General features: G+C 67.9%; 52 protein-coding genes (2 of these 52 running past the window's edge). 26 read left to right on the top strand and 26 right to left on the bottom strand.

Annotated features, from left to right (window positions below; all coding sequences use genetic code 11):
• On the bottom strand, window positions 1-420 hold the 5' portion of the coding sequence (locus HNO80_RS03535) for a PLD nuclease N-terminal domain-containing protein (RefSeq protein WP_175321449.1). The gene continues 6 nt to the left of window position 1, outside the view; only the first 420 of its 426 coding nucleotides appear in the window; the start codon lies at window positions 418-420; the stop codon falls past the left edge of the window.
• 150 nt (window positions 421-570) lie between these two features.
• Between HNO80_RS03535 and HNO80_RS03530 the strand changes: the two genes are divergently transcribed.
• Window positions 571-879, top strand: coding sequence for a DUF4229 domain-containing protein (locus HNO80_RS03530; RefSeq protein WP_175321448.1), 309 nt, complete (start codon window positions 571-573; stop codon window positions 877-879).
• Between the two features lie 58 nt (window positions 880-937).
• Here HNO80_RS03530 and HNO80_RS03525 read toward each other — a convergent pair whose 3' ends face one another.
• The 7 genes from HNO80_RS03525 to HNO80_RS03495 all read right to left on the bottom strand — a co-directional run bounded on the left by HNO80_RS03525 (window position 938) and on the right by HNO80_RS03495 (window position 7467).
• The gene (locus HNO80_RS03525; protein WP_175321447.1) at window positions 938-1819 is read right to left on the bottom strand and encodes a 1,4-dihydroxy-2-naphthoate polyprenyltransferase; all 882 of its coding nucleotides are present in this window, start codon (window positions 1817-1819) and stop codon (window positions 938-940) included.
• Between the two features lie 58 nt (window positions 1820-1877).
• A complete protein-coding gene (locus tag HNO80_RS03520) occupies window positions 1878-3041 on the bottom strand; it encodes an AMP-binding protein (protein ID WP_175321446.1) in 1164 nt (387 codons plus the stop codon).
• A 10-nt stretch (window positions 3042-3051) separates the two neighbouring features.
• Entirely contained in the window at window positions 3052-4005 is a 954-nt protein-coding gene (locus HNO80_RS03515; RefSeq protein WP_175321445.1) for a 1,4-dihydroxy-2-naphthoyl-CoA synthase, read from the bottom strand.
• A gap of 21 nt (window positions 4006-4026) precedes the next feature.
• Window positions 4027-4467 (bottom strand): VOC family protein, encoded by a 441-nt coding sequence (locus HNO80_RS03510; protein WP_175321444.1) that lies wholly within the window; start codon window positions 4465-4467, stop codon window positions 4027-4029.
• Window positions 4468-4542: 75 nt separating this feature from the next.
• Window positions 4543-5292: a CPBP family intramembrane glutamic endopeptidase gene (locus HNO80_RS03505; protein WP_175321443.1), complete on the bottom strand. Its 750-nt coding sequence runs from the start codon at window positions 5290-5292 to the stop codon at window positions 4543-4545.
• 91 nt (window positions 5293-5383) lie between these two features.
• A complete protein-coding gene (locus HNO80_RS03500; protein WP_175321442.1) occupies window positions 5384-7306 on the bottom strand; it encodes a L,D-transpeptidase family protein in 1923 nt (640 codons plus the stop codon).
• Window positions 7303-7467 carry a hypothetical protein gene (locus tag HNO80_RS03495; protein ID WP_175321441.1) on the bottom strand — a complete coding sequence of 55 codons (165 nt, stop codon included), beginning with the start codon at window positions 7465-7467 and terminating at the stop codon, window positions 7303-7305. Before HNO80_RS03495 ends, HNO80_RS03500 begins: the two co-directional genes overlap by 4 nt.
• Window positions 7468-8115: 648 nt before the next feature.
• Between HNO80_RS03495 and HNO80_RS03490 the strand changes: the two genes are divergently transcribed.
• Window positions 8116-9576, top strand: coding sequence for an amino acid permease (locus HNO80_RS03490; RefSeq protein ID WP_175321440.1), 1461 nt, complete (start codon window positions 8116-8118; stop codon window positions 9574-9576).
• 145 nt (window positions 9577-9721) lie between these two features.
• On the opposite strand, the gene HNO80_RS03485 is transcribed toward HNO80_RS03490, so the two are convergent.
• A complete protein-coding gene (locus tag HNO80_RS03485) occupies window positions 9722-10492 on the bottom strand; it encodes a dienelactone hydrolase family protein (RefSeq protein ID WP_249777137.1) in 771 nt (256 codons plus the stop codon).
• A 115-nt stretch (window positions 10493-10607) separates the two neighbouring features.
• Window positions 10608-10784 carry a CsbD family protein gene (locus HNO80_RS03480; RefSeq protein ID WP_138768393.1) on the bottom strand — a complete coding sequence of 59 codons (177 nt, stop codon included), beginning with the start codon at window positions 10782-10784 and terminating at the stop codon, window positions 10608-10610.
• Between the two features lie 205 nt (window positions 10785-10989).
• On the opposite strand from HNO80_RS03480, the gene HNO80_RS03475 reads away from it, so the two are divergent.
• The 8 genes from HNO80_RS03475 to HNO80_RS03440 all read left to right on the top strand — a co-directional run bounded on the left by HNO80_RS03475 (window position 10990) and on the right by HNO80_RS03440 (window position 19250).
• Window positions 10990-11658, top strand: a complete 669-nt coding sequence (locus tag HNO80_RS03475) for a pentapeptide repeat-containing protein (RefSeq protein WP_175321439.1) — start codon at window positions 10990-10992, stop codon at window positions 11656-11658.
• 124 nt (window positions 11659-11782) lie between these two features.
• Window positions 11783-12994, top strand: a complete 1212-nt coding sequence (locus HNO80_RS03470) for a thiolase family protein (RefSeq protein ID WP_175321438.1) — start codon at window positions 11783-11785, stop codon at window positions 12992-12994.
• Complete coding sequence (locus tag HNO80_RS03465) at window positions 12994-13794, top strand: enoyl-CoA hydratase/isomerase family protein (RefSeq protein ID WP_175321437.1); 801 nt, start codon at window positions 12994-12996, stop codon at window positions 13792-13794. Before HNO80_RS03470 ends, HNO80_RS03465 begins: the two co-directional genes overlap by 1 nt.
• Before the next feature lie 52 nt (window positions 13795-13846).
• A complete protein-coding gene (locus HNO80_RS03460) occupies window positions 13847-14719 on the top strand; it encodes a 3-hydroxyacyl-CoA dehydrogenase family protein (RefSeq protein WP_175321436.1) in 873 nt (290 codons plus the stop codon).
• A gap of 75 nt (window positions 14720-14794) precedes the next feature.
• Entirely contained in the window at window positions 14795-15430 is a 636-nt protein-coding gene (locus HNO80_RS03455) for a GNAT family N-acetyltransferase (RefSeq protein ID WP_349627190.1), read from the top strand.
• A gap of 16 nt (window positions 15431-15446) precedes the next feature.
• Window positions 15447-16175, top strand: a complete 729-nt coding sequence (locus tag HNO80_RS03450) for a tyrosine-protein phosphatase (RefSeq protein ID WP_175321535.1) — start codon at window positions 15447-15449, stop codon at window positions 16173-16175.
• A 9-nt stretch (window positions 16176-16184) separates the two neighbouring features.
• A complete protein-coding gene (locus HNO80_RS03445) occupies window positions 16185-18794 on the top strand; it encodes a S1 family peptidase (protein WP_349627188.1) in 2610 nt (869 codons plus the stop codon).
• Window positions 18795-19250, top strand: coding sequence for a LacI family DNA-binding transcriptional regulator (locus HNO80_RS03440; protein ID WP_175321533.1), 456 nt, complete (start codon window positions 18795-18797; stop codon window positions 19248-19250).
• Window positions 19251-19331: 81 nt separating this feature from the next.
• Here the strand turns inward: HNO80_RS03440 and HNO80_RS03435 are convergent, their stop codons facing one another.
• Window positions 19332-20048, bottom strand: coding sequence for a DUF4397 domain-containing protein (locus HNO80_RS03435; protein WP_175321435.1), 717 nt, complete (start codon window positions 20046-20048; stop codon window positions 19332-19334).
• A 112-nt stretch (window positions 20049-20160) separates the two neighbouring features.
• On the bottom strand, window positions 20161-20577 hold the full coding sequence (locus HNO80_RS03430; protein ID WP_175321434.1) for a PaaI family thioesterase: 417 nt from the start codon (window positions 20575-20577) through the stop codon (window positions 20161-20163).
• A gap of 161 nt (window positions 20578-20738) precedes the next feature.
• Here HNO80_RS03430 and paaZ point away from each other — a divergent pair, with 161 nt between their 5' ends.
• From paaZ to HNO80_RS03415, 3 genes are all read left to right on the top strand, one after another.
• Complete coding sequence (paaZ, locus tag HNO80_RS03425; protein ID WP_175321433.1) at window positions 20739-22850, top strand: phenylacetic acid degradation bifunctional protein PaaZ; 2112 nt, start codon at window positions 20739-20741, stop codon at window positions 22848-22850.
• 61 nt (window positions 22851-22911) lie between these two features.
• Entirely contained in the window at window positions 22912-23319 is a 408-nt protein-coding gene (locus HNO80_RS03420) for a VOC family protein (protein ID WP_175321432.1), read from the top strand.
• Between the two features lie 179 nt (window positions 23320-23498).
• The gene (locus tag HNO80_RS03415; protein WP_175321431.1) at window positions 23499-23885 is read left to right on the top strand and encodes a hypothetical protein; all 387 of its coding nucleotides are present in this window, start codon (window positions 23499-23501) and stop codon (window positions 23883-23885) included.
• A 68-nt stretch (window positions 23886-23953) separates the two neighbouring features.
• Here the strand turns inward: HNO80_RS03415 and HNO80_RS03410 are convergent, their stop codons facing one another.
• The 3 genes from HNO80_RS03410 to HNO80_RS03400 form a co-directional block, all read right to left on the bottom strand.
• Window positions 23954-24565: a TetR/AcrR family transcriptional regulator gene (locus HNO80_RS03410; RefSeq protein WP_175321430.1), complete on the bottom strand. Its 612-nt coding sequence runs from the start codon at window positions 24563-24565 to the stop codon at window positions 23954-23956.
• A 98-nt stretch (window positions 24566-24663) separates the two neighbouring features.
• The gene (gene paaK / locus HNO80_RS03405) at window positions 24664-26001 is read right to left on the bottom strand and encodes a phenylacetate--CoA ligase PaaK (RefSeq protein ID WP_175321429.1); all 1338 of its coding nucleotides are present in this window, start codon (window positions 25999-26001) and stop codon (window positions 24664-24666) included.
• A gap of 14 nt (window positions 26002-26015) precedes the next feature.
• Window positions 26016-26534, bottom strand: a complete 519-nt coding sequence (locus HNO80_RS03400) for a hotdog fold thioesterase (RefSeq protein ID WP_175321428.1) — start codon at window positions 26532-26534, stop codon at window positions 26016-26018.
• 91 nt (window positions 26535-26625) lie between these two features.
• Between HNO80_RS03400 and pta the strand changes: the two genes are divergently transcribed.
• The 3 genes from pta (at window position 26626) to HNO80_RS03385 (ending at window position 30651) form a co-directional block, all read left to right on the top strand.
• A complete protein-coding gene (pta, locus tag HNO80_RS03395; protein WP_249777136.1) occupies window positions 26626-28776 on the top strand; it encodes a phosphate acetyltransferase in 2151 nt (716 codons plus the stop codon).
• A gap of 8 nt (window positions 28777-28784) precedes the next feature.
• Window positions 28785-29954: an acetate kinase gene (locus HNO80_RS03390; RefSeq protein ID WP_175321427.1), complete on the top strand. Its 1170-nt coding sequence runs from the start codon at window positions 28785-28787 to the stop codon at window positions 29952-29954.
• Between the two features lie 124 nt (window positions 29955-30078).
• Window positions 30079-30651, top strand: a complete 573-nt coding sequence (locus HNO80_RS03385; RefSeq protein WP_175321426.1) for a GNAT family N-acetyltransferase — start codon at window positions 30079-30081, stop codon at window positions 30649-30651.
• A 471-nt stretch (window positions 30652-31122) separates the two neighbouring features.
• On the opposite strand, the gene HNO80_RS03380 is transcribed toward HNO80_RS03385, so the two are convergent.
• The 10 genes from HNO80_RS03380 to HNO80_RS03335 all read right to left on the bottom strand — a co-directional run bounded on the left by HNO80_RS03380 (window position 31123) and on the right by HNO80_RS03335 (window position 46498).
• Window positions 31123-33570 carry a hypothetical protein gene (locus HNO80_RS03380; protein WP_175321425.1) on the bottom strand — a complete coding sequence of 816 codons (2448 nt, stop codon included), beginning with the start codon at window positions 33568-33570 and terminating at the stop codon, window positions 31123-31125.
• A gap of 7 nt (window positions 33571-33577) precedes the next feature.
• Complete coding sequence (locus tag HNO80_RS03375) at window positions 33578-34327, bottom strand: peptidoglycan-binding protein (RefSeq protein ID WP_175321532.1); 750 nt, start codon at window positions 34325-34327, stop codon at window positions 33578-33580.
• Window positions 34328-34549: 222 nt separating this feature from the next.
• Window positions 34550-36766 carry a S9 family peptidase gene (locus HNO80_RS03370; RefSeq protein ID WP_175321424.1) on the bottom strand — a complete coding sequence of 739 codons (2217 nt, stop codon included), beginning with the start codon at window positions 36764-36766 and terminating at the stop codon, window positions 34550-34552.
• Between the two features lie 113 nt (window positions 36767-36879).
• Window positions 36880-38301: a glycosyltransferase family 2 protein gene (locus HNO80_RS03365; RefSeq protein ID WP_175321423.1), complete on the bottom strand. Its 1422-nt coding sequence runs from the start codon at window positions 38299-38301 to the stop codon at window positions 36880-36882.
• Window positions 38298-39269, bottom strand: a complete 972-nt coding sequence (locus tag HNO80_RS03360) for a HEAT repeat domain-containing protein (protein ID WP_175321422.1) — start codon at window positions 39267-39269, stop codon at window positions 38298-38300. The genes HNO80_RS03365 and HNO80_RS03360 overlap by 4 nt, the downstream gene beginning before the upstream one ends.
• Before the next feature lie 139 nt (window positions 39270-39408).
• Window positions 39409-41016, bottom strand: coding sequence for a response regulator (locus HNO80_RS03355; RefSeq protein ID WP_175321421.1), 1608 nt, complete (start codon window positions 41014-41016; stop codon window positions 39409-39411).
• The gene (locus HNO80_RS03350) at window positions 41013-41396 is read right to left on the bottom strand and encodes a response regulator (protein ID WP_175321420.1); all 384 of its coding nucleotides are present in this window, start codon (window positions 41394-41396) and stop codon (window positions 41013-41015) included. Before HNO80_RS03350 ends, HNO80_RS03355 begins: the two co-directional genes overlap by 4 nt.
• Window positions 41365-44520, bottom strand: a complete 3156-nt coding sequence (locus HNO80_RS03345; RefSeq protein WP_175321419.1) for a PAS domain S-box protein — start codon at window positions 44518-44520, stop codon at window positions 41365-41367. Before HNO80_RS03345 ends, HNO80_RS03350 begins: the two co-directional genes overlap by 32 nt.
• A gap of 127 nt (window positions 44521-44647) precedes the next feature.
• Complete coding sequence (locus HNO80_RS03340; protein WP_217500528.1) at window positions 44648-45700, bottom strand: LCP family protein; 1053 nt, start codon at window positions 45698-45700, stop codon at window positions 44648-44650.
• 63 nt (window positions 45701-45763) lie between these two features.
• Entirely contained in the window at window positions 45764-46498 is a 735-nt protein-coding gene (locus HNO80_RS03335) for an LCP family protein (protein WP_175321418.1), read from the bottom strand.
• A 259-nt stretch (window positions 46499-46757) separates the two neighbouring features.
• Between HNO80_RS03335 and paaA the strand changes: the two genes are divergently transcribed.
• Genes paaA through galU form a run of 7 tightly spaced genes read left to right on the top strand, consistent with a single transcriptional unit; the run spans window position 46758 to window position 52572 of the window.
• Window positions 46758-47795, top strand: a complete 1038-nt coding sequence (gene paaA, locus HNO80_RS03330; RefSeq protein WP_175321417.1) for a 1,2-phenylacetyl-CoA epoxidase subunit PaaA — start codon at window positions 46758-46760, stop codon at window positions 47793-47795.
• Window positions 47792-48097: a 1,2-phenylacetyl-CoA epoxidase subunit PaaB gene (gene paaB / locus HNO80_RS03325; protein WP_028265291.1), complete on the top strand. Its 306-nt coding sequence runs from the start codon at window positions 47792-47794 to the stop codon at window positions 48095-48097. Before paaA ends, paaB begins: the two co-directional genes overlap by 4 nt.
• Window positions 48094-49023, top strand: a complete 930-nt coding sequence (gene paaC / locus HNO80_RS03320; protein WP_349627185.1) for a 1,2-phenylacetyl-CoA epoxidase subunit PaaC — start codon at window positions 48094-48096, stop codon at window positions 49021-49023. The genes paaB and paaC overlap by 4 nt, the downstream gene beginning before the upstream one ends.
• A 41-nt stretch (window positions 49024-49064) precedes the next feature.
• Window positions 49065-49619 carry a 1,2-phenylacetyl-CoA epoxidase subunit PaaD gene (paaD, locus tag HNO80_RS03315; protein WP_249777146.1) on the top strand — a complete coding sequence of 185 codons (555 nt, stop codon included), beginning with the start codon at window positions 49065-49067 and terminating at the stop codon, window positions 49617-49619.
• A gap of 15 nt (window positions 49620-49634) precedes the next feature.
• Window positions 49635-50861, top strand: a complete 1227-nt coding sequence (gene paaE / locus HNO80_RS03310; RefSeq protein WP_175321415.1) for a 1,2-phenylacetyl-CoA epoxidase subunit PaaE — start codon at window positions 49635-49637, stop codon at window positions 50859-50861.
• Between the two features lie 24 nt (window positions 50862-50885).
• Window positions 50886-51665: an enoyl-CoA hydratase/isomerase family protein gene (locus tag HNO80_RS03305; protein ID WP_175321414.1), complete on the top strand. Its 780-nt coding sequence runs from the start codon at window positions 50886-50888 to the stop codon at window positions 51663-51665.
• Between the two features lie 16 nt (window positions 51666-51681).
• Window positions 51682-52572: a UTP--glucose-1-phosphate uridylyltransferase GalU gene (gene galU / locus HNO80_RS03300; protein WP_175321413.1), complete on the top strand. Its 891-nt coding sequence runs from the start codon at window positions 51682-51684 to the stop codon at window positions 52570-52572.
• Between the two features lie 150 nt (window positions 52573-52722).
• Here the strand turns inward: galU and HNO80_RS03295 are convergent, their stop codons facing one another.
• Entirely contained in the window at window positions 52723-53184 is a 462-nt protein-coding gene (locus HNO80_RS03295; RefSeq protein ID WP_175321412.1) for an Lrp/AsnC family transcriptional regulator, read from the bottom strand.
• Window positions 53185-53343: 159 nt separating this feature from the next.
• Here HNO80_RS03295 and pdhA point away from each other — a divergent pair, with 159 nt between their 5' ends.
• The 3 genes in view from pdhA to HNO80_RS03280 are tightly spaced (at most 2 nt apart) and all read left to right on the top strand, a layout consistent with a single transcriptional unit that may run on beyond the window.
• Window positions 53344-54603, top strand: coding sequence for a pyruvate dehydrogenase (acetyl-transferring) E1 component subunit alpha (pdhA, locus tag HNO80_RS03290; protein ID WP_175321411.1), 1260 nt, complete (start codon window positions 53344-53346; stop codon window positions 54601-54603).
• Window positions 54600-55712, top strand: coding sequence for an alpha-ketoacid dehydrogenase subunit beta (locus HNO80_RS03285; RefSeq protein WP_175321410.1), 1113 nt, complete (start codon window positions 54600-54602; stop codon window positions 55710-55712). Before pdhA ends, HNO80_RS03285 begins: the two co-directional genes overlap by 4 nt.
• A gap of 2 nt (window positions 55713-55714) precedes the next feature.
• Window positions 55715-56727: the 5' portion of a dihydrolipoamide acetyltransferase family protein gene (locus HNO80_RS03280; RefSeq protein WP_175321409.1), read on the top strand. Its footprint extends 658 nt past the window's final position; the window shows 1013 of its 1671 coding nt (coding positions 1-1013); it begins with the start codon at window positions 55715-55717; its stop codon lies beyond the right edge, outside the window.

Raw genomic sequence — 56727 nt, 5'->3', positions numbered from 1 at the left:
GACCTCGTCGGTGCCCTGCGTGGGGTCGCCGCTGCCGTGGGCTTCGCCGGATTCCGTGCCGGGGGCGTCTCCGGTGCCGTTGCCAAGCTCGCGCTCCTTGGCGTCCAGCTCGTCCTTCAGCTTCTTGAGCCGGTCCGCCTCCGCTTGGTTGCGGCGGCGCAGCTCCAGGTTGCGGAGGAAGTCGGGATCGTCGTCCGGGGCGGTGGGGTGGCGGTACGTGGCCGGGGCGGCCGCGGCCTCGCCGCGGGGCCGGCCGATGAGGAACCAGAGGATTGCGCCGACCACCGGGAGGACGATCTGCACCACGATCCAGGCCGGCTTGGAAATGCCCTTGGTCAGACGTGCGTCAGTCCGGATGAGGTCGATCAGTCCGTAGACAAAGACGACCAGTACAAGGATTGGTACCACGACACGGAGCATAGCTTCAGTTTAGCCTCCGCGCGAGCTTCCGGCGCCGGGCAGCCGCCGGGCACCCCACCGGCCGGAGCCGGTCAGCCACTCGTGTGCCCCAACGCAGCGGCAGGCGGGCCGCCGGGTTCCTGCCCTGGCCGGGACGGCTAAACTGGAAGCGTGGCTTTCCTGAAATACTCCCTGATCCGTCTGGCGCTGTTTGTGCCGTTGTTCGCCCTGTTTGTCTATTTGCAGCTTGGCTGGCTGCTGGCCGCGCTCTGCGCCGGGATGATGGCCTTCGCCATCAGCTTCCTGTTCTTCCAGAAGCAGCGCGATGCGGCCACCGCTTCGATCCACCAGCGTTTCTCCGGCAAAGCCAAGCCGCTGCGCAGTGCCGGGGAGGTCGACGACGCCGACGCCGAAGACCGCCTGGTGGATGAACACCCGGACGTGACCGTGCGCACCGACAGCCGGCCCAAGGACTCCTAGAGCCCGCCAGCACACGCTGGAACCAGCCGGAACCAGTCGGAACCAGCCGGAACCAGCCCTAGAAGCCGCGGCTCAATACCAGGCCGAGCGAGAACAGCACGGCGTAGCCAAGATTGATCAACCCGGTCTGCTTCAGCACCGGGATCAGGCTCTTGCGGCGCCGGCCCGCGATCATCAGCCAGGACGGCATCAGGATGGCCGGGATGAGCAGCAGCACGATCAGCATCCACGGCCGCCCGGGCGCAAGCACAATCACCAGCAGGATCGCCACGGCGAGCATCAGCACGTAGCTTTCCCGGGCGTGCTTGTCGCCCAGCCGGACAGCCAGCGTCTTCTTCCCGGCCACGCGGTCGGTGGGAATGTCCCGGACATTGTTCGCCATGAGCAGGGCGCAGGCGATGAGGCCCGTGCCGATCGCACCGATGATGGCCGCGAGGCTGAGCTGGCCGGCCTGGGTGTAGGTGGTGCCCAGCGTGGCCACCAGCCCGAAGAACACAAACACGAACAGGTCGCCCAGGCCGAGGTAGCCGTAGGGGTTCTTGCCCCCGGTGTAGCCCCACGCGGCAAGTACGCAGCCCACCCCCACCAGGATCAGCCACCAGGCCTGCGTGATGATGACCAGGATCAGTCCGAACAGCATCGCCAGGCCGAACGCCGCGAACGCTGCCCGCTTGACGTGCTCCGGCTTCGCCACCCCGGAACCCACGAGCCGGAGCGGGCCCACCCGGTCCTCATCGGTGCCGCGGATGCCGTCGGAGTAGTCGTTGGCGAAGTTCACGCCGACCTGGAGCAACAGGGCCACCATGGCGGCCAGCAGGGCGTTGACGGGCCGGAACGCGTTCATCTCGTAGGCGGCTGCAGTCCCGATCAGGACCGGCGCGATTGCAGCCGGCAGGGTGCGCAGACGGGCGCCTTGGATCCATTGTGCGGCTGTGGCCACGTTCAGTACCTCGTTGGTTTGGGTGTTGATCTGGTGGAAAAGGTTGCTTGAAGCTTTTCTATTTTCCCTGATGGCGGGTGTCCAGCCGAACGGTCATGCCCAGCCGGTCCGGTTTTCCGTTCGGAAGCATCAGCAGTTCCGCGGCGGTGAGCACTGTTTTAGGGACCAGGGCCCCCGCCAGCGCCCCCGCGCCGCCGGCGGTGAAACGCGCCGTGAAGGCCTCGGCTGCCTCCGGCGAGTCGTCCGCCAGCACCACATAGGCCGCCAGCGCCTGGCCCCACTCGGCGGACGGGACACCCGCCACGAACGCCGCCCGCACGCCGTCGAGCTTCTCCAGTTCCGCCTGCACATGCGCGGCGGACACCTTGACGCCGCCGGTGATGACGACGTCGTCGGCCCGGCCCAGCACGGTCAGCGCGCCGTCCGCCGACAGCGCGCCGAGGTCGTTGGTGCGGTACCAGCGGATCCCGTTCTCCTCGACAAACGCCGAGGCCGTGAGCTCCGGCTCGTCGAGGTAGCCGGCCGCAATGGTGGCGCCGCCCAGCAGGATCCGGCCGTCCGCCGCGAGCTTCAGCTCGACGCCGTCCAGCGGCACGCCGTCGTACACGCAGCCGCCGCAGGTCTCGGCGGAACCGTAGGTTGTCACCACCCGGACGCCGGCCTCCCGGGCCGCGGCGAGCAGCTCCGCCGAGGCGGGGGCGCCTCCAAGCAGTACCGCGTTGAAGCGCCGGAGCACGGCCAGCGTCTCGGCCGAGGGCCCCTCCAGCAACCGCTGCAGCTGTGTGGGAACCAGGGAGGTGAAACGGATCTTCTCCGTAAGCTCAAGGGCTGCGGTGGTGAAGGCCTCCGGGGTGAACCCGCCGGAGAGGTCCATCGCCCAGGGCCGGGTGCCGGCGAAGAGCGACCGGACCAGCACCTGAACGCCGGCCACGAACTGCACCGGGAGCGCCAGCAGCCACTGGCCTTCGCCCTTGAGCGCCATCGCCGTTGCCATCGAGGAAGCCGCCAGGGCGTCCACGGTCAGCACCGTGGCCTTGGGCACCCCGGTGGAGCCGGAGGTCCGCACCACGACGGCGGCATCCTCGAAACCGGGGGTTTCCACCAGCCCGACGACGGGGGAGCCGTCCGGGCCGGCGGAAAGCTCGACGGCGGGACCCTCCCCGCGGAGGGCAGCTGCGAGGGCAGCGAGGGCGGGTTCGATGTTCACCGCGCCTGTTGTCATAGCGGCAGCCTTAGAAGTAGTACGGGAACTTGGACCAGTCCGGATCACGCTTCTCCAGGAAGGCCTCCTTGCCCTCCACCGCCTCATCCGTCATGTAGGCCAGCCGCGTCGCCTCGCCGGCGAACACCTGCTGGCCGGCCAGGCCGTCGTCGGCGAGGTTGAAGGCGAATTTGAGCATCCGGATGGCCTGCGGGGACTGCCGGGCGATGTCCGCCGCGTACTCCAGCGCCACCTCCTCGAGCCGCTCGTGGTCCACGGCCTCGTTCACGGCACCCATCCGGACCATGTCCTCGGCGGAATATTCGCGGGCCAGGAAGAAGATCTCGCGGGCGGACTTTTGGCCGATCTGGCGGGCCAGCAGCGCCGAGCCGTAGCCGGCGTCGAAACTCCCTACCGTCGCGTCGGTCTGCTTGAATTTACCGTGCTGCCGGGAGGCGATGGTGAGGTCGGAGACGACGTGCAGCGAGTGGCCGCCGCCGGCCGCCCAGCCGTTCACGACGGCGATGACCACCTTGGGCATGGTCCGCATGAGCCGCTGGACCTCGAGGATGTGCAACCGGCCGGCGCGGGCGGGGTCGATGGTCTCCTTTGTCTCGCCCTCGGCATAGCGATATCCGTCCCGCCCGCGGATCCGCTGGTCCCCGCCGGAGCAGAACGAGTGGCCGCCGTCCTTGGCGGAGGGGCCGTTGCCGGTGAGCAGGACCGTGGCAACATCGGGGGTCATCCGGGCGTGGTCCATGGCCCGGTACAGCTCGTCCACGGTGCCGGGCCGGAACGCGTTGCGCACCTCCGGACGGTTGAAGGCGATCCGGACGGTGGGAAGGTCCCGGACCACGGTGCCGTCCGCGGAGCGCTCCACCTGCCGGTGGTAGGTCATGTCCTGGAAGTCGTCGAAGCCGGTCACGGTGCGCCAGCGGGTGGGGTCAAAGACGTCGGATACCTTGGCGGGGATTTCGTTGCTCACAGTCCGAGTCTAGTAATCGGCTCAGCTGATACAGAACTCGTTGCCTTCCGGGTCCGCCATGGTGTGCCAGGAATGCGGGCCCTCGTTGGCGGTCCACAGGTACGTCGCGCCGCGGGCCTCGAGGGCGGCCCGGACCTCGTCCTTGTCAGCGCCGGCCAGGTTCACATCCCAGTGGACACGGTTCTTGACGGTCTTCGCCTCCGGCGCGGTCTGGAAAAGAATCCGGCGTGAAGCTGGCTTGACGCCCAGGTCCTCGGGCGGCCGGATGGCGGCGCCGTCCCGCCAGACCAGCTTTCCGTGGTGCCGCTTGGTCTCCGCGTCCGTCGCGAAGCCCTGCTTGATCATGGAACGGATGAAGTCCTCGTCCTGCGGCTCCACGGCCCAGTCCAGGGTTTCGGCCCACCAGTCCGCAAGGGCGTGGGGATCGACGCAGTCGACAGCGATTTGGATGTTCAGTGCCATGGGAAAAACCTACGACGACGGCGCCCGCGGCGCTAGGGTGCAGCCGGGGCAGCTTTCGCTGTTGTTGTCCGGACGCTACTGCAGCTGCTCGAGGATTTCCGGCGGGATGGCGTAGATGAAGATGACGGCCAGCAGGTTCTTCGAGGCATGGACGAAATAGGAGAACATCACATTCTTGCCCGTCCAGACGTAGACGAACACCAAGGTGGCGCCCATGGCGAGGTAGGGCATCAGCACGGGCAGCGTCAGCGCCTCCTGGCCCACGACGTGCATGGTCGCGAACAGCACTACGGAGAGCGCGCAGCAGAGCCAGATGTTCAGCTTCCGGCTCAGCTTGCCGATGAGCAGGTGCCGGAACATGTACTCCTCCACGAAGGGGCCCACAATCACCAGCAGCGGCACCATCAGCCAGGCCGGCACCTGCTGCATGAGTGCCTGCAGGCCGGCCTGGTTGGCGGAGGTTTGCGGAGTCCCTGCCACTGCCACCAAGATGGCGGTCAGGATCATCGCGGCCACCACGGTCAGCGGCACCATCAGCAGGGTGAACCAGGGCCTCGTGGCCAGGACGCGGAGGTCCCGGCGTGCGACCTGGCGTGCCGCGGACAGGGCGAGCAGGCCGATGACCGCATAGATGAGAAGGTTCACCGCGTAGGACGCCACCGCCGGGTTGGGCGAGAGCCGCAGCACGAGCGGGGCCAGCAGGCCTGAGGCGGTGGCGAAGAACGCGCCCACTGCCACGTAGATCCCCGCCGTGATGAGGTCCAGCCGGGAGAAAGCGTACAGTTCCGGACGCTGCGCAGGTGGTTGACGGAGAGCGGGACCCATGCCACCAGCCTAGCCCCGCCGCTGTGCGGACACAGCTAACGCCCGGGCCGAGGGCGCCGGGCGTTAGCTGTGTAGCTGAGGAGCTGGCGCTCTACCGGAACAGCGCCCCGTAGGTCCCCATGATGATCCGGTCGCCCGGGGTGGACTTGCGGATGTAGTCCACCACTGCCCAGTCATCGAGGGAGATGCAGCCCGCCGTCGGGGTCTTGGTCATGTGCAGGAAGATGGCGAATCCCGCATCCTGGACGATCTTGGGCCGGTTGTAGTTAATCACCACGCCCTGGCGGTAGTAGCCCAGGCTGGCGAACCACCACATGTTCTCGTCCCAGCCGACCCAGGAGGAGGACTCGTGGTACTTGTTGTACGTGGCCGTCCAAGGGTTGCCGCCCCAGCGCGAGCGGGGATTGAGCGTGCGGTAGGGAAGCTTCGTGCCCGGGTTACCGAGGCCGAACGCCTCGGTCACGGAAAACGAGCCGGTGGGGGAGAACAGGTTCCGGGTGGGGCCGGACGGCACTCCCGGCGGCTTGAACCCTGACTTGCCGACGTACCCGTCAGTCCGCCAGTCCGGCACATACGTCCCGGCGACCTTCATGCAGTACAGGTTGGTCGCATGGTTCTGTCCGTAGCCCTGGGTCCAGGTGAGCAGGACGCGGTTCGCGCCGTATGTGGGGTATTTGGACTTGCCGTTATTGAGGTTGCGGCACTCAGACATTGCGTACACCCGGGAGCCGGTGGACCGGGACCAGGTGATGTCCCCGCGCTGGTAGGACTGTGCACAGGAGCCTGCGGCGCAGTGTTCGCTGCCGATCGGATATCCCAGCGAGCCGCCGGGGCCGCCGGCCGCGATGAACTTGCTGACGATTCCCCTGCCGGAGATCCAGGCACCCGTGGCGGGTGACCAGTAGATCCTTCCGCCCTGGAAGTGTTGCATGCAGCCGCGCGCGGGCTGCCCGCAGATCTCGCCGGTCAGCGGGTAGCCCAGCATGCCCCGCGACGCTCCGGCGGCGAGGTACCTGCTGCCAATGCCGGCCCGGGTTGCCTGCGCGCCCGTGGTGGGTGACCAGTAGATGCTGCCACCCTGGAAGCGCTGTACGCAGCCCCGGGAAGGCAAACCGCAGCTTTCCGCGCTGACCGGGTAGCCGAGGACGCTGTTCTGTGCCCCGGCCGCCTTCCAGCGTCCGAGAATACCGCCCCAGACCACTTGGCCGCCGACGCCGCGCACCCAGTAGATGGGGCCCTTGGTGAACTGTTGAACGCAGCCCGCTGCCTTTAGCCCGCAGACCTCAGCGGTCATGGGAAGGCCCAGGACTGCCTCGCCACCGGCTGCGACCCAGCGGCTCCCGATGCCGCTTCGGGTGGAGAACTCCAGCATTTGCGTGCCTGTCCACGCCAGGACGATGCCGTTGGAGAACTTCTGGATCGTTCCGCCGGACACCGCGGTCTCGTCCGTGATCGGGTAGCCGAGGACGGCTAGGCCTCCCTTCGCGTGCCAGCGGGGGCCCGTGTGGCCGGCCTTCCGCAGGACCGGATGGGCGCCCGTTGCCGTGGTCCAGAAGATCGACCCGCCCTCGAACGCCTGGCTGCAGACCCCGCTTGAACAGCGCTGGTCCGCGGTTGCCGCGCCGAGGACGCCCGAGGCGCCTTTCAGTTCGGTCCACTTCGCGCCGATCGGCCCCTGTACGACGACGGCCGGCGGCGTCGGCTCCTCGGTGGGCGTCGGCTCCTCGGTGGGCGTCGGCTCCTCGGTGGGCGTCGGCTCGGCGCCGGGCGCACTCGGCTCCCCGGTGGGTTCCGCCGACGCACTCGTTGCCTCGGTTCCTTCCAAGGGGGGCGCGGTGGCGGTTGCGGTAGTGATCGAGGCGGACGTGGTCGGAACGGGGGCGCTGCTCGGCGTCGCGGTGGGGCTGGCTGTGTCCTGTGGCAGCGTTGCGGTCTCGGCGAAGGCCGGTCCGACCGCCAGCGGTCCAGCCGCGAGCCCCAGCACCACCGCTGAGATGACAAGTAGTTTTTTCATGGCGCATCCTCTACGGAGACGACCGGCGTGCAGGTCCCGGCGCTGTCCTTGGTCTTGGCAAAGTTCGGTGCTGCGATCTCGGCCGACTTGCCGGCAGCGACGGTTTTGGTGATGATGGTGTGCCCTGCCACTGCAGGGCCGACGGTGACCGCGATTGCCACGGTGAACATTTTGTTCTTGTCGCTGCTGTTGACGAGGGTCCCTGTAAAGGACCACGACCCGTCGGCCGTCGCGCGGCAGATGGGCTTCCGCAAGGCGTCGGGTGCGTTCAGCGAAGTGGAAACATCGGCGGGCTCGGAAGTGCTCGGCGCCGGAGATCCTGATACTGCTGATGATGATGGTGCCGGCGTTGCTGCGGTGCTGCCGATGCTGGGTGTGGCCGGACCGGAACCGCCGCTCGAACACCCTGCTAGTACGAGAAGCAGCACTGCGGGCAGTAGCGCTCTCTGTTTCATAGTCCCCCCTGACTCACGGCACTGCTGCCATGGCCTGCAGTGATGTCGCAGGCGAACCGGCAGGAACATCCCCGCCGGTTCGCTCAGAGTAATGGAAACATCGGCCTGACCAGCGCTTTTGCGTCAAAACGTTGTTTTAATTTCGTATTTTCAGCGGTTCCGGGTGTAGCCCGCGTCACGGTGCGGCGCCGAAGGCTAGTACTATGGACGTGCCGCGCGACGCTGCGACCCGTTGTGAGTTTCGGTCTAAACCCCTGCCCGCTTTCCTAGGCTCAGGGCACGGGCCGGGCCCACACTTGTGCTCCCGGAGCCGCCTTCCCGTCCCGGCAATACCCCGACCTACAAGGAACAGTTGTGCCACAAAGTACTTCCACAGAAGTTAAGAGCGCGCCGGCGCAATCCGCCGTCGTCGACTCGACCCTCAGCGCCGAGGGCTACAAGAAGTCCCTGAACGGCCGCCAGGTCACCATGATCGCCATGGGCGGCGCAATCGGCGTCGGCCTCTTCATGGGTGCCGGCGGGCGCCTGGCCTCGACCGGCCCCGCGCTGATCTTCTCCTACGCCATCGCGGGCGTCATCGCCTACCTGCTGATGCGCGCCCTCGGCGAGCTCATCATGTACCGCCAGACCTCCGGCTCGTTTGTCAGCTACGCCGGTGAGATGTTCGGCAAGAAGGGCGCCTACCTGTCCGGTTGGATGTACTTCATCAACTGGGCCATGACCGGCATCGCCGAGCTGATCGCGATCGGGCTGTACTTCCAGTTCTTCTTCCCCAACGTGCCGGTGGAACTGACCGCCATCGCGGCGCTGCTGCTGCTCGTCGGAGTGAATCTGCTGAGCGTCAAGGCGTTCGGTGAATTCGAGTTCTGGGCCTCGGTCCTCAAGGTCGCGGCCATCCTGATCTTCCTGGCCGTCGGCACCTTCATGGTGGTCACCAACGCCAAGGTCGGCGACGGCCACGCCTCGGTGAACAACCTCTTCGCGGCCGACGGCGGCATGTTCCCCAAGGGCGCCCTCGTGATGATCCTGGTGCTGAACGCGGTGATCTTCGCCTACAACGCCATCGAGCTCGTCGGCATCACCGCCGGCGAGATGGAGGACCCGGCCAAGGAGGTCCCGAAGGCGATCCGCGCCGTCGTGATCCGGATCGTCGTGTTCTACGTCGGCTCGGTGACCCTCCTGGCGATGCTGCTGCCCTCGGACCAGTACAAGGCCGGCACCTCGCCGTTCGTCACCGTCTTCGGCCAGATGGGCCTGCCGTGGATGGGCGACGTCATGAACATGATCGTGATCACCGCCGCGCTGTCGTCCTGCAACTCGGGCCTGTACTCGATCGGCCGGATCTTCCGCACCATGGCCAACAACGGGCATGCCCCGCAGTGGCTGACCCGGATGTCCAAGAGCCACGTGCCCTACGCCGCGATCCTGGCGATCGGCTCGGTCTACCTCGTCGGCATCCTGCTCAACATCTGGCTGGGCGGCTCGCACGCCTTCGACCTCGCACTGAACACCGCCTCGATCGGCGTCATCTTCACGTGGGGCTCGATCTTCGCCAGCCAGATCGCGCTGCGTAAGACCAAGGGCAACGCGTCCTCCCTGCCGATGCCGGGTTCACCGTGGACCAGCTGGGCCGGACTGGTGGCTTTGCTGGCCATCACGGTGCTGATCGGCTTCGACACCATGACCAGCAAGTCCGGCGAGGTCTTCCCGCTGGGCCTGTGGACCCTGGCAACCATCCCGTTCTTCGCGGTGGTGCTCTGGCTCGGCTGGCAGAAGGTCAAGAACAACGAACCGAAGAGCGAGCTGTACAGCTAGCATCACGGTCCTAAATGAACAACGACGGCGGCGGCCACCTGAACAAGGTGGCCGCCGCCGTCGTCTGTTCCATCGATTGCTCCGTAAACTCCGTTAGGGGGCTTCAAAAGGGCGCCTTCGGAGCAGCCGATGCGGGATCTGGCTCCTAGTCCTTCAGATGCCGGGCGAAATGGTCTTCGATCCGGCGCCAGGCCTCCGGCGCCGACTGAGGATCGGGCCCGACGCCGAGAACGCGGAACAACGGGCGCAGCGGCCTGGGTCCCGTTTCCTCGTCGTTCAGGAACGAGTGGCCGGCCGTCTCGAATTCCTTGATGTCGTGCTCGACGCCGAGGGACTCCAGCACGGAGGCCAGCCGTGCCGCCGCCCCGGGAAGGGAACGGTCCTTCGCGCCGAAGTTGGCAACGATCGGACAGGCGCCGGCGAGCTCCGTTGCCGGGTCCTTGGGCAGCCTGCCGTAGTTCACCGCCGCGGCGTCGAAGCCGTCATTGGCCAGCAGCAGGGCGAAGCCGCCGCCCATGCAGAAGCCGATGACGCCGATTTTTCCGGTCGTGCGGCCCGAATCCAACAGCCACTGCCGCGCCGTCGCCAGGTCCATAAACGCGCGACCCTGCCCGGCAGCCAGGGAGCGCATGGTCGAGACGAGGCAGCGGCGCGCCCCGCCGTCGCTGAACAGGTCCACGGCCAGGGTGAGATAGCCGGCGGCCGCCATCCGCTCGGCCTGCCGGACCGTGATGCCATCCAGGCCAAAGGCTTCGTGGATCATCAGCACGGCCGGGAAGGGGCCGTCCCCTTCCGGCTCCGCCAGGTAGCCGCGGAGCCGGGGCGAGCCGCCGGCAGCGAGGCTGGCCCCGCTGAGGTCGACGTTATGCAGAGCCATGTCCGGGTCTTCGCCCCGGTTCGCGGAATTCCTGGCCATGTGCACTCCTAGGTCGGGCGGTGCGGGTGTCGTGTTCGGACAGTCTTGCATCCGGCCACGAAAAACGGCGCCGGACATCCCCCAAAGGAATGTCCGACGCCGTCGATTTTTTGGACTAGTCGCGCTTGACCGCGTCCTTGACGTTTTCGCCGACCTTCTTCGCGTCGGCGACGACCTGGTCCTTCTGCCCTTCGGCCTTCAGGCGGTCGTTGTCCGTGGCGTTTCCGGTAGCTTCCTTGGCCTTGCCGCCGAGGTGCTCCGCTTCGTTCTGAATCTTGTCTCCGATACCCATGGTGTACTCCACCTTTCGTTTCCGGTTGAAATTCAACGCACTTTCACCATAACACGAAGCATGCTTACTATTTCAAGTCCTTTTGCAGGATCATTCGATCCGGCCCAGGCCCAGGGTTTTCCGATCCGCCCGGCTAGGCTCAAACCATGGAGCCCTCAACCACCCCAGCCCAAGGAACGACCGTTGCCAAGGCGGAGTTACAGTGATGGCCAAGCCCGCCGGCGGGCCCAAAGTCACCGCCCCGCGCCTCACGCCGGTCCGGCTGGCGGACCTTGCGGAGGATCCTGCCCCCGATTTCCGCCGAGGGGAGCGCTACGACGGCGTCCGGTACACCCGCGCGCCCGCGGACGGACTGGAGCTCAGCGGCGCGGATTTCGCCGAGTGCGAGTTTGACGGCGCCTCCTTCAACGAGACCCAGCTGCGCGGCGCCAGCTTCCGCGACTGCGTCCTGGCCGAGGTCTACGCCCCGGTCTTCACGGCGGCGCGCTCGAGCCTGCGCGACGTCGAGATCCGCAACCCCCGCTGGGGGTCGGCGGAACTGTATGAAAGCGGCTGGCAGTCGGTGCGGATCGACGGCGGCAAGCTGGACTACGTCAACCTCCGCGGCTCCAAACTGGTGGACGTGCAGATCAGCGACTGCATCATTAACGAACTGGACCTTGGCTCCTGCACGGCCACCCGGGTGGCGCTGAAGAACTGCACCATCGGCAGCCTGGACTTCAGTGGAGCGCGGCTGAAGGACTTCGACCTGCGCGGCACGGAGTTCCGGTCCCTCAGCGGCCTCGGCAGCCTCGCCGGCATCGTGGTCGACGAGCACCAGCTCACCCTGCTGGCCCCGCTGCTGGCCGGCCATCTGGGTATCACCGTGGCCTGAGTCCCCGCCGCGTCATCCGGGGCCGTCCGGTTGACCCCCTTGACCCGTTGTGTAATCTTTATAGAACGAACGGTCGGTAATTTACTCTGCTGCCGGCCCTGCTCCCTTGGTGAAGGATGTTCTCATGGTCGAGGCTTTTCTTGTTGGCGGTGCCCGCACTCCCGTGGGGCGGTACGGCGGCGCCCTTTCCGCGGTCCGGCCCGATGACCTGGCGGCGCTGGTGGTCCGTGAAGCCGTCGCCCGTGCCGGGGTCGACCCGGACGCCATCGATGAGGTCATCCTCGGCAACGCCAACGGAGCCGGCGAGGAAAACCGCAACGTCGCCCGGATGGCCACCATCCTGGCCGGACTTCCGCTCCACATCCCCGGCATTACCGTCAACCGGCTCTGCGCCTCCGGCCTGAGCGCCATCATCATGGCCAGCCAGATGATCAAGTCCGGCGCCGCGGACATCGTCATTGCAGGCGGCGTCGAATCCATGAGCCGCGCCCCCTGGGTGCAGGAAAAGCCGCAGACCGCCTTCGCCAAGCCGGGCCAGATTTTCGACACCTCGATCGGCTGGCGCTTCGCCAACCCGCTGTTCCAGAAGGGCGAGCTCTCCCGCGACGGCAAGATGACCTACTCCATGCCGGAGACGGCCGAGGAAGTCGCCCGCGTGGACGGCATTTCCCGCGAGGACGCCGACGCGTTCGCCGTCCGCTCACACGAGCGTTCCCTCGCCGCGATTGCCGCGGGCCGCTTCGCGGACGAAATCGTTCCCGTGACCGTCAAGACCCGCAAGGGCGAGACGGTCGTGGACACCGACGAGGGCCCCCGCGCCGGCACCACCATGGACGTGCTGTCCGGGCTGCGCCCCGTCGTCGCGGGCGGCTCCGTGGTCACCGCCGGCAACTCCTCCACCCTCAACGACGGCGCCTCCGCGATCATCGTCGCCTCCGAAGCCGCGATCCAGAAACTCGGCCTCAGCCCGCGGGCCCGCATCATCGACGGCGCCTCGGCCGGCTGCGAGCCCGAGATCATGGGCATCGGCCCGGTCCCGGCCACCCGGAAGGTCCTCGCCCGGAGCGGACTCGACGTCGGTGACCTCGGCGCCGTCGAACTCAACGAGGCCTTCGCCACGCAGTCGCTGGCCAGCATGCGCCGGCTCGGCCTCGACCCGGAGATTGTGAACCGCGACGGCGGCGCGATCTCCCTGGGCCATCCGCTCGGCTCGTCCGGGTCCCGGATTGCCATCACCCTGCTGGGCCGGATGGAGCGCGAGGACGCCAGGATCGGCCTCGCCACCATGTGCATCGGCGTCGGCCAGGGCACGGCCATGCTGCTGGAGCGCGTCTAATGGCGGCCCGACCCGGCGGCCTGGACGCCGCAGGCTTCGGCACACTCCTGGTCGAGGAGCGCGAGGACCGGCTGGTGGTCCTGCTCAACCGCCCGGAGGTCCGGAACGCGATCGACCAGCAGATGGTCGATGAGCTCCACAGCGTCTGCGCGTACCTTGAGCAGACGCCCAAGGTGCTGATCCTTGCCGGCACGGAAGGCGTATTCGCCTCCGGCGCCGACATCGCGCAGCTGCGCGAACGCCGCCGCGACGACGCCCTGCAGGGCATCAACTCCACCATCTTCGTCCGGATCGCCAAGCTGCCGATGCCGGTTATCGCGGCCCTCGACGGCTTCTGCCTGGGCGGCGGCGCCGAACTGGCCTACGCCGCCGACTTCCGGATCGGCACCCCCGGGGTCCGGATCGGCAACCCCGAGACCGGCCTCGGCATCCTCGCCGCCGCCGGCGCCAGCTGGCGCCTCAAGGAGCTGGTGGGGGAGCCGGTGGCCAAGGACATCCTCCTGGCCGGCGCAGTACTCCGCGCCGACCGGGCGCTCGCCGTCGGGCTCGTCACCGAGATCCATGAACCCGCGCAGCTGATGGACGCCGCCCATGCGCTGGCGGACCGGATCGCGCAGCAGGACCCGCTCGCGGTGCGGATCACCAAGTCCGTGTTCCATGCCCCGGCTGAGGCGCACCCGCTGATCGACCAGCTGGCGCAGGGCATCCTCTTCGAATCGCAGGCGAAGTTCGAGCGCATGCAGGCCTTCCTGGATAAAAAGTCAGTCAAGAAATCAGCCACGAAGTCAGCCAAAAAGTGAGCAAGAAGCCAGCCGCCACGCCAGGCCAGAATCCAGACCGGAAGAAGTAGATATGAGCAACTCGGTACTCCCCGCCAACCTGCCCGCGACCGTCGGGGTGCTCGGCGGCGGCCGGATGGGCGCGGGCATCGCCCATGCCTTCCTGATCAACGGCGCCGACGTGCTGGTCGTTGAGCGTGACGAGGAGTCCGCCGAGGCGGCCCGCGAGCGCGTGGAGTCCGCGGCGGCCAAGAGCATCGAGCGCGGCGCGACCGACGGCAACCTCGACGAGATGGTCTCCCGGCTCTCCGTGACCGTGGACTACGACGACTTCAAGGACCGGCAGCTGGTGATCGAGGCCGTACCCGAGGACTGGGACCTGAAGGTGGCCTCGCTGCGCGGGATCGAGGAACGGCTCGCCGCGGACGCCTACCTCGCCTCCAACACCTCCTCGCTCTCCGTCAACGGCCTGGCCCGCGAGCTGAAGCGCCCGCAGAACTTCCTGGGCCTGCACTTCTTCAACCCGGTCCCCGCGTCCACCCTGATCGAGGTCGTCCTCGGCGAGCAGACAAGCGAGGCCCTCGCCCAGGCCGCCCGCGGCTGGGTCGAAGCGCTCGGCAAGACCGCCGTCGTCGTCAACGACGCCCCGGGCTTCGCCTCCTCGCGGCTGGGCGTCGCAATCGCCCTCGAGGCGATGCGCATGGTGGAGGAAGGCGTCGCCTCGGCCGAGGACATCGACAACGCCATGGTCCTGGGCTACAAACACCCGACCGGCCCGCTGCGCACCACCGACATCGTGGGCCTGGACGTCCGGCTCGGCATCGCCGAATACCTGGCCTCCACGCTGGGTGAGCGCTTCGCACCGCCGCAGATCCTCCGGGACAAGGTGGCCCGCGGTGAACTCGGGCGCAAGACCGGCAAGGGCTTCTTCGACTGGACCGCCTGAGCCGGTCCCGGACGGATGCTCATTGGGGGATCCGTCCGGGCGCCAGCGAGGGGCCGGCATGCCTAGGATGGTGCGGTGACTACCGCCCCGCCGCGCATTGAACCCATCACCCTCACCGGCCAGCACGTGGTGCTGGAACCGCTGAGCCATGCCCACCACGACGGCCTGGTGGAGGCGGTCCGGGACGGCGAGCTCTGGAAGCTCTGGTACACCTCCGTCCCCGCCCCGGAGGCCATGACGGCCGAGATCGATCGACGGCTGGCCCTGCAGCGGGCCGGCTCGATGCTGCCGTTCACCACCCGGCTGCTTGACCCGGCCACCGGCGGCCCCGGGAGAGTGATCGGCATGACGACTTACATGAACATCGACGCCGCCACACCCCGGGTGGAGATCGGTTCCACCTGGAACGCCGCCTCCGCGCAGGGCAGCGGCAGCAACCCGGACTCCAAGCTGTTGCTGCTCCGTCATGCCTTCGAGACGCTCGGTTGCCCCGCCGTCGAATTCCGCACGCACTGGCTCAACCACCAGTCCCGCGAGGCGATTGCCCGGCTGGGCGCCAAACAGGACGGCGTGCTGCGCAGCCACAGCCGCACGGCCGACGGCGTACTGCGCGACACCGTGGTGTTCTCCATCCTCGAACATGAATGGCCGATGGTGCGCAGCGGCCTGGAGTTCCGGCTGGCCAGGCAGCGGGACGTGTCCCGTGGCTAGCCGGCCGGAGCACGACATGGCGAGGCCCCGGGACGCAGACGGCGCTGTGAACGGGGACTGGGCTGTCAACTGGGACGGCGCCGTCAACGCCTGGCACATTGCGGGCAGCGTGTACCGGATGGGACGCCGGGAATGGCTCACCGAGACCGGCTGGCAGCAGGCATACGACGGCGGCATCCGGACCGTGATCGACCTCCGCAACCCGGACGAGATCCGCCGCCGCGACACCGATCCACGGGTGGGCGAGGCGACCCTGGCGGCGTTCGACGTCGTGCACGCCCCCACCGAGGATCCCGGCAACGCTGAATTCCGCGCGCTCTGCGTTCCTTACCTGAACAACCCGGCGTCCTATCCGGACAACGCCAGAATCTTCCCCGGGAAGCTCGCGGCGGTCTTCAAGGCCGTGGCGGCGGCTCCCGGCGGCGTCGTGATCCATTGCTCTGCCGGCAGGGATCGCAGCGGCATGATCGCCGCCATGCTCCAGGACCTCGCCGGAGCAGGGGAGGACGCCATTGCCCTGGCCTACGCACGCGCCATGCGGGGCATCAACGAGCACCACCGGCTGTCCGCGACCCCGCATCCGCATGAGCGCTACCTGCCCGAGGAGATCCTCGCGCCGCTGATCAAGGTACGCCAGGAAAGCCTCCTGCGCTTTGTGCGGCAGGTGAAGACCGCCGAATTTTTGGGCCACAATGGGGTAACGGTTCCGGAGCTGACTGCCATCCGGGGCAAATTGGGGCACTAGAGTAACCGGGTGAAGACTCCCACGTACGCGCTGGTTATGCGGGCAGCGGCGGCCGTCGCCGTTGCGCTCGCGGGGTCGTCTGTGGCTGTCCCCGCCCTGGCAGAGGCCGGGTCCCCCGATCCCGCTACGGCGTCCCCTTCCCCTTCGCCCAACACCAGTTCGGAGGCGGCCCCGGCGCCTGCGCCGACGGCGCCGGTTGAGTCCGTTGCGTCCTCGCCAGAACCTGGCATCAGCGACGCCGGACTCGCCGAGGCGATCCGACGGGACCTAGGCATGACCCTGGCGGAGTTTAACGCCGCCGGAGCGCAGGCCAAGCGAGCCGCCGAGGCTGCGCCCTCCCTGCGCGGGCTGCCTGGCTATGTCGGGATTGCCCTGCGGGACGGAAAAATCGTCGTCCAAGGCGCGGGTGCCGAGCTTCAAGCGCGGATCGATGAACTGAACCAGGCCGGCCCGGCGGAATTCGGGCTCGAGGCGCCCGCGCTGAAGACCTCCGCGCTGGCCGCCCCCACGGAACCAGGGGCCACGCCAGCCGCTGCCCCGAAGCCGGAACTCGTCGCCGGCAGTGCCGAGCAGCTCTTCCAGGCGTATGTCCGTGAGGTCGGTCCTGCCGGGCTGCAGGCCGTGGCCTACGCCGACGGCCACTTCATCATCCGCACCGGCGGCACCAACACAGCCGAGGCGTGGACCTCGGCCGGCCTGGCGCCCAACAGCCTCGACCCGGCTGCGGCGCCGGCCCCCGGAAAGATCTCGGCCGCAGATTTCGTGTCCCGTTACGCCAACGTGGAGCTGGAAAACGGTGCTCCAATCAAGACCGAAGAAGACTACTTCGGCGGGCAGGGCTACGTGATCGACAAGATGACGATCTGCTCTGCCGGGTTCGGAGCCTTTGATCCCGCCGGCCTGCCGCTGGTGCTGACGGCCGGGCACTGCGCCGAAGACGGGACGGCGGCAAAGGCCGACGTTGAGCCCTCGACGGCGGCGCCGGCCGGCGGGGCGACGACGTCGCTCCCGGCCGTTCTCGAGCCCTTGGGAACGTTCGGCTTCAGCCAGTTCGGCGGACCCAATAACTCGCCCATCACCGGGGCAGAGTCGAGTCCGGGCAACATCGGCACCGACATAGCCGTGATCAAGGACTTGCGGCCCGGACTCAAGGTGCAGCCCTCCGCCGTTACGTGGAAGACGCCGGCCAACCCGGGACAAACCTCCGTCAAGATCATTGGCATCGCAGCGCCGTACCAGGGCCAGGCCGTCTGCCGGTCCGGTCGGACCACCGGCTGGTCCTGCGGCGAGGTAGCCGAAACCGGCGTCTACGTGGTGGGAGGACGAACCACCGCGGCAGGAGATTTGAGGGCCTTCAAGGGCTTCCTGTCCTACGACGTCCAATCCAGCGGTGGAGACTCCGGGGGGCCCTGGATCAGCGGAAACTTCGCCGTTGGCACACACTCCGCCGGGGAACCCCGGGGTGCGGCGCAGAATTTTGCGGTCGCGACAACGCTCGACGATGCGCTGGGCTACATTCCCGGCCCCGTCCAGCTCCAGCTGTTCTTGAACAAGCCCAACCTTGCGGGGACCCCGGACGGCGGCACGGTGCTGCCGGGCAGCCTCGTTCGGGGGCGCGTGCCTGCCGCCCCCGCCTCGGGCGTCGCTGCGAACTCCAAGGTCCGCCTGATGCGCCCGAACCAGGATGCCGTCGAAATCCCGGTGGACGCGGCGGGAAACTGGTCCTTCATCGCGCCGGCGTCGGCAGGAACGCACCAGTTCACGGCCGAGACCGTCAACGGCCTCAGCCGGTCGGGGTCCACAGCGTTCAGCCTCAACGTCTCTGAGTTGCCCGCGCCGGAGATCAGTGCCCCCGCCCCCGGATCCACCCTCGCGGCGCTGGACCGCGTCGAAGGAACGGGCACTCCGGGCAACATCGTGGTCCTTTCGGGCGAGCTGACCGGTTCCGCGAAGGTTACGCCGGAGGGGCAATGGAGCGTTTCCGTGGGCAGCCAGCGGGTGTACGGCAAGCTCTCGGTCTCGGCGGTCCAGACGGCGCCCGGACACGTGGACAGCCCGCGGGCCACGCTGGAGTTCACCGTGCGTCCGCCGGCACCGGCCGTCGCCGGACAGTGGAACGGGCTCTCGTTCCGTCAGGACTTGCTGCCCGATGCAATCTCCGGGTCGGGTGTCGACGGTGCCGCGGTCACCGTGCTGATTGACGGGCAGCCGGTCGGTGCCGTGCAGAAGGGCGGATCCGGCGTGGGGACGAAGGCGGTGTTCCCGTCGCTGGTCCCGCAGATCCTCGTGGCTGACGGGCGCTGGAGTGTACGGTTCCCCGCTGGCCTGGCCACAGGGCCGCACACACTGTCCGTTACCCAGTCCGTTGACGGGATCGCTTCGTCACCGGTGACGGCCAAGTTCACGATCAGTCCTCCGGCATCCGCAGCCATGGCAGCGAACATTCCGCCGACGGCAGCAGCTGGGGCTCGTGTCTCGACTCCGAAGCAGCCGGGCAGCCCCGCGATGCTCGCCAGCACCGGAGCCGACGGCGTGCTTCCTGCCGCAGCTTTGGCGGCGGCGGCCCTGCTGCTCGGCGGGGCTTGCATCGCACTGGGGCGACGCCGGACGGTGCGTTAGCTGCGGCCTGATCTCCCGCGGCGGCCGGCGGCCGCGGACCGGCTCTCCGGCTGGCAGGCCGGCCTCAGGGAGCCCGGCCTGCCAGCCGGGCCAGTTGTGCATGGAGATTTCACCCCCGCCGGGGGCACCGAAGTCGCCGAGCGGCTGCTGGTCGAGGACAGCAGCGTGGACGGGATCTTCGCCGCTTCCGACCTAATGGCCCGCGGTGCCATCATGGCCCTGCAAGCCTCCGGACGTTCGGTCCCCGGGGACGTCGCCGTCGTCGGCTTCGACGACCACCTGGCCGCTCCGGGCGAACTGCCCTTGACCACGATCAACCAGCCTACGGTGGAGATGGCGGCCCAGGCGGGCCGCCTCCTGCTCGCGGACATCGAAGACCCGGGGACCAGCCGGGACCCGCTGATTTTCCCGGCCCGCCTGGTCGTCAGGGCGAGCAGCGTGCCGCAACCCGACTAGCCCGGCGGCCGTGCCCGGCCGGGCCGGCAGCGCATTCCGGCCAGCGGAAGCGCTGCCGACTGTCGCGTTCTGCACGACGGGTCAGCGGCCGTGGTTCCGCCACTTGTCCGAGTCGACTACCTGGACCGCAACGCCGAGGGTGCCCTTCTTGAGGCTGCCCCACGCGTACACAATGGTGTTCTTGCCCGCGGTGACCGGAATGTCCGCCGGGCCGATCAGCGGCTTGGTGGTCCCGGCGGCCGCGACCGAGGCGGACACCTTCCCGGCCTTCAGCGTCAGCACTTCCTGGTCCGGGTTCGTCAGGTCCTCGATGACGGCGGTCTTGCCCGCAAGAACGTCCACGGCGGGCGCCGCCGCCACGTGCCTGACCGTCAGCTTGCCTTGGCCCCGGGGGCTGGGCGAGGTGTCGTTCTTGAACAGGGTGGCGGTGGGATCCCCGTCCTCATCCAGGTGGGCCACGGCGGTGTAGTTCCGGCCCTCCCTGAGCTTGACCTCAACCGGGCCGATCACCGCATCGTCGGCGCTCTTGGCGTTGGCGGCCGTGACGGCAATCTTGTAATTGCCGCTCTCAAGCTTCAGCGGGCCCGCGAGCTTGCCGGGCTTGAAGTCGTCCAAGGTGAGCGTGCCATTCACCCACACGTCCACGGTCAGGCCGGGGACGCCGTGCAAGACGGACAGGACGGCATCGTCGCCGTGGTGCCTGCCGCCGTCGTGCTTCCCGCCGGCCTGGGCCGGGGCGGCAAACGCGAGGGCGGCCGCCATCGACACGGCACCGGCGGCATAAACGGTTTTACGCATTTCAAACTCCTCATTGAGTTGCCCGGATTCGGGCGGTGATTTGCTTACACCGTTACTACCGGCCGGCGCCCCTCTTTGGATGCAGCCGGTGGGACCTTTTGCCCCGCCCGGCTCAGCCCTTGCGGTCCAGCAGCAGGTTGGTGATCCGCAGGGTGCAGAGCCGCTCGCCGGCTGCGTTGGTGATCAGCACCTCGTGGGTCGTCACCGTGCTGCCGAGGTGGATCGGGGTGGCGGTGATCGTGACCAGGCCCTCGCGGGCGGACTTGTGGTGCGTGGCTGAAACGTCCACGCCCACGGCGGTCTTGCCCAGGGTGCTGGCGTGGATCACCGAGGCCCATGACCCCACGGCCTCTCCCACGGCCAGCGAGGCCCCGCCATGCAGCAGGCCGAAGGACTGGCGGTTTCCTTCCACCGGCATGGTGGCCACGACGCGTTCCACGGACTGCTCAACGATCTTGACACCCATCTTCTCGTCGAGTTCACCGAGGGTGATTTTCCACAGCTCGGTATCGCGGGCGTCGGGCGTCATTGCGTCTCCTTTGGGGCTCTGGCCTGTCACGGGCCGGTCGGCCCTGCCGCTACTAGTGTGCCGCAGGGCTCCTTCATGTACTGTAGACATATTACCGAACGGACGGTCAGTAATGCGCTGGCCGTGTTGATCTTGCCCCGCGTTGGAAGGACCCGTCAACGATGACCACCACTGCAACAGCTCCGGAACCCTCAGTGGGCACCGTCGAGATCGTCCCCAGCTTCGTCCAGAACTCGTGGTGGACGCCCGACGCGGCCTCCGCCGCCGGAGCCGCCTCCGTCCTGGACGCCAGCACCGGTGAGCTCCTGGCCAAGGTGAGCACCGAGGGCCTCGACCTCGCCGCCGTCGTCGACTATGGCCGCACCACCGGCCAGGCGGAACTGGGGAAGCTGACCTTCCACCAGCGCGCCCTCAAGCTCAAGGAACTGGCCCAGTACCTCAACGGCCGACGCGACGAGTTCTACGCGCTCTCCGCGCAGACCGGCGCCACCAAGGTCGACTCGATGATCGACATCGACGGCGGCATCGGCGTGCTCTTCACCTTCGGCTCCAAAGGCCGCCGCGAGCTGCCCAACGCCCAGGTGGTGGTGGACGGGCCTATGGAGGTGCTGTCCAAGGACGGTTCCTTCGCCGGCGAACACATCTACACCCGGATCCCCGGCGTCGCCGTGCAGATCAACGCCTTCAACTTCCCGGTCTGGGGCATGCTCGAAAAGCTCGCCCCCGCCTTCATCGCCGGCGTCCCCACCATCGTCAAGCCCGCCACCCCCACCGGCTACGTCGCCGCGGCCGTGGTGAAGGCGATCGACGAATCCGGCATCCTGCCCAAGGGCTCGCTGCAGCTGGTCTCCGGCTCGGTCCGCACCCTGCTGGACCACCTCGACTACCGCGATCTCGTCGCCTTCACCGGTTCGGCCTCCACCGCCAACACGCTGAAGTCCCACCCCAACGTGGTCAAGGGCGGCGTCCGCTTCACCTCCGAAACCGACTCGCTCAACGCCGCCATCCTGGGCCCGGACGCGGTCAAGGGCACCCCGGAATTCGACGCCTTCATCAAGTCGCTCGTCACCGAGATGACCGCCAAGGCCGGCCAGAAATGCACCTCGATCCGCCGCGCCATCGTGCCGCAGGAACTGGTGTCCGACGTCGTCGCCGCCGTGGGGGAGCGGATCACCGAACGCGTCGTGCTGGGTGACCCGCGCGCCGAAGGCGTCACGATGGGCGCCCTCGCCTCGCTTGAGCAGCTCGCCGACGTGCGCGCCGCCGTCCAGTCCATGCTCGACGCCGGCGGCGAGCTCGCCTATGGCACCCTCGACTCGCCCAAGGTCACCAGCGCGGACGGGAGTATCGGCGTCGTCGAGGACGGCGCGTTCATGTCCCCGGTGCTGCTGAGCTGGGCCGATCCGGAAGCCGAAGAGGTCCACTCACTCGAAGCCTTCGGCCCGGTCTCCTCGGTGATCGGCTACACCGACCTCGCCGACGCCGTCCGCCTCGCCGCCCGCGGCGGCGGCTCGCTGGTCGCCTCGGTCTGCACCAACGATCCGGCGGTGGCCCGCGAACTCGTCACCGGTATCGCTGCCCACCACGGCCGCGTCCTCATGCTCAACCGGGAGGACGCCCGCAGCTCCACCGGCCACGGCTCCCCGGTCCCGCACCTGGTCCACGGCGGCCCGGGCCGTGCCGGCGGCGGCGAGGAGCTGGGCGGCATCCGCTCGGTCATGCACCACATGCAGCGCACCGCCATCCAGGGCTCGCCCAACATGCTGACGGCCGTCACGGGCGTCTGGCACACCGGTGCGGACCGCAACTTCACCCTCGAGACCGAGGGCCAGCACCCGTTCCGGAAGCACCTGAGCACGCTGCACATCGGCGACGCCATCCGTTCGGAGCTGCGCGAGGTCTCGCTGGAGGAGATCACCAAGTTCGCGAACTCCACCGGCGACACCTTCTACGCCCACACGAACCAGGAAGCGGCGGAGGCCAACCCGTTCTTTCCCGGCATCGTGGCGCACGGCTACCTGCTCTTGGCCTGGGGTGCCGGATTGTTCGTGGAGCCCGCGCCGGGTCCGGTCCTGGCCAACTACGGCCTGGAGAACCTGCGCTTCATCACCCCCGTCGCGGCCGGCGACTCCATCCGGGTTACCCTGACGGCCAAGAAGATCACCCCGCGCGAGACCGACGAGTACGGCGAGGTGGCCTGGGACGCCGTCCTGACCAACCAGAACGATGAAATCGTGGCCACCTACGACGTCCTGACCCTCGTAGAGAAGTAACCCCTGGCGGGCTCTTTATCCCCTCCTCGGGCGTAAAATCGTGCTCGTAGGAGGTGGCGAAATGTCCCTAGTACTCAACAAAGCCACAACAGTCCTGCCAGTCGATGATGTAGCCCGTGCCCGGCATTTCTATGCGGACACCCTGGGGCTCCCGCACCGTGGCGTGGCAGACGACGGAAGCGAGCTATTCGGCTCAGAAGGCGGCCCGATGCTGCAACTGATGCCAGTCAAGGATGGAAAGCATTCGGAGCACACCACCCTGAGTTTCGAAGTCAGCGAGATCGAACGCACCGTCAGGGAGATGGAAGCCAAGGGTGTCACGTTCCAGGACTACAACCTCCCTGATCTCAAGACCGAGAACCACATTTGTACAACGGATTCCGAGAAGTGCGCCTGGTTCATGGACTCCGAGCACAACATTCTCTGCGTGCACGAGAACATCACCACGGCAGCCGACTACCAGCTCTGAGCGGCGGCTCCCGGCATCGTGGCTGCGGAACGGAATTGCAGAACAGAATTGCGGAACAGCGCCCCGGCCCCGGGGCGCTGTTCCATGTCCCGGCTAGGGCTGCAGGGTCCTGTCCCCGGGACGCACTCCGGGTGTAGCTTGAAACCAGATTCCCGGCCGGCGGAGGCGAGGCGCACACCATGACCGATTCGTCTCCCGGACCGGCACCCGCAGCCCGGGTCCGCCCCATCGTCTGGATCCCCACCACCCGGACCGGCAAGGTGGCACTGGTTCTGGACCTGGCGATGGTCGCCTTCCCGGTCTGGGTCCTGCCGTCCTGGTACCTCGTGACGTTATTGGTGGGTGCCGGTGGCATGTTCGAGTCACCCCGGGCGGTGGCCGCGAACAGCATTTTCCAGTGCCTCGTTGTGGCCGGCACGCTGGTGGTCAACCTGGCTGCGCTGTTCCGCGCCAAGGACTACTCGATCCTGCTAGGGCTGGCCGTGCTCCCGCTGTCCGCCGTGTTGCTCTACATGGGCTGGTTTGCGGCCGTGAACGGGTTTCCCGGCCTTGCGGGGGCACATTGACACGGACCCGCCGGTCTTTGGCGGCGGAACCGCCTGCCGCGGCCGCCAAGCTGCCCCCGGAGGCGGCGTCAGGCCTTGCTGGGGACGTGGAGACCGTGGAAGGCCATGGTGATGACGTCGTCGGCCAGCTTCTCCGGGGAGAGCGCGCCGCCCGGTTTATACCACTCGACGATCGAGTTGATGGTGCCGAACAACAGGCGGGTGACGGTGCGGGGATCGATGTCCTGGCGCAGCGAGCCTTCGTCGCGGGCGGCCGAGATCAGGGCGGCCACCTTGTGGTCGAAGGTGCGCCGGCGTTCCAGGGCGTCCCGTTCGATTTCGGTGTTTCCGCGCAGCCGCAGCAGCAGGGTCACGAACGGCAGCCGTTCCACCAGGACGGAGATGGTCTCGCGGACCACGAATTCCAGCCGGGCGTCGGCCGAGCCGGTCTGCGCCTCGGGCCGGTCTAGGATGGCTTCGAGGCCGCCGAGGGCATGGTCGAGCGCGAGTTTGAGCAGATCGCCCTTGGACGGCACATGGTGGTAGATCGCGGACTTGGAGATGCCCAGGTTCTCGGCGAGGATGCCCATCGAGGTGGCGTCATAGCCGTGGCGGTTGAAGACGTCGACGGCGATCAGCAGCACCGACTGCTGGTCATAGCCGGGACGGCCGCGCTTGGTGGTGGTTGCTGTGCTGGGCATACTCGCTAGTTTCTCATGAACGGTCGGTCGGCCCGGCAGCCGTGGCCTCGAAGGACACACCTGCCGGGCCAGCCCGGTGGCTGAACAGGCGGGGCAGGTCAGGCCTTGGGGCGCATGTCGTAGATTCGGCGCAACTTGCCGTTGGAGCGCTCCAGCGAACCGGGCTCGACGACGTCGACGGTGCAGGAGGAACCGACGTGGATCTTGATCTGCTGCTGCAGCACCTTCGCCGCCGTCGCGCTGCCCTCGACCGTGACCGACTCGCGGCGTTCGATCTTGACGGTCAGCTGGTCCATCCGCTGCCCCTCCGGACGGGTGAGCTCCAGCTGGAAGTGCGGGCTGAGCTCGGGGATGCGCAGCGCGATTTCCTCGATCTGCGACGGGAACAGGTTCACGCCGCGCAGGATGATCATGTCGTCGCTGCGGCCGGTGATGCGTCCCATGCGGCGGTGCGCCGGACGGGCGGTGCCCGGCAGCAGCCGGGTGAGGTCCTTGGTGCGGTACCGGATGATCGGCAGGGCTTCCTTGGTGAGCGAGGTAAAGACCAGTTCGCCGGGCTCTCCGTCGCCCAGGACCACGGTGGGGTCGAAGGCGTCGATGATCTCGGGGCGGAAGTGGTCCTCCCAGATGTGGCTGCCGTCCTGCGTCTCCACGGCCTCGCCAGCGACGCCGGGGCCCATGACCTCGGAAAGGCCGTAGATGTCGCAGGCCTTGATGTTCATGGTGGTCTCGAGCTCGTGCCGCATTTCCTCGGTCCACGGCTCGGCGCCGAGCACCGCGTACTTCAGCGAGGTGGAGGCCGGGTCGATGCCCTGTTTCATCATGGCGTCGGCAATGGTCAGCAGGTAGGTCGGGGTGGCCAGGATGGCGTCCGGCTTGAAGTCCTGGATCAGCGTGATCTGGCGCTCCGTCTGGCCGCCGGAGATCGGAATGACGGTGCAGCCCAGCGCCTCGGCGCCGGCGTGGGCGCCCATGCCGCCGGTGAACAGGCCGTAGCCGTAGGCGTTGTGGACCTTCATGCCGGGCCGGACGCCGGAGGCACGCAGCGAGCGGGCCACAAGCTTGGCCCAGTCGGCGAGGTCCTTCTTGGTGTAGCCCACCACGGTGGCGCGGCCGGTGGTGCCGGAGCTGGCGTGGATCCGCGCCACCTCGCGCTGCGGCACCGCGAACATGCCGAAGGGGTACTCGAGCCGGAGGTCTTCCTTGGTAGTGAAGGGGAACTTACCCAGGTCCGAGAGCTCGCGGAGGTCCGTGGGGTGCACCCCGGCCTCGTCGAACTTGCGCTTGTACAGGGGGACACGGTCATAGGCGTACGCCACGGTGTGCTGCAGGCGGCTGAGCTGCAAGGCCTCGAGCTCGTCGCGGGAGATGGTTTCTTCGCGGTCCAGGACGGCGTCACTGGGGGCGAGGGCAGATTCAGCGGTGGGGGTGGTCATCTAGGTCCCTATTTCTATTTCTTGGAGATGGTGCGGCTGCGGCCGCGGAACTCGGCGATGAGTTCGCCCGGAGCGACGTCGGCGGGGAGTCCGCCCGGGAGTGTTGTGGCGGGTGCTGCGGCGGTGGAGGTTGTCGGGGACTGTGCGGTGCCGGGGTCGGCGGCGTAGATCTGGATGTCGTACAGGCCGCTGCGGCCGGTGCTGGCGCGGCGGTTTGCGACGGCGGTCAGGATCTGCCCGCGGAAGGCCGGCTTGATGAAGTTGATGTCGACGCCGGAGGCGACGGTGATGGACCCGGCTTCGCCGGGCGCCGGTTTGACCGGGTTGCAGGCGAGGGCGAAAGCGGTGTCACCGAAGGCGAAGATCATGCCGCCGTGGGCCATGCCGAAACCGTTGAGCATTTCCTGGCGGAGCGGCATCCGGATGGTGGCGTGGCCGTCATCGAGCGCCAGGACTTCAATGCCCATCCATTCGGAGGCGTAGTCGTCTTTCAGGATGGGGTGGGTGTCACCGGAAATCGTCAGTTCAGCCATGCGTCGTTGCCTCCAGCTTTATTTACCGAATGTTCATTAGGTAATCCCATATGGGTGCCTGCTGTCAAGGGGTGTAAGTATGCTGGGACACATGGCCAAAGGAATATATGTCAGCGCGACGACGCCGGGATCCGGGAAGTCGCTCATCGCCCTGGGCCTCGCGGACACCCTGCACCGGCACGCGGACCGCATCGGCTTCTTTAAGCCCGTGGTCCACGGCCGCGCCGACGCGGACCCGATGGTCGCGCTGATGAAGTCCCGCTTCGACCTCGACGACGACCGCTGCCGCGGCGGCCTGACCTTCGCCGAGGTCCGGGGCCTGCTCGCGGAGGGAAAACGGGAGGAAATCGACTCGCGCTGCGTCGAGATCTTCGCGGAGATGTCCCGGCACTGCGACGTGGTGATCATCGAGGGCACGGACCTGACCGGCCAGGACGCCGCCGTCGAATTCGACCTCAACGCCCGGCTCGCCAACAACCTCGCGGCGCCGATGGTCGCCGTCGTCGGGGCGAAGGGCCGCACGGTGGCCGAAACCGCGGACGCCGTCGAGGTGGCCCGCAAGGAACTCCTGGCCGAGCGGTGCACCCTGCTGGCCATCATGGTCAACCGCGCCGACCCCGAGGACCTGGAGGCAATCGCCGCGGCGGTCCGCCCGGGCGCCTCCGGCCGACCGGTGTACGTCTTCCCCGAACTGGAGGACATCGCGCGGCCCACCACCGGCGAAGTGGCCGCCGCGCTCGGCATCGGCCAGGTGGCCGGCCTGCCGGACCTGGAACGCGATGTGCACTCGGTCAAGGTGGCGGCCATGAACGTGGCCAACTTCCTGCATGTGCTCGACGACGGCGCGCTGGTGATTGTTCCGGGCGACCGGGCGGACGTGCTGGTGGCCTGCCTGGCCTCCTCCTTCTCGCCGGAATTCCCGGTGCCGTCCGCGCTGATCCTGACCGGCGGACTGGCCCCGGACCCCACCATCTACTCGCTCCTGGCGCAGGCCCCGTTCCCGATCTTCGCCGCCCCGGACGACACCTACGTGACCGCCAAACGCGTCTCCGAGGTGCGCAGCGAAATCTGGTCCGGCCACCGCCGCAAGGTGGCGTCCGCGCTGGGCCTGTGGGCCAAACGGGTGGACGAGGCGGAACTGCTGGAGCGGCTGCACTTGCCGCGGCCGGAGCGGATGACGCCGCTGCGCTTCCTCCATGACCTAATCGAACGGGCACGTTCGCAGCGCCGCCACATCGTCCTGCCGGAGGGCACGGACGTTCGGATCCTCCGGGCCGCGGAGATCCTGCACCGCCGTGACGTCTGCGAACTCACCGTGCTGGGCCGTGAAACCGACGTGCGCGAACTTGCCGCCACCCAGGGTATCGACCTTGCCGGGATCAACATCGTGGATCCCGCCACCTCCGAGCTGCGCCAGGGCTTCGCACAGAAGTACGCGGAGCTGCGCGCGCACAAGGGCGTGGACCTGGCGAAGGCGCTCGAGGTGATGCAGGACGAAAGCTATTTCGGCACCATGATGGTCCAGCTCGGCGTGGTGGACGGCATGGTCTCCGGCGCCGCGCACACCACGGCGCACACGATCCGGCCGGCGCTGGAGTTCGTGAAGACCCGCGAGGGCGTCAAGATCGTCTCCTCGGTGTTCCTCATGCTGATGCCGGACCGGGTGCTGGTCTACGGCGACTGCGCGGTCAACCCCGAGCCCAATGTGGAGCAGCTTGCGGACATCGCCCTGGCCTCGGCCGAAACCGCGGCCCAGTTCGGCGTCGAACCGCGCGTTGCCATGCTGTCCTACTCCACCGGCGGTTCCGGGGCGGGCGAAGCTGTCGACGCCGTCCGCCAGGCCACCGAACTCGTGCGCCAGCGGCGCCCGGACCTCGCGGTGGAAGGCCCCATCCAGTACGACGCCGCCGTCGATGCCGCCATCGCCGAGTCCAAGATGCCCGGCTCGTCCGTGGCCGGCCAGGCGACGGTGTTCATCTTCCCGGACCTGAATACCGGCAACAACACCTACAAGGCGGTCCAGCAGTCCTCCGGTGCGGTCGCCGTCGGGCCCGTGCTTCAGGGGCTCCGCAAACCGGTCAACGACCTGTCCCGCGGCTGCACGGTGGATGACATCCTGAACACCGTCGCCATCACCGCGATCCAGGCCCAGTCCGCCCAGCCGGACGCACCGGTCACCGGACAGCCCACCGCACAGCCCGTCGGGCAAGCCACCGTACAGCCCGTCGAAGCCAAGGCTTAGGAGGCCCCATGCTCGTGCTCGTCATCAACTCAGGCTCGTCCTCGCTCAAGTACCAGGTCCGCGACGTCGAAGCGGGCAGTGTGCTCGCGGAGGGGCTGGTCGAGAAGATCGGGATGGGCAACGGCGGTGACGGCGACGGTCAGATCGAGGGCCCCCGCGACCACGCGGAGGCACTGGAACAGGTGGACGGGGCGATCCACGAGGCACTGGGTGACCGGCCGCTCGACGCCGTGGGGCACCGCGTGGTGCACGGCGGGGAGCGCTTCGCCGAGCCCGTGCTGGTCAACAACGAGATTACCCGCGCCATCGAGCGGCTGAACCCGCTGGCGCCGCTGCACAACCCGGCGAACGTGCTGGGCATCCGCGCGATCGCGAAGAAGTGGCCGGAACTGCCGCAGGTGGCCGTCTTCGATACCGCCTTCCACCGCACCCTGCCCGAGCACGCCTGGCGCTACGCCGTGCCGGACGAGCTCTACACGAACCACGGCATCCGGCGCTACGGCTTCCACGGCACCTCGCACGAGTACGTCGCGCACCGGGCGGCCGCGCTGCTGGACGTCCCGGTGGACGAATTCGACGCCGTGATCGCCCACCTGGGCAACGGGGCCTCGGTCACCGCCATCCGCGGCGGCGCATCCATTGACACCTCGATGGGCTTCACCCCGCTCGAAGGCCTCGTGATGGGCACCCGCTCCGGCGACCTGGACCCCTCGATCCTGGTCTTCCTGGCCCGGGCCGGCTGGTCCGCCGAAGATCTCGATTCCATGCTCAACCGCCAGTCCGGGCTCAAGGGCCTCGCCGGGAACAACGACATGCGCTCCGTCGTCGAGGCGGCCGAAGCCGGGGACGCCAAGTCCGCCATGGCCCTCTCGGTGGCCTCCTACCGGCTGTCCAAATACATCGGCGGCTACCACGTGGCCGTCGGCGGCGCGAAGGCCCTGGTCTTCACCGCCGGGATCGGCGAAAACTCGTACCAGTTCCGGAGCCTCGTCACGGAACGGCTGGGGGCACTCGGCGTGGAGCTCGACGCCGGGCTGAACCGTGAGCGGTCCAAGGAACCCCGGGTGATTTCAACGCCCGAGTCCGCCCTGCCGGTGCTGGTGGTGCCCACCGACGAGGAACGCGCGATCGCGGAGGCGACCGCCGCCGTCGTCGCCCGCTCATCGGTTGCTCCGTAGCCGCCCTACTGGCGGCCCAAAACGGCGCTGCTGGGCCCACGCCGGCAGGGTTCCCTGACCGAGCTTGCGAGGGGAGGGGGCCGGCGGGGAGCAATCGACGGGGAACGGGTCCTAGGCTGGGGACATGACCGAACCGAACCTGCCCTTCCGGCTGCCCCTCCGCACCCAGCGGCTGGTGCTGCGCCGCTTCGAAGCGGGCGACCTGGACGCCTTCCACGCCTACCACTCGCTGCCCGAAACCGCGCGCTTCCTGCCGCGGGAAGCCAAGAGCTACACCCAATCGATGGAGTACGTCGGCAAATACGCCAACTTCGAATTCGAGAAGGAGGGCGACTGGGTGGCCTTGGCCATCGAGGCCGCGGACTCGCCCGGGCTGCTGGGCGAGGTGGTGCTCAAGTGGCTGCCCGGCCGGGGCCAGGCCGAGGTGGGCTGGAGCCTGGCTCCGGAGGCCCGCGGGAAAGGGTATGCGGCGGAGGCTGCCGCCGCGATGCTGAAGCTGGGCTTCGAGGACCTTGGCTTCCACCGGATCGACGCCAAGCTGGATGCCTTGAACACCGCCTCCGCGGCCCTGTGCGAGCGCCTCGGCATGCGGCTGGAATCCACCCAGGTGGACAAATGGCACTACAAGGGCCAGTGGGCCACCGAGGTGGTGTACGCGATCCTCGCCGAGGAATGGCAGGCCCGGCAGCCGCGGTAGGTGCCCGCGGGGGACGGGGGCGCGGGCCTGAGGCGTACGTTCCTGCCCGGTTGCCCCGGTGCGCAGCCTGCTTTGGCGCCGCCAGGGCCCGGAATCTCCCGGTTTCCACCCGACATCCAGGGTTCAGGCAGCGGCTAACTGGGCTGGAGCGCCACAACACGGTAGGCATCACACGCCTGACGTCCCGCTGAGACTGTCCAGCCAGGAGGTCCGCAGCGGCGGCCCGCGGCGCGTCCTCTGGAACGTGGCGGACGTCGGCGGAGATGCCACGACCTCGGTGAATTGCCAAAGATGGCCGCTATGAGAGTTCCATAGCGGCCATCTTCGGCAAACGGACACGTGCACAGCGCCCCGCCCTGGCCTGCAGTCCCGGGGCCCCGCTCCGGCACCGCCGGCAGCTTCGGATAAGGCCCCGGACCCTACGGTGCGGGCGGGGCGGTGGAACGGCGGCCGACAACTCCCGACGGCGGACTATGGGGCCGGCGGAGCCGACGTCGTCGTGGCCGGCGAGGCGGTGTCCTCGGCGGGACCCGGCGCAGTGGCCGGCTCGGTGGCGCTTTCCACAGGCTGGCTGGGCTCCGGGGCGAGCGTGGCGTCCGGCGCGGGTGCGACGGTTCCACCCGGGGTGGGCTGGTCCGTGGTGCCTGGCGACGGCGACGGTGTGGCCCCGGGGGTGGCCCCCGGCGGAGCCGTTGCCGGAGCCGTTGCCGGCGCCGTCGGCGTCCCGGCACCGCCCGGGGTGGCGCTGGGGTCCGTTCGGACGATCTCCATGATCTGTTCCTTGAATCCGCTCAATTTGCCCTGGATCTCGGAGAGCGGGACGTTCTGCAGGTTCCGGGCGTACTCCGCGATCTGCTGCCACAGCGCGTTGAGCCTGGACATTCCGTCCGGGCTCAGCGGCCCGTCCAGTGTGAGGACCAACTGGCTGGCCAGGGCGTAGGTGAGGCACCGGAGGCAGTTGTAGTTGGCTGCGGCCGAGAGGTTCTCCGGCACGACTACGTCCGCCTGCCCCACAATCAGCACTACCTGGAAGCCCACCGCGACCGCGGCGCAGTCCTTGCAGCTGGCGTAGGCGTAGGCTTCGTTCCGGTTCCGGACGTCGTCCCCGTCCTCGGCCCAGACCAGCGCGAAGGCGACGTCGTAGACCACCGAGCCGTCTGTGGTGTTAACCGCCAGCGACTGGTTGCCGCCCTCTTCGGGCGCGGCCGGCTTGTCGAAGGGGAACACCCAGGACGGCGCAGCCGTGGTGTTGCCGGATCCGCCGGCCGGGGCAGACCCTTCCCGGGGTACCAGCACCATGCTCAGCTGCGGGTCCTCGCGGGTGGGCTTCTTCGCACCGGCAGGCCAGAGCGCCACGGTACGGCCGGCCTGGCCCTCCTTCATCCCCTTGGTCGAGGCGGCGGGAAATACAGCCGTGGTGATGTCGCTGAGGGTGCCGCGTTCGTAGGGCTGGACCGGGCGGTAGCTCTCGGCGCCCGGCCACCAGGCCCAGGCGAGGCCCGCTGTGACAGCTGCGATGGCGGCCATGGCGACGCCGCGCTGCAGCGCCTTGCCGCGGGTCCGCTTCCAGAGGCCGGTCACGAACTGCCGCCCCAGGCGCAGCAGGATATAAAAGATGCCCAGGACCGGCAGCGCAATGCAGATGATCGCAAGCACCCGCACGGCAGCATCGACAAAGTCGCCCGAGGCGGCGCTGTGCGAGAGCATGGCCTGCTGCTTCCAACCGTTGTCCCAAGCGGTGCCGAGGATCCGCGGCAGGGTAAGCACCATGGTGACCATGCTGAAGAGCAGCAAGGGCACGGTGATGAGCACCCAAACGGTGACCACGGCCCGGGCCCAGGGCTTGAGGAGCTGGGCCTCGGGATCTGTCTTGCGCCAGGGGACCAGGGCCAGCAGGGTCGGTTTGATCCGCTGGAAGAGGTCCGGGACTCCGGTGGCGTCGGCGAGGATGTGGTAGCCGTCGAAGCGGACCATCGGCATCAGCTGCCGGACCATCTGCAGGATCTGGGTGACCACCACCAGCAGCAGCGCGTCGAAGCCGGTGGCCCACCAGACACCCATGATGGCCACGGCCACGATCGCGTTGAAGTACAGGCCGCCCAGGTCGGTGCGGATCCGGCCGGGGCGGCCCAGCCGGTACGAATCCGTGACGTCGGTGTAGAACGCCGGCCACATCAGGTACAGGCCGGTGCCCATGGCGCCCGGCGTGGCCCCGCCGCGGCGGGCCGCGGCGGCATGCCCGAATTCGTGGAAGCCGGCTGACAGCACCGTGACCAGCAGGATCAGCAGCACCAGACCCGGATTGGCAAAGGCCTCATGGGTGGCGGAGGCGAGCCCCTTGACCATCAGCACCCACCAGCAGGTCGCTAGGAAGGCGGCGGTCACGGCCACGACGATCAGCGGGTTGAAGAGTGTGGCGAACGGCGCGGTGAGTTTCCGCGTGCGTTCCGGGTCCGTCACGGAGTAACGGAAGCGCATGCCCAGGAGCGGGTTGGACTTCTTGACTTCGGGTTGCGAGCCGTCGGCCAGCCGGAGTAGGCCCAGGGGGAGCAGTTGGGAGTCGATCAGCGTGTGGACGTTTCCCGCATTGACTGGCTTGCCGTAGGCGCTGCCGGCGTGCTGCGCGATCTCCTCCAGGCTGCGGCGGCCGTCGATGGCCTCAAGCACCAAGTAGAGCAGGCGTGTCAGCTGGATCGTCTGGCCGTCGGCACGCCGGACCAGCGACGGGGCCTGCTTGTAGCCCGAGCCCTTGGTCTCGCCGATCAGCTGGACGCCGTCGGCCAGCGCCGGGGGCGGCAGGGTGCCGGCAGCCGCGGACGACGCCGGGTTGCCGGCAGCCGCGCCGGCGGCTGCGCTGCGAGCAGCAGACAGGGCCGGAGGGCCGTCCTGCTCGGACGGCCCTCCGTGAACAGTGCTCATCTAGGTTCTACTGCTTCAGGTCGGACTGCTGATCGGCCGAAGCCGTGGCATCGCCATGGATGTCCTGGTTGATGATGGCATCCTGCTGGGCGACGGCGAACGCGTTGCTGTCGATCGAGCCGATGTTGGCGCCGACGGCAGCGTCGATCGGCGCGGCTACGTTGGCGTTGGCGGCCACCGCGCCGTTGATGGGGGCTGCAATGCCTGCATTGGCGTCCAGGTTCACGTCGACGTTGAGCAGGTTGCCGTTCAAGGCGCCTGCGGCGCCGGCGGTCCCGGCCACATCCGTCGCGTCGCCCAGGTCCGGGGCCGTGCCGTCGGGCAGGATTCCGCCCGTAGCGTCGGCTGGGACAGCACCGGCGTCCACCCCGGCGGCGAGGTCGGCGGCGGCCGGATCCGTGGCGGCGGGCGCAGCAGCCGGATCAGCCGTGGTCCCGGCGTCGGTGGCGTTGCCCTGGTCAAGGACGCTGTCCTGGGTGGAGTCTGCCGTGGCATCACCCGTGACGCCCTGGTTGATGATGGTGCCCTGGTCGGCGAGAGCCTGGGACTCGGAACCGAACGAGAGGACGTTGGCCGAAGCCGCCGCATCAATCGGGGCGGCAACGTTGGCGTTGGCTGCGACGCCGAGGTCGATCGGCGCGGCGGCCTCGATGCCCAGGTTCAGGTCGGCGTTCAGATCCAGGACCGAGGCAACTTCCTTGTCCGGCAGGGCGGTGGCGCCCTCGGCCATCAGTTCCTCGTCGGACAGCCCACTCATAGCTTGTTCAGTACTCACGATTGACTACTCCAGTTCCGGCACGGTTTCCTGCTGCCCCCAGTGAGCAGTGTCTCCACCGACGTGCCTAGTGCAGGTCAATAGTAAGCATGATGATCAAATTTGGGTATACGTCCGGCTGGATATTCCGTCGTTTGCTCCGTAACGGCCCTTTTGAGGGCTCGAAAGGGCCGTTACGGAGCAATCGGTGGGGGAGGGAGACGCCTACTTCAGTCCGGCGCCGGGCAGCAGTTCCGTGGCGCCGAGGGAGTCCGCGACGAAGGCGTAGTCCCAGGCGCGCTCCTTCCACTGCACGTAGCGGCCGGAAGCGCCGCCGTGGCCGCCCTCCATCTCGATCTTCATCACGATCGGCTCGCTTCCGGTGTTCACCTCGCGCAGCCGCTGCACCCACTTGGCAGGCTCCACGTAGAGCACCCGAGTGTCATTAAACGAGGTGACGGCCGCGATCTTGGGGTACGCCGCCGCCCGGACGTTTTCGTACGGCGTGTAGGACTTCATGTAGGCGTACACGTCCGGGTCCGTGATCGGGTTTCCCCATTCCTCCCACTCCAGCGCCGAGAGCGGCAGCTCCGGGTCCAGGATGGTGGTCAGGGCGTCCACGAACGGGACGGCCGCGACAATCGCCGCGTACTTTTCCGGCGCAAGGTTGGCCACGGCGCCCATCAGCAGGCCGCCGGCGGAGCCTCCCATCGCCGCAATCCGGGCCGGGTCCACCCAGCCGGATCCGGCGAGCCAGTCGGTGGCCGCAATGAAGTCGGTGAAGGTGTTCTTCTTGTGCAGCTTCTTGCCGTCGTCATACCAGTGCCGGCCCAGCTCGCCGCCGCCGCGGACGTGCGCGATCACGAACACGATGCCGCGGTCCAGCAGCGAGAGCCGGGGAATGCCGAAGCCCGGATCCATGCTCAGTTCGTAGGAGCCGTAGCCGTAGACCAGCCCGGCCGCCGTCGAATCGCGGGCCACCGAGGCGTGCCGGAGCACCGAGAGCGGGATGCGGGTCCCGTCGGACGCCACCGCCCATTCCCGGGTCGCGACGTAGTCGGCGGACGAGTAGCCGCCCAGCACCGGGCTTTCCTTGCGCAGCAACAGCTCGCCGGCGGGCAGTTCCGCCGTCGGCAGCACAAAATCGTAGACCCGCGACGGCGTGAAGTAGGAGGTGTAGCCCATCCGGATCACGGGGGCCTCGTAGTCGGAGCCGGCCACCCCGGCGGTGTACAGCTCCTCGTCGAAGGCCGGCTCCACGGGTGCGCCCTGGTCCGGGGTGCCGAGGCCCGCCAGCGGGAGGACCTGCACCCGTTCGATCGTGTCCTTGCGGATGGACAGCACGAGGTGGGTGGATGTGACCCCGGCGCCGTTGACGCGCACCTGGTCGGAATGCGCGACGACGGTCCGCCAGTGCTGCTCGGCGGCCGGCTTGGCGAGTTCGGCCGGGTCCACCAGGGAGACCATCGAGTTGATGGCGTCCTTGTTGTGGGTCAGCAGGATGGTTTCGGACTTGCCGCCGTCCGCGCCGGCCAGCAGGAACGGTTCGGCCTCGTACAGGATGCGCTCGTCGCGGGAAATCACGGTTGTCAGGCCGGCGTCGGGGTCATCGAAGCGCAGCAGGCGGGTTTCGCTGAACTCGGAGCAGCCGATGCCCAGGACCAGGTGCCGCCGGTCCGCGGAGAGCTCGAAGCCGAGCCACATGGCGACGTCGTCCTCCTGGTAGATGACCTCGTCCTCCCTGACGGGCGTGCCCAGCACGTGGGACTTCACCTGGTACGGGCGCCAGGACGCGTCCACCACGGTGTAGAAGATCCGGCTGCCGTCGGGGGAGAAGGAGATGCCGTAGAAGACGTTCTCGATCACGTCCGGCAGCAGTTCGCCGCTGCGGAGGTCCTTGATGCGCAGGGTGAACCGCTCGTCGCCGGCGTTGTCCACGGCGTAGGCATACAGGTTCCCGTCAATGGTGACCGCGGAGCCGCCGACGGCGAAGAACGGTTTGCCTTCGGCCTCCACGTTGCCGTCCAGGAGCACTTCCTCGCCCGGGATTTCGACGCCGACCTCGACGGCGGGGGGAGTCCAGTCCGCCACGCGGTCGCCGCTGTCCTGCGCGCGGACGCGGCACTGGATGCCGTATTCCTTGCCCTCGACCGAGCGGGTGTAGTACCACCAGCCGTCCTTGCGGTTCGGCACGGAGAGGTCGGTTTCCTGGGTGCGTCCCTTGATTTCCTGGAAGATTGCCTCGCGCAGCGGTTCCTGGTGGGCGGTCACAGCTTCCTGGTAGGCGTTTTCGGCCTTCAGGAGTTCCACGACCTCGGCGGATTCCTTGTCGCGCAGCCACTCGTAGTCGTCCTCGAACACGTCGCCGTGGTGGGTGCGGGGGGCGGGGACCTTCTTGGCGACGGGGGGCTGCGGGGAAGGCTGCACGGGAGTCTGCGTCATGGACCCAATATATAGAGCCGTGCTGCTGCCGGCGCGGGGCGTTCGCTACCGGGAGAGCGGCGCAGCAAATTCCCGCCCCCGGCCGGGGGCGATTTCGGCACCGGGCTTCCTTGTCACGCCGGTGTTGGCGTTCCGAAGCCCCGCCTGCTCATGACGCCCCAGTCCTTGCTGCCCCGGGCGTAGCGCCAGAGCCCCAGCAGCCGCCAGTAGACGGTGAGCTGGCGGTAGCCGATTCCCTCCACGACGCTCCAGAACAGCAACAGCAACAGGTCCGACCACCGGTGGTAGCGCCGGTAGGTCAGTTCCTCCAGCACCATGACGGTCACGTTCAACAGCACGCCCCAGCCGTACGCCACCGCCAGGAACAACAGCGCGAACGTCAGGTCGACCGCGCCGAGCATCAAACCCAGCGGCACCGCAATCACCCCCAGCGCCTCGACTACGGGTCCCAGCAGCTCCACCACCACGTAGTAGGGATAGACCACCAGGCCCAGGGCCCGGTACCGCGGATTGAGCAATACGCCCCGGTGCCGGCGCAGGACGTCGGTCAGGCCCCGGTGCCAGCGGTCGCGCTGGCGTCCGAGCACGCGCAGGGACTCCGGTACCTCCGTCCACGCCACCGGGTCCGGGACAAAGTCCACCCTGCTCGCGGTCCCGCGGTCTTGTCCCTGCCGCCGCAGATCGGCGATGAGCTCCATGTCCTCACCCACCGTGTCATGGACGTACCCGCCCACGTCCAGCACGGATGCCCGGCGGAACAGGCCGAAGGCGCCGGAAATGATCAGGTTCCCGCCCAGATTGTTCCAGCCCAGCCGTCCGAACAGGAACGAGCGGAGGTATTCCACGGCCTGGCAGCCTGCCAGCAGCCCCCGGGGAACCCGCGCATCCAGAACCCGCCCGTTGGCCACCTGGGAACCGTTGGCAACGCGGATGGTGCCGCCGGCGGCCACGACGTTCTCGTCGGTCAGGAACGGACGGACGATCCGCAGCAACGCGTCGGGCTCGATGAGCGTGTCCGCGTCGATGGCGCACACAAGTTCTCCGGTGGCGCAGTTCAGCCCGGCGTTGAGCGCGTCGGCTTTCCCGCCATTCTCCTTGTCCACCACCAGCAACTGCGGATGGACCTTTGAGCGGTAGAGGCCGCGGATGGGCTGGGACTGCACCTGGTTGCGGAAGATCGGGTGGATCGGGTACAGCTCGAAGGTGCGGATCAGCACGTCCAGGGTCGAGTCCGCCGAACCGTCGTTGATGAGCACCACCTCCAGCGCCGGGTACTGGAGCATCAGCAGCGCGTGGACACTTTCGGCCACGTTGGCTTCTTCGTTGTAGGCGGGCGCGAGGGCGCTGATTGTCGGTGTCACTGCGGAGCCGAGCAGGCCGACCCGGTCCTCTTCCCAGGTCCGGTGCCGGTGCCGGCGCATGGCGGCCGTGGCGCTCACCAGCAACGCTGTCTGGCAGCCATTCACCACGATGAAATAGGCGAACACCGCCCAGGCGAAACCGGCCAGGACCGTGGTGACGAGATCGGAGATCATCTGCGCTCTTTGCCGTTCGTTGCGAAAACTGCCAATGTGGTCCCGGTCCCGGTCCCGGTCCCGGTCCCGCTTTCCGTGCCGGTCCCAGTCCCGCCGCGGTCCAGCACCTGCCGGGCCATGTCCTGCGCGAACCGGTCCGTGCTATGAAGTGCCCGCTGAAGGTACAGCTGACCCGGGCCGCCGAGCCGGTCGAGCGCAAGACCGGCCGCGCGGCGGACTTCCCAGGCCGGATCCCCCAGCAGTTCGGCCAGCAGGGGCGAGCTGGGCCAGTGGCCCAGTCCGCCGAGGCCGGCCGCGGCTGTGGCCCGTACGGCAGGGGCGGGGTCAGTCAGGAAACCTTCCAGCCCTTCGACGCCGTCGGTCCCGCCGCCGGAGGCGATCACCTGCGCGACGGCGGCCCGAACCTCAGGATCGCTGTGGTTCCGGTGCGCCAACGCCGGTCCCATCAGCGAGGAGTCGTGGACGCGGGACGCCACAAGGAGCGCCGTGGCCAGCGATGCCGGGGACTCTTCGGTCATGTGGCTTATGATGGCGGGCACTGCGTGGAGGCCCATCCGGACAAGGGTGCGGTGGGCGGTCAGCCGGCAGGCGAGGGCCTCGTCGCTCAGCATGCGGACCAGCCGGGTGGCGATCTGCGGGCTCGGCTGGTTCGCTGCCCAGGCAGCGGCCGCGCTGCGCACTTCGGCGCGGGGGTCCTCCAGCAGCGGGGGGACGGCGTCCTGGCCGGCGCCCAGGATCACCAGCAGCCGGACGCCCTTGAGCCGGCGGTGCCAACGCGTGCTGGTGCACCACCGGGCCGCGCGCTCCGTGAGCGCCGCGTAGACGGGTAGTTCCGCCAGCCGCGCCCGGCCAGCATCGTCGACGCTGCGCGTCGCTTCGGCCACTACTTCGATCGCCTTGTCCAGCGGAAGCCTGGCAAGGGCCGGACGGTCCGGGGCGCCGGCCAGGACCCGGGCCAAAGTTTGCATGTTTGCCCGCATTCCAGGCCGCAGCCGCGCAGCCCGAAGCTGCTGGAACGCCGCATGGCCAAGAATCAGGCTCAGTCCGCCACCGAGGATCCCGCCTTCGGCGAGCAGAACACAGGCTAGCAAGTCGTACAGTTGCATGTCAGCCTCCCATTGCCCGGTCCACGCGCTGCATCAGGACGGGCACGCTGAAAGGCTTGGCTACGTGGTCAAATGCCCCCAGTTTCAAGGCATTGACGATCTCCTTCTCGCTGGAATGCGCGGTCAGCATGATCACACGGGTGGCCACCAGGTTGTGGGTGACTGCCATCTGCTGCAGCAGGCCGAAACCATTGAGGACGGGGAGATCGACGTCGAGCAGGACGACGCGCGACCGCAACGCCGGTGGTCTGCCCGTCAGCTCGTCTGCTGCAGCCTGCCCGTCTGCGAAGTGCCGGAAGCGGTAGCCGCGCGTGGTCACGGCATGCCGGAGGAGGTCTGCGAGCAGCGGATCGTCTTCAACCACTACCACATCCACGTCGTATTCCGCGGCGACCGTTCCGCCCGCCGGCGTGGTGGCCCGGTCCACAGCAAGCGCACCCTCGTCCGAATCGACACGTACGCTCGCGCGGAGCACCCGAGCGCGTTCAATCCGGTTTCGGACGCGCACCGCAAGATCGGTTCCGGCGAAGGGCACGGTGACGACGTCGTCCGCGCCGGCGTCGAAGAGAGCAGCCACGGCGTCCGCATCCTGGTGTGCCGACAACAGGAGAATCGGCAGGGCAGCCCATCCGGCGTCGCTGCGGAGCACCCGGCACAGTTCGGCACCGTCGGCCCCGGGCAAACCGGTTCCGAGGATCACCAGGTCCGGTTGCGTCTCGGCCAGCACCTCCCAGAACCGCGCCGGGTCGGCGAGCGTCACCACGGCCAGGCCGGCGTCCAGCAGGGCGGCGCGCACCGGGGACTGGCTCTCCGGCACGTGATCGAGGACCAGCACAGTACTTTCGGGCGGGTGCGGAGGAGCAAGCATGCCCTGCGCCGCGGTAAGGATCTCCTCGGGGGGCGCCTCGGAACTGACTACCCCGCGGGCTCCTGTACGCGCAGCCGCGACCCGGTCGCAGGATGCGTCCGGCTGTGCCAGGGCCAGTGAGGGAACGGGAGGATCCAGCGCCGCCAGCCGGGCGATGAGCTCGTGGCTGCTGTTACCTGCACCAAGTTCAATCAGTGCCGCGACGGGAGCCGGTCCCTGTGGAAGCGCGCCGTGGGCACCGACCGCCAGGGGGAGGAAGCCGCGGTCGGTGGCGGCAGCGGCCAGCTGTTTCCGCAACCGCCGGGTGGTCACGTCAATGACTATCAGGGGTCCTGCGGCTGGGTCCCGGTGCCCGGTTCCGCCGGGAGGCTGGTCCATGTCAGGCTCCGCAGCGGGCGATGGGTCCCGGCCGAGGTCCCCGCGTAGTGCCACAATTTCGTCGGCTGCGACGAGTGTCCGGTCCAGCGGGATCCCGTGCGTCCCCGCCAGAATTCCCTCCAGCTCGCGGGCCGCCTCTGAGGCCCGCCGGAAGCCGAAGGTCCCGGCGGTGCCAGCCAGTTTGTGGGCGTCGCGTTCGGCGGCCCTGCGGTCCTCGGCGGAAAGCCGGCCCTCGATCATTGCCGCCACGCCGTCTTCAAGCACAGCCACGCGGTCCATGACTTCATCACGGTTGCTGTTCCAGATGGTCCGGATCATGGCCGCCGGATCGTTCCTGCCGGTCTCCGGCGCAGCGCCGCTCACGGCTGCCACCCCAGGGTGCCCGCAATCTGGTCACTGAGCGCCATTGGATCAAAAGGCTTCGCCAGCATCCCGGCAACGCCCAGCGAGGCGAAGCGGCTGCGGTCCGCCGGCTGTGTTTTGGCCGTCAGGAGGATAACCGGGACGTTGCATGTTTCCGGGTGCTCTTGAAGCAAGGCGAAGGTTTCCGGTCCGTCTAGTCCGGGCATCATCACGTCCAGCAGGATCGCATCCGGCGGACTGGTGCGCGCCTTCCCGAGGCCCTCCAATCCTGAGGCCGCCGTTTCGACGTCGTAGCCGCCCACCATTTCGAGCACGGTACGGGCCACCTCCCGGATGCCTTGGTCGTCGTCAATCAGCAGAATGCGCCGGGGGTGATCCATGGGCGGTCTCCTTTGCAGCTTGGGTCAGGTGGCCGAGCAACTCCATGACGTGTTGTTCAAACTCATCCGGGTTGACCCGCCCCTTGGTGAAAAACCCGGTCCTTCCGAGCCGCAGCCGTTTCCGGTCCGCCTCATCCACGTCGCGGGCGCTGTAAACTGCCAGGGGCACGCCGCGCAGTCGTGCGTCCTGGCGGAATTGGGCCACGACGGCGAAGCCGTCCTGGTCAGGGAGTTGAAGGTCGAGCACCACGAGGTCCGGGACGATGTGGGAGCACAAGGCCAATGCCTGCCGGGCCGTTGGGGCGTGGTGAACCCGGATGCCCAGCTGGCGGAATCCCTCTGCCAGAACAGCGGCCAGGCCCTGGTCATCCTCCACGAGCAGCAGCTCCGGTCCCGTCTCCCGGTTGCCGATGACCTCCTCGACTGCGCTTAGCAGCCCACCTATGTCCAGCGGTTCGTCGATCGCAGCGCCTTCAGACCTGGCGAAGACAGTGTCCCCGTCGAAGTTCAGGAAGACCACCGGAATGTCGCGGGTCTCGTGGTGGGCGCGCAGGCCAACTACGGCCTCCCAGCCGGCCACCGTGGGGGTCCTTTGTTCGAACAGAATGGCCGCGGGGTGGTGCTGGAGTGCCGCGTCGAGCAGCAGCGAGCCAGCGGTCACCTCGATCGGGTCGTAGCCGCGCGAGAGCAGCACCTCCCCGATGCGGGCACGCACCAAGGCGTCTTCGCTGCACACCACTACCATCGGTCCGCCGGTCTCCTCAGCCCCGACCTCCGGACCCGCACCGCGGGTGGCCGGGATTGTCATGGTGAAGACTGCCCCGCCGCCGGGTCCGTTCTCGGCCCAGATCCGGCCGCCGTGCTGCTCCGTGATGGTGCGGCAGATGGCCAGGCCCAGGCCCGTTCCGCCCTTGTCCCGGGCGTCGGAGCCATCCACCTGCTGGAAACGGTCGAAGATCCGTTCCAGGTCTTCGACGGGGATGCCGCGGCCCTGGTCCCGGACTCGGATTGTGAGCCCGTCCGCGTCCGAACGGACCGTCAATAGGACCTCGGAACCCGCGGGGGAGAACTTGGTCGCGTTGCTGAGCAGGTTGGTTACGGCCTGTTCGATCCGATCCGGATCCACTAGGTGCACGGCGGGCCTGGCGTCGAGCGTGAGGCGTACCCCGGCGCCGTCGGCCAGGGACCGCATTACCTCCAGGGACCTCTCCGCCAGGACGGCGACGTCGCATTCCTGTAACTCCAGGTCCACCTTGCCTGACTCAAGCCGCTCGATGTCCAGGATGTCATTGACCAGCCGGACCAGCCGGTCCGTGTTGTGGGCAGCGATGTCCACCATCCGCTTCCCCCGGGTGTTCAATTCCCCAAGCAGGCCGGCCCGCAACAGACCCAGCGCCCCGTGGATGGAGGTCAGGGGAGTCCGCAGTTCGTGGCCCACCACCGAGACGAACTCGTTCTTGGCCCGCTCCGCGGCCTGCCGTTCACTGATATCGCGGATCACGCAGCTGAACACGCGCTGTGCGCCGTCGTCGGTGGTCCACGCCGTCACCTCAGCGGGAAATTCACGGCCTGCGCGGTGAAGCATCGGCTGTTCAAAATGTTCGGTGGGCTGCCCCGCGTGGGCGGGACCGCCAGGCAGCCCGAGTAGCCGCTCGAGGGATTCCCGCTTGTCCGGCGCCGTGACCAGTGCGACCACTGGTTGCCCCATCGCCTCGGCCCGGGTCAGGCCGAATGTTTCCTCGGCCTGGACGTTCCATTCAGTGACCAGCCCATCGGCGCTGAACTGCACGTACGCGTCGCCCGCGGACTCCAGGATCCGCCGGGTCAGCTCCTGGCTCTGCTGCACCGCAGAGAGGGCAGCATGCTGCTCCGTGATGTCCACCAGGGTGCCCACAATGACGCGCGGGGCACCCGGCTCCTCGACGATTCCGCCCCTGCTGTGGACGACCATCGGAGTGCCGTCGGCGCGGCTGGACCGGCACACGAAGTCGAGGCCGCCGTTTCCCTCGGCCACCCTGGTGCAGATCTCCCGGACGCGTTGCTGGTCGTCCGGATGCACGGTCATCAGCCAGGTCTCCACGGTCTCCACACCGCTGCCGGCCATGCCATAGAGCTGGTAGAGCCCGCGCGACCACTGGACATGGTCCGTTTCAGGGTTCCATTCCCAGCTCCCCATCCGGGCGATCGTTTCGGCGGTGGAAAGGCGGCGCTCGCTGAGCCTTAGGCTACGTTCCTGTTCAAGCTGCGGCCGAAGGTCCCGCATGATTTCCGTGACGTAGTAGCCCTCGGGGAATCCGTCGTCGAGGTGCAGCCGGGACGCGACAGCCACGGGAATCGCATCTCCGGCGCGGGACCGCAAGGTGCGTTGCCCCTGCCACCGGCCGGTGCTGACGAGCGCCGGCATGTCCTCCGCATAAATCCGTAGCAGCTCCTGGGGCGGGAACATGTCCCCGATGGTCAAGGCGCTGACGTCCTCGTCCGCACCGATCCCGAGCAAGCTGCGCCCGCTGGTGTTCATCCATTGCACCTGGCCGTCAGACCGGCCCACCACAACCAGGTTAGGGCTGGCCTCCACCACGGAAACGAGCTGGTTGAGTTCCGCCTGTGCGCGGCGGCGCTGGGCCTCCAGGGCATGGTGTTCCCGCATGTCGTGGATGGTGATCACGGTGCCCTGGTATCTGCCGGCCGCTGCGAGGGGCCGGGATGAATACCCGACGGGCAGCGGCTCCTGGCCGACGCCCTCGAGGAACAGGTCACCGTGCGCCGGTGCGGCGAGGGCGACGGCGGCACATGCCCCGCACCGTTCCAGGGTTTCCTTCCCGCGCGTTCCGGGCTGTGTCCCGGCAGCCGCGGATCCTGGCGTCGGGAGGTGCCCCAGCGCCTGGTGGTGATTCCGGCCCACCAGGGCATCGGCCCGGTCGGCGCCGACCAGTTCGCACAGTGCGCGGTTCACGAAGGTGATCCGCCCGGTGCTATCAACGCCGTAGATCCCGTCCCGGGTAGCGTCGAGCACGTGCTGGACGTCCCCGCGCCCCCTCTCGGCCCCTCGCCGGGAGACGACGCCCGCCGCGCTCGCCAGGAGCCACCTGCGGAACCGGGATGTGGTGTTGGGGAGACGGCTCATCAAACGATTATGACGGAGATTTCCGCAGCGAATCACTCACGTCTGTAAATCACTTGAGGGATTTTGTTCCCTTTGAGTAAGCCCTCCACGAAATGTGACAGCTTCTTGTCACAAATGACGGCGGCGGTCAGTTGCCGTTTTGCAGTTTGTGCGCGGCCACGTAACGGTCAATCTTGTTGGCCCGCAGCGCTGCGGCTACTTCCGCGGTTGCGGCCGGGTCCTGGAGGACGATGGATTGTCCGTCATCGCTGGTGCCGACCCCCGCCGTCGGCAGCGTGAAGAACACCCCGCCGCCGGGCGGAGTGTTGCGGAAACTGAACGTAAGGCGCGCCAGTGTGTCGAGGGTCAGGGCCGGCCTTACAACGGTGCGCGGCAGCACGACGGAAGCCAGCTTGCGGGCCGTGGCACGGTTGGCCATGCTCTGCTTGACCACCTTGGCCAGCACGGCCTTGAGGAAGGTCTGCTGGTTCCGCACGCGCTGGTAGTCGCCGTCGACAAATGCTTTCCGTTCGCGGACGAAATCCAGTGCCCGGGCGCCATTGAGGCGGTTTACGCCCGCTCTAAAGGCCACGCCAGGGTCGATTGTCGAGGTGAATGGCTGCTTCAGAGTGACGTCGACGCCGCCAACGGCGTCGGTCAGTGCGGCGAAGGTCTGAAAGTCGACCATGACCGTGTGGTCGATGTGCTGGCCGAGCAGCGATTCGACAGTCCGCGTCGTCAGCGGGATTCCGCCCAGCTGCAGGCTCGCATTGATTTTCGCCTGGCCGTGACCGGGGATGGTGACCCACAGATCCCGCATCAGCGAGATTCCGTAGACCCGCTGCCGGTTCGCGGGCAGATGGATGAACACCATGGTGTCGGACCGCTGGTCGGACGCCTTGCCCGCGGCGGCCGCGCCCCGCTGGTTGACCCGGCTGTCGCTGCCGATTAGCAGGATGTTCAATGCCGTGGGCGGGGGCTCTGGCGGCGGCGTGGGAGTGGGCTTGGCAGTTGGTGTGGCGCTCGGTGCGGGGCTTTGCGCCGGGGCTGCGTTCTCCGTCCGCGGTGCCAGCAGGAACGCGGCAGCAATGCCGGCGCTCAGCAAAAGGACCAGGGCGAGCACAAGGATCCGGCGGCGCCGGCGGTTGCCCGGGGCCCGGGGTGGCGCTGCTGGAGGTTCTGCGGGTTCAGGCGTGACCATGAGCGGACGATATCACCGGCGTCCGCGCCAGGGCGCTCTCACACGGCTGTCACACGGCGCGGATCAGTTTCCGTTTTGGAACTTGTTCGCAGCGACGTACTTGTCCAGTGTGTCCGAGGCCAACGCCCGGGAGATGTCCCGGATTGCATTGGGGTCGGTCAGCACGATCGACTGGCCGTCGGCCGACGTCCCGATGCCGCCGGTCGGCAGCGCAAACATGACGGTGTTCCGCGCCCGCACATCTTTCAACTCAAGGGCGAGCCCGCCCAGCGCTGCAGCGTTCAGGGACTTGTCCACGCTGACGTAGGGGGAGATGGCGCCTACCAGGTTGCTGATGGTGACGGGGTTGGAGAGCGTTTGGCCATCGATGGACTTCTTGACCACGGCCTTCAGGTACTCCTGCTGGTTGCGGACCCGCTGGTAGTCCGCGTTGATTTTGGCCTGGCCGTGGCCGGGGATATCCACCCAGAGGTCGCGCATCACGGACATGGTGTACACGTTTTTCCGGTCGGCCGGAATGTGCACCAGCATGAGGGTATTGGCGCGCTGGTCAGTGGCCGCACCCTTCTCCGCGTCGGCCCCGGTGGCCCCGCGGCTGTCGCTGCCCATCAGCAGGATATTCAGGGGTGTGCCGGCTTGGCCCGGTTCGGGCTTCGCCTTCTGGGGTCGGGTGGACTCGTCCGGAAAGGCCTGTTCGATCTTGCTGCTATTGGAGTCAAACGTCCGGGCGAGGTAATAGAGATAGCCGCCGGCCACGACGGCGAAAAGTGCCACGACGACGGCGACCGCGATCAACACCTTGCGGCGCGGTGCCTCCCAGCCGGTTGCCGCCCGCCCGCTTCCGCGACGGAAGCCTGGCCTTCGCCGTCGAACGGGTGCGTCATCTCATCCTCCACGTGGGCCGGAACAGCGCCAAGTTTGGGCGCGACCTCCAACTTAACACCCGGGTCGCAGGCCCGGGCCGGCCGCAGCCCGCGGTGCTTGACTCCCTTCCCGCCTTCCGCATATCCTGAACGAACGGTCGGTAATTATTTATCGGAAATGCATAGGAGCAACCATGGCATCGCAGACCCTGCAGTCAGTGCCCGCCGAGCCATCGCCGGCGCGGCATGAAACGCGGCACGAAATGAGCCCGGAGGACGCGGCCCGCCGTGATGCCGAGGGGCAGGCCTACTTCGACAAAGTCATGGCGGAGGACTCCCGGATCGAACCCCGTGACTGGATGCCGGCGGCCTACCGCAAGACCCTGCTGCGCCAGATCTCACAGCATGCACACTCGGAGATCATCGGCATGCAGCCCGAGGCCAACTGGATCTCCCGCGCCCCGAGCCTCAAGCGCAAGGCCATCCTGATGGCCAAGGTCCAGGACGAGGCCGGCCACGGCCTCTACCTCTACTCCGCCGCGGAGACCCTTGGCCAGCCGCGCGATCAGATGATGCAGGACCTGATGGACGGCAAGGCCAAGTACTCCTCCATCTTCAACTACCCGGCCCGGACCTGGGCGGACATGGGCGCCATCGGCTGGATGGTCGACGGCGCTGCGATTGCCAACCAGGTGCCGCTCTGCCGGGCCTCCTTCGGCCCCTATGGCCGCGCGATGGTCCGCGTCTGCAAGGAGGAGTCCTTCCACCAGCGGCAGGGCTTCGAAATCCTGCTCGAACTCTCGAACGGCACCCCGGAGCAGAAGCAGATGGCCCAGGACGCCGTAAATCGCTGGTACGCCCCGGCCCTAATGATGTTCGGCCCGCCGGATGACGATTCCCCCAACTCCAAGCAGTCCATGGCCTGGAACATCAAGCGCTTCAGCAACGACGAACTCCGCAACCGCTTCGTCGGCATGATGATGGAGCAGGTCAAGGTCCTGGGACTCACCCTGCCGGACAAGGACATCCGTTTCAACGAAGAAACCAAGAAATGGGAGCACGGGCCGCTGGACTGGGATGAATTCCACGAAGTCCTGGCCGGCCGTGGACCGTGCAACGCCCAGCGCCTGGAACGGCGCCGCGAAGCCCACGAGAACGGCGCCTGGGTGCGCGAAGCCGCCGCGGCTTACGCAGCGAAGCAGGCTAAGAAGCAAGCAAAGGAAGTCGCATGACCACCCCCGAACCCCACGCAGGCAACGTCTGGCCCATCTGGGAAGTCTTCGTTCGCTCCAGCCGCGGCCTGTCCCACGTCCACGCCGGATCCCTGCACGCCCCGGACGCCGCGATGGCCCTGCGCAACGCGCGCGACCTGTACACCCGCCGCAATGAGGGCGTGTCCATCTGGGTGGTCCCCGCCGACGCCATCGCCTCCAGCGACCCGGATTCCAAGGGCTCCTTCTTCGAGTCGCCGCAGGGCAAGGATTACCGGCATGCGACGTACTACACCAAGAGCGAAGGCGTGAAGCACCTGTGAGCACCCCCGAAGCAACGACTGAAGCAAACGCCCACGACGGCGGCCACGGGGACATCTCCGTCGGCGTCGCCGGGGCAGGCGCCGGCGGCGACGGCATGGCCAGCGCCACCCGGATCACCCCGGGCAATGCCCTCCGCCCGGAGGACATCGCCCTGGCCGTCAGCCGCGGCACGGCCAAGCCCAGCGAAGACGCCGCCGAATTCGCCCTGCGCCTGGGCGACGACGCCCTGGTCCTGGCCCAGCGCCTGGGCCACTGGATCTCCCGCGCGCCGGAGCTCGAAGAGGACATCGCCCTGGGCAACATCGCGCTGGACCAGTTGGGCCACGCCCGCTCCTTCCTCAGCTACGCCGGAGGTCTGGACGGTAAGAGCGAGGACGATCTCGCGTACTTCCGCCGCGAGCATGAGTTCCGGTCAGTCGAGATTTTCGAGATCCCGAACGGCGACTTCGCCGTCACCATCGCCCGGCAGTTCGTCGTGAGCTATTACCAGTTCGAGCTGTACCGCCGGCTGGTCGACTCCACCGACGCCACCCTGGCCGGCATCGCGGCCAAGGCCGTCAAGGAAGTGGACTACCACCGCGACCACAGTGCCCAGTGGGTGCTGCGCCTGGCCCTCGGCACGGATGAGTCCCGCCGGCGGATGATCCACGGGTTCAAGGTCATCTGGCCCTACGTCGACGAGCTGTTCCGCGACGACGAGCTCACCCACCGCCTCAGCGAGTCCGGTGCCGCCGTCGAGCCCTCCAGCCTGCGCGCCGACTTCGACCGCCTCACCGGCGCGGTGCTCGCGGAAGCGGAACTGGAAGTCCCGCAGGTCCAGCCCGCACCCGGCGGCGGCCGCCGCGGACTCCACTCGGAACACTTGGGCTACCTCCTCTCCGAGATGCAGGTCCTGGCGCGCGAATTCCCCGGAGCGAGCTGGTAACCATGCCGGACATGTACGTCAGCCACCCCACGGCCGATTCCATGGCACCCGGGCAACAGAAGATCACAGGCCAGAAGACTGCGGATCAAAAGGCCTGGGACATCGCCGCCACGGTCTGCGACCCGGAAATCCCGGTCCTCACCATCGAGGACCTCGGGATCCTGCGCAACGTCCGGGTGACGAAGGAACCAAACGCAGACGACGGCGGCATGGTCCCCGCAGTGCAGGTCACCATCACGCCCACCTACTCGGGCTGCCCTGCCATGGACGCCATCCGCGACGACCTCGTAACCGCCTTCAACCGGGAGGGCTACCCCAGCGTCAACGTTGAGCTGGTTCTCTCCCCGGCCTGGACCACGGACTGGATGAGCGACGCCGGCAAGGTCAAGCTGGAGCAGTACGGGATCGCCCCGCCCTCCGGCCACTCCAACGCAGTGCGGCACGCCGGGCCGATCCGCCTGTCCCTCGCCGTCAAATGCCCGCAGTGTTCATCGCTGAACACCAAGGAACTCACCCGCTTCGGATCCACGTCCTGCAAGGCGCTGTACGTCTGCCAGGACTGCAAGGAACCGTTCGACTACTTCAAAGTTTTGTAAGGAACAGGTGCCTCCATGACTGTTGTCCGCCAGACCGCCGCCGAGTCGGCCGCAGCCACCGGCCGCCGTCGTGCGTCCTTCCACGCCCTGACGGTGGACGAAGTCCGCCGGCTTACCGATGACGCAATCGAGGTGACCTTCGGCGTTCCGGCTGAGCTCACCGGCCAGTTCGATTACCTCCCGGGCCAGTACGTCGCCCTGCGCACCACCCTTCCGGACGAGTCCGGCGAGCCGAAGGAAATCCGCCGCAGCTACTCGATCTGCGCCGAGCCGCGCAGCTTCGCGGACGGCAGCAGCGAGATCCGTGTGGCCATCAAGAAGGACCTCGGCGGCCTTTTCTCCACCTGGGCCAATGCCGAGCTCAAGGCCGGCGACGTCCTGGACGTGATGAGCCCGATGGGCGCCTTTGTGTCCAAGCACGGCCGCGACGGCAAGCCCGTGGAACAGAACGTCATGAACTCCATGAACCATCCGGAAGAGCTGGCGGGGGAGCCCGGTTCGTTTGTCGCGATCGCCGCCGGCTCCGGCATCACTCCCGTGATCGCGATCGCCCGGACGCTGCTCGCGGCCCACCCGGAAACCCGCTTCGACCTGATCTACGCCAACAAGGCCGCCATGGACGTGATGTTCCTGGAGGAACTCGCGGACCTGAAGGACAAATACCCTGCCCGGCTGGCGCTGCACCACGTGCTTTCGCGCGAACAGCGGATCGCCCCGCTGCTGAGCGGCCGGATCGACGCCGAGAAGCTGCAGGCGCTGCTGGGCACCGCCATCCACGCCGACGACGTCGACGAATGGTTCCTCTGCGGGCCGTTCGAGCTCGTGCAGTTGTGCCGCGATACCCTGGCGGCCCGGGGCGTAGCCCCGGAGCATGTCCGGTTTGAGCTGTTCACCTCCGGCAAGCCGGACCGCCCCGAGGGCAACATCGGCCGGCCGGTGATCGCGGACGAGTCCAAGGAGACGTACAAGATCACCTTCAAGCTCGACGGACTGCAGGGCGAGGTCGCCAGCCCCACCCACGCCCGCGAATCGATCCTCAACGCGGCCCTGCGGGTCCGCCCGGACGTCCCCTTCGCGTGCGCCGGCGGCGTCTGCGGCACCTGCCGCGCCAAGGTGGTCAGCGGCTCGGTCACCATGGATGAGAACTACGCGCTGGAGCAGGACGAACTGGACAAGGGCTACGTGCTGACCTGCCAGTCCCATCCCACCACCGCCGAAGTCACCGTCGATTTCGACGTCTAAGCCTTCACCCACCCAAGGAGCCGCATGATTTCCCTGACCATCGCCGACGGCATCGCCGAGGTTGTCCTGGACGCGCCGCAGAAGCTGAACTCGCTGGACGAGCAGGCGCTGCAGGATTTGGCACAGGCGTACGACGACGCCGCCGACGCCGCCGCGCGCGGGGAGGTGCGGGCGCTGCTGCTCCGGGGCGAGGGCCGTGCCTTCTGCGCGGGCAGGGACATCGCCGGCGTGACCCCGGAGAGCGACGACGCCCAGGCCTACCTGGGCGGACTCGTCCAGCCGTTGCTGAAGAAGATGAGTTCCTTCCCGGCACCCACCTTCGCCGCGGCGCAGGGCGCCTGCCTTGGCGTGGGGCTCGGACTGCTGCTGGCCACGGACGTGGTCTACGTCGCGGACACGGCCAAGTTCGGATCCCCCTTCGCCAAGCTCGGCGCCACGCTGGATTCCGGCGGGCACTGGTACTTCACCGAACGGCTCGGAATGCACCGCACCCTCGACCTGATCTACACCGCCGAGCTCATGAGCGGCGCCGAGGCCGTGGCGCAGGGGCTGTTCAGCCGTGCCATGCCCGCGGAGGAGCTGCTGGCGAACACCCGCGGCATCGTCGCCAGGGTGGCCACCGGTGCCACCGGGGCGTTCAACGCCAGCAAGGAGCTGGTGGCGCACATCCGCGACCAGCGGCTTGGCCTCTGGGAATCCATGGAGGAAGAGAACGTCGAGCAGGCCCGCCTCTGCAAGAGCGAGGACTACGCCGAGGGATTCCTGGCGTTCCAGGAAAAGCGGAGCCCCGTCTTCAAGGGTTAGCGGCTAGGATTCGTTCATGACATTGGGGAAATCAATCACAAAAGCCGTCATTCCTGCCGCCGGAATGGGAACACGGTTCCTGCCCGCCACGAAAGCTATGCCGAAGGAAATGCTTCCCGTGGTGGACCGGCCGGCCATCCAGTACGTCGTCGAGGAAGCTGTCAGGGCCGGCCTGGACGACATCCTGATGATCACGGGGCGCAGCAAGCGCGCCCTGGAGGACCACTTCGACCGTGAGCCCGGGCTCGAGCGGATGCTGGAGCTCAAAGGCGACACGGAGCGCCTGGCCACTGTCCACGAGGCCTCAGACCTCGGACCCATCCACTACGTACGGCAGGGCGAGGCCAAGGGCCTGGGGCACGCCGTGCTGTGCGCCAGCCAGCACGTGGGCGACGATCCGTTCGCTGTCCTCCTGGGCGATGACCTTATCGACGAGGCAGAAGACCTGCTCACCACCATGATGGAGGTGCAGCAGAAGACCGGCGGGTCCGTGATTGCCCTGATCGAGGTGGACCCCGCACAAATCAGCGCCTACGGGTGTGCGGATATCACGGCCATCGAGGGCGAGAGCTTCGTCCGGGTCAACAGCCTCGTGGAAAAACCGTCCGTCGGCGAGGCGCCGTCCAACCTGGCCGTCATCGGCCGGTACGTGCTGCATCCCTCCGTCTTCGGCGTCCTGGAGACCACCGCGCCGGGCCGCGGCGGCGAGATCCAACTGACAGATGCGCTTCAGACCCTGGCCGCCGGTGAAGGCGAGGGTTCCGGCGTGTACGGCGTGGTTTTCAAAGGCCGGCGCTACGATACCGGCGACAAGCTCAGCTACCTCAAGGCCGTCATCACCATCGCCTCTGAACGCGTTGAGTTTGGCGAAGAGCTCAAGATTTGGCTCAAGGGCTTCATTAACTAACCCGGCGCGAACGTACACTTGCGGCGCTGCAGGAAGCGCGAACGTACACTAGCGGCCCTGCAGGAAGCGCGAACGTACACTTGCGGCCCTGTGGAGCCGCCCGGGAGGGGCCCGAAATCTCCGTTCGCGCTTGGTTTAGGGGCTGGGCGGCTAGCGGGTATCCAGGTCCTCGAACACCAGGAACGTCTGCGTGTCCAGGACCCCGGGCATGGACTGCAGCTGATCGAAGATCACCCGGCGCAGGTCCACGTTGTCCACGGCGCGGACCAGCAGAATGACGTCGAAGTCACCGCCCACCAGGGCGATGTGGTGCACCTCGGGAATCGCGCGGAGCAGTTCCCGAAGCTCCCGCCAGGAATGCTGGCGCACCTTCAGGGTCACGTAGGCGGATGACTTCAGCCCGGCCTTGATCGGATCCACGAGCGCCGTGAACTTGGTGAGGACCCCCTCGCCGGTCAGCCGGGCAATCCGGGTGTACGCGTGGGCGCGCGAAATGTGGACATTCTCGGCCACCTGGGTGACGGACATCCGGCCGTCCCGGGTCAGCTCGGCGATGATGTTCCGGTCTACGTCGTCGAGCGGTACCGCCTGGTCCGCTTCCGTCTCTGCCATTTGTCTACAACCTCCGCCGGTAATCCAGCTCACATTTACGTTTTGTCTTTCAGATTAGGGCAAAATTCGGGACTTCTCCATGATTCCGGCCGGGGGTGGATACGAAACGGCCCCCGGGACCATACTGGGAGCGAATAGTGGCTACAGAAAGACGGACCAATGACGATCTCCGCAGACCACACTGCGCAGCAGCCAGCCGCCGGACGAGCGACCTCCCCCACGGCGGACAACACCGCCGCGTCGGAAAATGCCGCCAGCGAGGCCGTGCGCAAGTTCGGCATCACGGTTGAGGACTACATGCTGCCCGCCCGGCATCCGATCCAGATCGTGGGACCGGACGGCGCCCTGAACGCGCACACGGAGCAGGGCGCCCAGCCCGGCCACGAGTACGGCCTCCCGGGGGATGCGGAACTAATGGCCGCCTACGAGCAGCTGGTCGTCGGACGCCGCGTCAACGACCAGAACTCCGCGCTGGTCCGCCAGGGCCGGATGGCCGTCTACCCCTCCAGCCACGGCCAGGAGGCCTGCCAGGTCGCGGCGGCGCTCTGCCTCTCCGACGGCGATTGGATGTTCCCCACCTACCGCGACTCGGTGGCCGTGATGGCACGCGGCGTGGATCCGGTCCAGACCATGACGCTGTTCCGTGGCGACTGGCACGGCGGCTACGACCCCGCCAAGCACAAGGTCGGCATCCAGTGCACGCCGCTGACCACCCAGTTGCTCCACGCCGTCGGCGTCGCCCACGCGGCCAAACTCCGCGGCGAGGATACCGTCGTCCTGGCCATGTGCGGCGACGGCGCGACCAGCGAGGGCGACTTCCACGAGGCGCTGAACTTCGCCGCCGTGTTCCACCTCCCGGTGGTCTTCTTCGTCCAGAACAACCAGTACGCCATCTCCGTGCCGCTCGCGCACCAGTCGGTCGCGCCGTCGCTCGCGCACAAGGCCGTCGGCTACGGCATGGCCGGCGAACGCGTGGACGGCAACGACATTGTTGCCCTCCTGGCCGTGCTCGGCCGGGCCGTGAAACTGGCCCGCGACGGTTCCGGCCCGCTCCTGGTGGAAGCTCACACCTACCGGATGCAGGCCCACACCAACGCCGACGACGCCACCCGCTACCGGCAGGACAGTGAAGTGGCCGAATGGGTCGCCAAGGATCCGCTGAGCCGGATGAAAACCTACCTGACGGAGCGCGGACTGCTCGACGACGACGGCGCCGCCCGGATTGCGGAAAAGGCAGAAACCGTGGCCGCGCAGCTGCGCGAGGGCCTGGGCGAGGATGTCCCCGTGGATCCCCAGGACCTCTTCAAGTACGTCTTCTCCGCCCCGACCCCGCAGTTGAAGGAACAGTCCGCCATGCTCGCCGATGAACTGGCGCGCGACGCCGCCTCCGCCACGACTTCCGAGGAGTCCGCACGATGAGCCCCACCGTCACCACCTCCTCCGAGGCGAACAACAACGTCAGTGCCGCCACGGCCCGGGCCGCCGCCAAGGCCGCCGTTGAAGCCGAAAAGACGGGCCCGCAGACCATCACTCTGGCCAAGGCGCTGAACACCGCCATGGCCGACGCCATGCACGCCGATGACTCGGTCCTGGTCTTCGGCGAGGACGTCGGCATGCTCGGCGGCGTCTTCCGCATCACCGACGGGCTCACCAAGACCTTCGGGCAGAGCCGCTGCTTCGACACCCCGCTGGCCGAATCCGGCATTGTCGGCATGGCCGTGGGCATGGCCATGAACGGCATGCGTCCGGTCATCGAGATGCAGTTCGACGCCTTCGCCTACCCGGCGTTCGAACAGATCGTCAGCCATGTCGCCAAGATGCACAACCGCACCAAAGGCACCGTGAAACTGCCCATCGTTATCCGCGTCCCGTACGCCGGCGGCATCGGGGGAGTGGAGCACCACTGCGACTCCTCCGAGGCCTACTACGCCCACACCGCGGGCCTCAAGGTCTTCACCCCGGCCACCGTGGCCGACGGCTACCGGATGCTCCGCGAAGCCATCGACTCGGACGACCCGGTGATGTTCATGGAGCCCAAGAAGCTGTACTGGTCCAAGGACCAGGTCGACCTGGACGCGCTGCGGGCCGAGCACGCCGCGAACACCGAACGCGGGACCTCTTCCGAGGGCCGCGCCGCCGTCGCCCGTCCCGGCACCGACGCCACGCTCATCGCCTACGGCCCGTCCGTACCGACGGCGCTCGCCGCCGCGGCCGCTGCCGCCGAGGAGGGCCGCTCGCTTGAGGTGATCGACGTCCGCTCGATCGTGCCGTTCGACGACGAGACCGTCTGCGCCTCGGTCCGAAAGACCGGCCGCGCCGTCGTCATCGCCGAAGCTCACGGCTTCGCCTCGGTGGCCTCCGAGATCGTGGCCCGGGTCCAGGAACGCTGCTTCCACCACCTCGCCGCCCCGATCCGCCGCGTCACCGGCTTCGACGTGCCGTACCCGGCGCCGAAACTCGAGCACTACTACCTGCCCGGCGTGGACCGCATCCTCGACGCCGTTGACGACCTCCAGTGGGAAGACTGACCATGACCGAACCGAAAGTATTCCTCCTGCCGGACCTCGGCGAAGGCCTCACCGAAGCCGAGCTCGTGAACTGGCTTGTGGCCGTGGGCGACGAAATCCGCGTCGACCAGCCGATCGCCGAGGTTGAGACCGCGAAGTCCATGGTCGAAGTCCCCTCTCCGTACGCCGGCACCGTCGCCGTGCTGCACGGCGAGCCCGGCCAGACGCTCGACGTCGGCAAGCCGCTGATTTCTGTAACTCCCTTAGCTGCGGCCCCCGGTGGGGCCGCCGCGGATGATGCCGCCCCCGGTAGCGCTCGGCGCGCCGCCACAGGCAATGCCGCCCCCGCCCCTTCGCCGGACGGCATTGCTGCAAGCAGCATGCCGTCCGGCTCCGACAGCGGCCCCGGACTTCCCAATGCTCGCAAGCTCGCATCGGGGCCCTCGTCCGGGTCCTTTGATGCCACGCCCGGGGCGGCATTGCCTGCGTCGGCTGGTAGCGCTGTCGACTCACCGGCCGTTGTTGCCGACTCGCCGGCCGCTGTAGCTGCTGAGACCTACCGCGAGGAGGAGAAGGCCGGGTCCGGGAACGTTTTGATTGGGTATGGGACGCCGGGCGGGCATGGGGTTGCTCGGCGGACGCGGGCGCGGAAGGCTTCGGCCGGCACTACGGTTGCCGAGCCTGTTGCGTTGGTATCGGATGCTGAGAAGGCTGCGGACGATCTCTTGCTGATGCGGACCCGGGTTCCGGGGAAGTTGGGGGCTGTGATTTCTCCGCTGGTCCGGCGGATGGCGCGGGACCATGGGGTTGATTTGGGGGAACTCCAGGGTTCGGGGGCCAGCGGGCTCATCATGCGGCGCGACGTTGAGGCTGTTATCAAGCCTTCGGTGGTCGAGCGTGCGGTAGCAGCTCCGGCCGCAACGCCGGCGGCAGCTGCGGTCTCGGCTGCCGGGGACACCGATGCCCGCACCGGGCTTGGCATTTCCGGGCGCACCCCGGTCCGGGGCGTGCGCAAGGCCGTGGCCGCGAACATGAG

The sequence above is a fragment of the Arthrobacter sp. C9C5 genome, assembly GCF_013359735.1.
In the GTDB taxonomy this organism is placed as follows: domain Bacteria; phylum Actinomycetota; class Actinomycetes; order Actinomycetales; family Micrococcaceae; genus Arthrobacter.
This window is presented reverse-complemented; position numbering and strand designations above follow the sequence as displayed.

Excerpts from the sequence above, each read along its gene's own strand:
- HNO80_RS03340 (WP_217500528.1), bottom strand. The coding sequence starts at position 45,700 with ATGGTCACGCCTGAACCCGCAGAACCTCCAGCAGCGCCACCCCGGGCC.
- HNO80_RS03470 (WP_175321438.1), top strand. The coding sequence starts at position 11,783 with ATGGTCGAGGCTTTTCTTGTTGGCGGTGCCCGCACTCCCGTGGGGCGG.
- HNO80_RS03415 (WP_175321431.1), top strand. The coding sequence starts at position 23,499 with ATGACCGATTCGTCTCCCGGACCGGCACCCGCAGCCCGGGTCCGCCCC.
- pta (WP_249777136.1), top strand. The coding sequence starts at position 26,626 with ATGGCCAAAGGAATATATGTCAGCGCGACGACGCCGGGATCCGGGAAG.
- HNO80_RS03365 (WP_175321423.1), bottom strand. The coding sequence starts at position 38,301 with ATGATCTCCGATCTCGTCACCACGGTCCTGGCCGGTTTCGCCTGGGCG.
- HNO80_RS03435 (WP_175321435.1), bottom strand. The coding sequence starts at position 20,048 with ATGCGTAAAACCGTTTATGCCGCCGGTGCCGTGTCGATGGCGGCCGCC.
- HNO80_RS03480 (WP_138768393.1), bottom strand. The coding sequence starts at position 10,784 with ATGGGTATCGGAGACAAGATTCAGAACGAAGCGGAGCACCTCGGCGGC.
- HNO80_RS03430 (WP_175321434.1), bottom strand. The coding sequence starts at position 20,577 with ATGACGCCCGACGCCCGCGATACCGAGCTGTGGAAAATCACCCTCGGT.
- HNO80_RS03385 (WP_175321426.1), top strand. The coding sequence starts at position 30,079 with ATGACCGAACCGAACCTGCCCTTCCGGCTGCCCCTCCGCACCCAGCGG.
- HNO80_RS03375 (WP_175321532.1), bottom strand. The coding sequence starts at position 34,327 with ATGAGTGGGCTGTCCGACGAGGAACTGATGGCCGAGGGCGCCACCGCC.
- HNO80_RS03350 (WP_175321420.1), bottom strand. The coding sequence starts at position 41,396 with ATGGATCACCCCCGGCGCATTCTGCTGATTGACGACGACCAAGGCATC.
- paaZ (WP_175321433.1), top strand. The coding sequence starts at position 20,739 with ATGACCACCACTGCAACAGCTCCGGAACCCTCAGTGGGCACCGTCGAG.
- HNO80_RS03285 (WP_175321410.1), top strand. The coding sequence starts at position 54,600 with ATGAGCCCCACCGTCACCACCTCCTCCGAGGCGAACAACAACGTCAGT.
- paaK (WP_175321429.1), bottom strand. The coding sequence starts at position 26,001 with ATGACCACCCCCACCGCTGAATCTGCCCTCGCCCCCAGTGACGCCGTC.
- HNO80_RS03465 (WP_175321437.1), top strand. The coding sequence starts at position 12,994 with ATGGCGGCCCGACCCGGCGGCCTGGACGCCGCAGGCTTCGGCACACTC.
- HNO80_RS03520 (WP_175321446.1), bottom strand. The coding sequence starts at position 3,041 with ATGACAACAGGCGCGGTGAACATCGAACCCGCCCTCGCTGCCCTCGCA.
- paaA (WP_175321417.1), top strand. The coding sequence starts at position 46,758 with ATGGCATCGCAGACCCTGCAGTCAGTGCCCGCCGAGCCATCGCCGGCG.
- HNO80_RS03380 (WP_175321425.1), bottom strand. The coding sequence starts at position 33,570 with ATGAGCACTGTTCACGGAGGGCCGTCCGAGCAGGACGGCCCTCCGGCC.
- HNO80_RS03295 (WP_175321412.1), bottom strand. The coding sequence starts at position 53,184 with ATGGCAGAGACGGAAGCGGACCAGGCGGTACCGCTCGACGACGTAGAC.
- HNO80_RS03410 (WP_175321430.1), bottom strand. The coding sequence starts at position 24,565 with ATGCCCAGCACAGCAACCACCACCAAGCGCGGCCGTCCCGGCTATGAC.
- HNO80_RS03460 (WP_175321436.1), top strand. The coding sequence starts at position 13,847 with ATGAGCAACTCGGTACTCCCCGCCAACCTGCCCGCGACCGTCGGGGTG.
- HNO80_RS03305 (WP_175321414.1), top strand. The coding sequence starts at position 50,886 with ATGATTTCCCTGACCATCGCCGACGGCATCGCCGAGGTTGTCCTGGAC.
- HNO80_RS03345 (WP_175321419.1), bottom strand. The coding sequence starts at position 44,520 with ATGAGCCGTCTCCCCAACACCACATCCCGGTTCCGCAGGTGGCTCCTG.
- HNO80_RS03420 (WP_175321432.1), top strand. The coding sequence starts at position 22,912 with ATGTCCCTAGTACTCAACAAAGCCACAACAGTCCTGCCAGTCGATGAT.
- HNO80_RS03510 (WP_175321444.1), bottom strand. The coding sequence starts at position 4,467 with ATGGCACTGAACATCCAAATCGCTGTCGACTGCGTCGATCCCCACGCC.
- HNO80_RS03360 (WP_175321422.1), bottom strand. The coding sequence starts at position 39,269 with ATGCAAACTTTGGCCCGGGTCCTGGCCGGCGCCCCGGACCGTCCGGCC.
- HNO80_RS03400 (WP_175321428.1), bottom strand. The coding sequence starts at position 26,534 with ATGGCTGAACTGACGATTTCCGGTGACACCCACCCCATCCTGAAAGAC.
- paaD (WP_249777146.1), top strand. The coding sequence starts at position 49,065 with ATGGCACCCGGGCAACAGAAGATCACAGGCCAGAAGACTGCGGATCAA.
- paaE (WP_175321415.1), top strand. The coding sequence starts at position 49,635 with ATGACTGTTGTCCGCCAGACCGCCGCCGAGTCGGCCGCAGCCACCGGC.
- HNO80_RS03370 (WP_175321424.1), bottom strand. The coding sequence starts at position 36,766 with ATGACGCAGACTCCCGTGCAGCCTTCCCCGCAGCCCCCCGTCGCCAAG.
- paaB (WP_028265291.1), top strand. The coding sequence starts at position 47,792 with ATGACCACCCCCGAACCCCACGCAGGCAACGTCTGGCCCATCTGGGAA.
- HNO80_RS03485 (WP_249777137.1), bottom strand. The coding sequence starts at position 10,492 with ATGGCCAGGAATTCCGCGAACCGGGGCGAAGACCCGGACATGGCTCTG.
- HNO80_RS03450 (WP_175321535.1), top strand. The coding sequence starts at position 15,447 with ATGGCGAGGCCCCGGGACGCAGACGGCGCTGTGAACGGGGACTGGGCT.
- HNO80_RS03505 (WP_175321443.1), bottom strand. The coding sequence starts at position 5,292 with ATGGGTCCCGCTCTCCGTCAACCACCTGCGCAGCGTCCGGAACTGTAC.
- pdhA (WP_175321411.1), top strand. The coding sequence starts at position 53,344 with ATGACGATCTCCGCAGACCACACTGCGCAGCAGCCAGCCGCCGGACGA.
- HNO80_RS03390 (WP_175321427.1), top strand. The coding sequence starts at position 28,785 with ATGCTCGTGCTCGTCATCAACTCAGGCTCGTCCTCGCTCAAGTACCAG.
- HNO80_RS03475 (WP_175321439.1), top strand. The coding sequence starts at position 10,990 with ATGGCCAAGCCCGCCGGCGGGCCCAAAGTCACCGCCCCGCGCCTCACG.
- HNO80_RS03500 (WP_175321442.1), bottom strand. The coding sequence starts at position 7,306 with ATGAAAAAACTACTTGTCATCTCAGCGGTGGTGCTGGGGCTCGCGGCT.
- galU (WP_175321413.1), top strand. The coding sequence starts at position 51,682 with ATGACATTGGGGAAATCAATCACAAAAGCCGTCATTCCTGCCGCCGGA.